This window comes from Malonomonas rubra, assembly GCF_003247215.1.
Lineage (GTDB): Bacteria > Desulfobacterota > Desulfuromonadia > Desulfuromonadales > Geopsychrobacteraceae > Malonomonas > Malonomonas rubra_A.
This window is the reverse complement of the sequence record NZ_QKAP01000015.1, coordinates 1-57,337: the sequence shown is the minus strand read 5'-3', so window position 1 is coordinate 57,337 and position 57,337 is coordinate 1. Positions and strand designations below refer to the sequence as shown.

General features: G+C 53.3%; 57 protein-coding genes. 34 read left to right on the top strand and 23 right to left on the bottom strand.

The genetic code is table 11. The features are described from left to right. Positions 1-148: 148 nt before the first annotated feature. The gene (locus tag Q7J88_RS01735; RefSeq protein ID WP_303720425.1) at positions 149-1,312 is read right to left on the bottom strand and encodes an HD-GYP domain-containing protein; all 1,164 of its coding nucleotides are present in this window, start codon (positions 1,310-1,312) and stop codon (positions 149-151) included. Continuing rightward, a complete protein-coding gene (locus Q7J88_RS01730; RefSeq protein ID WP_303720424.1) occupies positions 1,309-3,471 on the bottom strand; it encodes a HEAT repeat domain-containing protein in 2,163 nt (720 codons plus the stop codon). Before Q7J88_RS01730 ends, Q7J88_RS01735 begins: the two co-directional genes overlap by 4 nt. Before the next feature lie 186 nt (positions 3,472-3,657). Here Q7J88_RS01730 and Q7J88_RS01725 point away from each other — a divergent pair, with 186 nt between their 5' ends. From Q7J88_RS01725 to metK, 26 genes are all read left to right on the top strand, one after another. After that, complete coding sequence (locus Q7J88_RS01725; RefSeq protein ID WP_303720423.1) at positions 3,658-4,644, top strand: PhoH family protein; 987 nt, start codon at positions 3,658-3,660, stop codon at positions 4,642-4,644. Between the two features lie 21 nt (positions 4,645-4,665). Next, the gene (locus Q7J88_RS01720) at positions 4,666-7,086 is read left to right on the top strand and encodes an HD family phosphohydrolase (protein ID WP_303720422.1); all 2,421 of its coding nucleotides are present in this window, start codon (positions 4,666-4,668) and stop codon (positions 7,084-7,086) included. Continuing rightward, positions 6,986-7,453: an rRNA maturation RNase YbeY gene (ybeY, locus tag Q7J88_RS01715; RefSeq protein ID WP_303720421.1), complete on the top strand. Its 468-nt coding sequence runs from the start codon at positions 6,986-6,988 to the stop codon at positions 7,451-7,453. Before Q7J88_RS01720 ends, ybeY begins: the two co-directional genes overlap by 101 nt. Positions 7,454-7,477: 24 nt before the next feature. Then, the gene (locus Q7J88_RS01710) at positions 7,478-8,335 is read left to right on the top strand and encodes a hemolysin family protein (RefSeq protein ID WP_303720420.1); all 858 of its coding nucleotides are present in this window, start codon (positions 7,478-7,480) and stop codon (positions 8,333-8,335) included. Positions 8,336-8,340: 5 nt separating this feature from the next. Beyond that, positions 8,341-9,852 carry an apolipoprotein N-acyltransferase gene (gene lnt / locus Q7J88_RS01705; RefSeq protein ID WP_303720419.1) on the top strand — a complete coding sequence of 504 codons (1,512 nt, stop codon included), beginning with the start codon at positions 8,341-8,343 and terminating at the stop codon, positions 9,850-9,852. Between the two features lie 202 nt (positions 9,853-10,054). After that, a complete protein-coding gene (locus Q7J88_RS01700) occupies positions 10,055-11,716 on the top strand; it encodes a Na/Pi cotransporter family protein (RefSeq protein ID WP_303720418.1) in 1,662 nt (553 codons plus the stop codon). An 85-nt stretch (positions 11,717-11,801) separates the two neighbouring features. After that, positions 11,802-12,572, top strand: a complete 771-nt coding sequence (kdsB, locus tag Q7J88_RS01695; protein ID WP_303720417.1) for a 3-deoxy-manno-octulosonate cytidylyltransferase — start codon at positions 11,802-11,804, stop codon at positions 12,570-12,572. A 148-nt stretch (positions 12,573-12,720) separates the two neighbouring features. After that, a complete protein-coding gene (locus Q7J88_RS01690) occupies positions 12,721-14,322 on the top strand; it encodes a CTP synthase (protein ID WP_303720416.1) in 1,602 nt (533 codons plus the stop codon). 1 nt (position 14,323) lies between these two features. Next, a complete protein-coding gene (gene kdsA / locus Q7J88_RS01685) occupies positions 14,324-15,157 on the top strand; it encodes a 3-deoxy-8-phosphooctulonate synthase (RefSeq protein WP_369681944.1) in 834 nt (277 codons plus the stop codon). A 3-nt stretch (positions 15,158-15,160) separates the two neighbouring features. After that, positions 15,161-16,126, top strand: a complete 966-nt coding sequence (locus Q7J88_RS01680) for an SIS domain-containing protein (RefSeq protein WP_303720414.1) — start codon at positions 15,161-15,163, stop codon at positions 16,124-16,126. Then, on the top strand, positions 16,126-16,644 hold the full coding sequence (locus tag Q7J88_RS01675; protein WP_303720413.1) for an HAD family hydrolase: 519 nt from the start codon (positions 16,126-16,128) through the stop codon (positions 16,642-16,644). The genes Q7J88_RS01680 and Q7J88_RS01675 overlap by 1 nt, the downstream gene beginning before the upstream one ends. A gap of 72 nt (positions 16,645-16,716) precedes the next feature. Further along, positions 16,717-17,280, top strand: a complete 564-nt coding sequence (gene lptC / locus Q7J88_RS01670; RefSeq protein ID WP_303720412.1) for an LPS export ABC transporter periplasmic protein LptC — start codon at positions 16,717-16,719, stop codon at positions 17,278-17,280. A 6-nt stretch (positions 17,281-17,286) separates the two neighbouring features. Then, positions 17,287-17,781, top strand: a complete 495-nt coding sequence (gene lptA, locus Q7J88_RS01665; protein ID WP_303720411.1) for a lipopolysaccharide transport periplasmic protein LptA — start codon at positions 17,287-17,289, stop codon at positions 17,779-17,781. Further along, positions 17,778-18,503 carry an LPS export ABC transporter ATP-binding protein gene (gene lptB / locus Q7J88_RS01660; protein WP_303720410.1) on the top strand — a complete coding sequence of 242 codons (726 nt, stop codon included), beginning with the start codon at positions 17,778-17,780 and terminating at the stop codon, positions 18,501-18,503. Before lptA ends, lptB begins: the two co-directional genes overlap by 4 nt. An 82-nt stretch (positions 18,504-18,585) precedes the next feature. After that, positions 18,586-20,037, top strand: a complete 1,452-nt coding sequence (gene rpoN, locus Q7J88_RS01655; protein ID WP_303720409.1) for an RNA polymerase factor sigma-54 — start codon at positions 18,586-18,588, stop codon at positions 20,035-20,037. Between the two features lie 117 nt (positions 20,038-20,154). Next, positions 20,155-20,703 carry a ribosome-associated translation inhibitor RaiA gene (gene raiA, locus Q7J88_RS01650; protein WP_303720408.1) on the top strand — a complete coding sequence of 183 codons (549 nt, stop codon included), beginning with the start codon at positions 20,155-20,157 and terminating at the stop codon, positions 20,701-20,703. A gap of 81 nt (positions 20,704-20,784) precedes the next feature. Continuing rightward, complete coding sequence (locus tag Q7J88_RS01645) at positions 20,785-21,246, top strand: PTS sugar transporter subunit IIA (protein ID WP_369681945.1); 462 nt, start codon at positions 20,785-20,787, stop codon at positions 21,244-21,246. 105 nt (positions 21,247-21,351) lie between these two features. Further along, positions 21,352-22,326, top strand: a complete 975-nt coding sequence (hprK, locus tag Q7J88_RS01640; protein WP_303720406.1) for an HPr(Ser) kinase/phosphatase — start codon at positions 21,352-21,354, stop codon at positions 22,324-22,326. Next, positions 22,323-23,183, top strand: a complete 861-nt coding sequence (rapZ, locus tag Q7J88_RS01635; protein ID WP_303720405.1) for an RNase adapter RapZ — start codon at positions 22,323-22,325, stop codon at positions 23,181-23,183. The genes hprK and rapZ overlap by 4 nt, the downstream gene beginning before the upstream one ends. Before the next feature lie 3 nt (positions 23,184-23,186). Then, entirely contained in the window at positions 23,187-23,582 is a 396-nt protein-coding gene (locus Q7J88_RS01630) for a PTS sugar transporter subunit IIA (protein ID WP_303720404.1), read from the top strand. 16 nt (positions 23,583-23,598) lie between these two features. Then, entirely contained in the window at positions 23,599-24,093 is a 495-nt protein-coding gene (locus tag Q7J88_RS01625) for a PTS sugar transporter subunit IIB (RefSeq protein WP_303720403.1), read from the top strand. Next, entirely contained in the window at positions 24,090-24,782 is a 693-nt protein-coding gene (locus tag Q7J88_RS01620) for a PTS sugar transporter subunit IIC (RefSeq protein WP_303720402.1), read from the top strand. The genes Q7J88_RS01625 and Q7J88_RS01620 overlap by 4 nt, the downstream gene beginning before the upstream one ends. 1 nt (position 24,783) lies before the next feature. Then, complete coding sequence (locus tag Q7J88_RS01615; RefSeq protein WP_303720401.1) at positions 24,784-25,551, top strand: PTS system mannose/fructose/sorbose family transporter subunit IID; 768 nt, start codon at positions 24,784-24,786, stop codon at positions 25,549-25,551. A 10-nt stretch (positions 25,552-25,561) separates the two neighbouring features. Further along, a complete protein-coding gene (locus Q7J88_RS01610) occupies positions 25,562-25,828 on the top strand; it encodes an HPr family phosphocarrier protein (RefSeq protein ID WP_303720400.1) in 267 nt (88 codons plus the stop codon). Further along, positions 25,815-27,590: a phosphoenolpyruvate--protein phosphotransferase gene (gene ptsP / locus Q7J88_RS01605; RefSeq protein ID WP_303720399.1), complete on the top strand. Its 1,776-nt coding sequence runs from the start codon at positions 25,815-25,817 to the stop codon at positions 27,588-27,590. Before Q7J88_RS01610 ends, ptsP begins: the two co-directional genes overlap by 14 nt. Before the next feature lie 87 nt (positions 27,591-27,677). Beyond that, positions 27,678-28,847, top strand: a complete 1,170-nt coding sequence (gene metK, locus Q7J88_RS01600) for a methionine adenosyltransferase (protein ID WP_369681943.1) — start codon at positions 27,678-27,680, stop codon at positions 28,845-28,847. Between the two features lie 58 nt (positions 28,848-28,905). On the opposite strand, the gene Q7J88_RS01595 is transcribed toward metK, so the two are convergent. The 8 genes from Q7J88_RS01595 to Q7J88_RS01560 form a co-directional block, all read right to left on the bottom strand. Further along, positions 28,906-29,790, bottom strand: coding sequence for a carbon-nitrogen hydrolase (locus tag Q7J88_RS01595; protein WP_303720398.1), 885 nt, complete (start codon positions 29,788-29,790; stop codon positions 28,906-28,908). Beyond that, positions 29,787-30,830: an agmatine deiminase family protein gene (locus tag Q7J88_RS01590; RefSeq protein WP_303720397.1), complete on the bottom strand. Its 1,044-nt coding sequence runs from the start codon at positions 30,828-30,830 to the stop codon at positions 29,787-29,789. The genes Q7J88_RS01595 and Q7J88_RS01590 overlap by 4 nt, the downstream gene beginning before the upstream one ends. Positions 30,831-30,841: 11 nt before the next feature. Further along, positions 30,842-31,408 (bottom strand): manganese efflux pump MntP family protein, encoded by a 567-nt coding sequence (locus Q7J88_RS01585; protein WP_303720396.1) that lies wholly within the window; start codon positions 31,406-31,408, stop codon positions 30,842-30,844. Positions 31,409-31,608: 200 nt separating this feature from the next. Next, positions 31,609-32,118, bottom strand: coding sequence for a peptidylprolyl isomerase (locus tag Q7J88_RS01580; RefSeq protein WP_303720395.1), 510 nt, complete (start codon positions 32,116-32,118; stop codon positions 31,609-31,611). A gap of 127 nt (positions 32,119-32,245) precedes the next feature. Further along, a complete protein-coding gene (locus Q7J88_RS01575; RefSeq protein WP_303720394.1) occupies positions 32,246-34,429 on the bottom strand; it encodes an EAL domain-containing protein in 2,184 nt (727 codons plus the stop codon). Between the two features lie 199 nt (positions 34,430-34,628). Continuing rightward, a complete protein-coding gene (locus Q7J88_RS01570; RefSeq protein WP_303720393.1) occupies positions 34,629-35,033 on the bottom strand; it encodes a hypothetical protein in 405 nt (134 codons plus the stop codon). Next, the gene (locus Q7J88_RS01565; RefSeq protein ID WP_303720392.1) at positions 35,030-36,235 is read right to left on the bottom strand and encodes a VWA-like domain-containing protein; all 1,206 of its coding nucleotides are present in this window, start codon (positions 36,233-36,235) and stop codon (positions 35,030-35,032) included. Before Q7J88_RS01565 ends, Q7J88_RS01570 begins: the two co-directional genes overlap by 4 nt. Next, entirely contained in the window at positions 36,225-37,286 is a 1,062-nt protein-coding gene (locus Q7J88_RS01560; protein ID WP_303720391.1) for a hypothetical protein, read from the bottom strand. The genes Q7J88_RS01565 and Q7J88_RS01560 overlap by 11 nt, the downstream gene beginning before the upstream one ends. 163 nt (positions 37,287-37,449) lie before the next feature. Here Q7J88_RS01560 and Q7J88_RS01555 point away from each other — a divergent pair, with 163 nt between their 5' ends. The 7 genes from Q7J88_RS01555 (at position 37,450) to Q7J88_RS01525 (ending at position 45,196) form a co-directional block, all read left to right on the top strand. After that, on the top strand, positions 37,450-39,291 hold the full coding sequence (locus Q7J88_RS01555) for a diguanylate cyclase (RefSeq protein ID WP_303720390.1): 1,842 nt from the start codon (positions 37,450-37,452) through the stop codon (positions 39,289-39,291). A 30-nt stretch (positions 39,292-39,321) separates the two neighbouring features. Continuing rightward, positions 39,322-40,065 (top strand): outer membrane lipoprotein-sorting protein, encoded by a 744-nt coding sequence (locus tag Q7J88_RS01550; RefSeq protein ID WP_303720389.1) that lies wholly within the window; start codon positions 39,322-39,324, stop codon positions 40,063-40,065. After that, positions 40,065-41,282 (top strand): FtsX-like permease family protein, encoded by a 1,218-nt coding sequence (locus tag Q7J88_RS01545; RefSeq protein ID WP_303720388.1) that lies wholly within the window; start codon positions 40,065-40,067, stop codon positions 41,280-41,282. The genes Q7J88_RS01550 and Q7J88_RS01545 overlap by 1 nt, the downstream gene beginning before the upstream one ends. Before the next feature lie 2 nt (positions 41,283-41,284). Continuing rightward, a complete protein-coding gene (locus Q7J88_RS01540) occupies positions 41,285-42,514 on the top strand; it encodes an ABC transporter permease (RefSeq protein ID WP_303720387.1) in 1,230 nt (409 codons plus the stop codon). Between the two features lie 21 nt (positions 42,515-42,535). Further along, the gene (locus tag Q7J88_RS01535) at positions 42,536-43,213 is read left to right on the top strand and encodes an ABC transporter ATP-binding protein (RefSeq protein WP_303720386.1); all 678 of its coding nucleotides are present in this window, start codon (positions 42,536-42,538) and stop codon (positions 43,211-43,213) included. Continuing rightward, positions 43,210-44,418 (top strand): hypothetical protein, encoded by a 1,209-nt coding sequence (locus Q7J88_RS01530; protein ID WP_303720385.1) that lies wholly within the window; start codon positions 43,210-43,212, stop codon positions 44,416-44,418. The genes Q7J88_RS01535 and Q7J88_RS01530 overlap by 4 nt, the downstream gene beginning before the upstream one ends. Positions 44,419-44,983: 565 nt before the next feature. Further along, a complete protein-coding gene (locus Q7J88_RS01525; protein WP_303720384.1) occupies positions 44,984-45,196 on the top strand; it encodes a hypothetical protein in 213 nt (70 codons plus the stop codon). Positions 45,197-45,447: 251 nt separating this feature from the next. Here Q7J88_RS01525 and Q7J88_RS01520 read toward each other — a convergent pair whose 3' ends face one another. The 13 genes from Q7J88_RS01520 to Q7J88_RS01460 all read right to left on the bottom strand — a co-directional run bounded on the left by Q7J88_RS01520 (position 45,448) and on the right by Q7J88_RS01460 (position 56,329). Continuing rightward, positions 45,448-46,800, bottom strand: coding sequence for a HipA domain-containing protein (locus Q7J88_RS01520; protein WP_303720383.1), 1,353 nt, complete (start codon positions 46,798-46,800; stop codon positions 45,448-45,450). Between the two features lie 174 nt (positions 46,801-46,974). Beyond that, entirely contained in the window at positions 46,975-47,655 is a 681-nt protein-coding gene (locus tag Q7J88_RS01515; protein ID WP_303720382.1) for a TIGR04211 family SH3 domain-containing protein, read from the bottom strand. Positions 47,656-48,262: 607 nt separating this feature from the next. Continuing rightward, positions 48,263-48,658, bottom strand: a complete 396-nt coding sequence (locus Q7J88_RS01510) for a hypothetical protein (RefSeq protein WP_303720381.1) — start codon at positions 48,656-48,658, stop codon at positions 48,263-48,265. Then, positions 48,639-49,349, bottom strand: a complete 711-nt coding sequence (locus tag Q7J88_RS01505; RefSeq protein ID WP_303720380.1) for a nucleotidyltransferase domain-containing protein — start codon at positions 49,347-49,349, stop codon at positions 48,639-48,641. Before Q7J88_RS01505 ends, Q7J88_RS01510 begins: the two co-directional genes overlap by 20 nt. A gap of 123 nt (positions 49,350-49,472) precedes the next feature. Beyond that, on the bottom strand, positions 49,473-50,840 hold the full coding sequence (locus tag Q7J88_RS01500; RefSeq protein ID WP_303720379.1) for a YecA family protein: 1,368 nt from the start codon (positions 50,838-50,840) through the stop codon (positions 49,473-49,475). Positions 50,841-50,842: 2 nt separating this feature from the next. Next, a complete protein-coding gene (locus tag Q7J88_RS01495) occupies positions 50,843-51,346 on the bottom strand; it encodes a DUF6398 domain-containing protein (protein WP_303720378.1) in 504 nt (167 codons plus the stop codon). Positions 51,347-51,401: 55 nt separating this feature from the next. Beyond that, positions 51,402-52,268 (bottom strand): nucleotidyl transferase AbiEii/AbiGii toxin family protein, encoded by an 867-nt coding sequence (locus Q7J88_RS01490; RefSeq protein ID WP_303720377.1) that lies wholly within the window; start codon positions 52,266-52,268, stop codon positions 51,402-51,404. A 2-nt stretch (positions 52,269-52,270) separates the two neighbouring features. Then, positions 52,271-52,924 (bottom strand): hypothetical protein, encoded by a 654-nt coding sequence (locus tag Q7J88_RS01485; protein WP_303720376.1) that lies wholly within the window; start codon positions 52,922-52,924, stop codon positions 52,271-52,273. A gap of 159 nt (positions 52,925-53,083) precedes the next feature. After that, on the bottom strand, positions 53,084-53,620 hold the full coding sequence (locus tag Q7J88_RS01480; RefSeq protein ID WP_303720375.1) for a GNAT family N-acetyltransferase: 537 nt from the start codon (positions 53,618-53,620) through the stop codon (positions 53,084-53,086). Then, positions 53,617-53,886 carry a DUF1778 domain-containing protein gene (locus Q7J88_RS01475; RefSeq protein WP_303720374.1) on the bottom strand — a complete coding sequence of 90 codons (270 nt, stop codon included), beginning with the start codon at positions 53,884-53,886 and terminating at the stop codon, positions 53,617-53,619. The genes Q7J88_RS01480 and Q7J88_RS01475 overlap by 4 nt, the downstream gene beginning before the upstream one ends. A 178-nt stretch (positions 53,887-54,064) precedes the next feature. Further along, positions 54,065-54,706 carry a hypothetical protein gene (locus tag Q7J88_RS01470; protein ID WP_303720373.1) on the bottom strand — a complete coding sequence of 214 codons (642 nt, stop codon included), beginning with the start codon at positions 54,704-54,706 and terminating at the stop codon, positions 54,065-54,067. 70 nt (positions 54,707-54,776) lie between these two features. Continuing rightward, entirely contained in the window at positions 54,777-55,088 is a 312-nt protein-coding gene (locus Q7J88_RS01465) for a hypothetical protein (protein ID WP_303720372.1), read from the bottom strand. A gap of 17 nt (positions 55,089-55,105) precedes the next feature. Continuing rightward, positions 55,106-56,329 carry a DUF6880 family protein gene (locus Q7J88_RS01460; protein WP_303720371.1) on the bottom strand — a complete coding sequence of 408 codons (1,224 nt, stop codon included), beginning with the start codon at positions 56,327-56,329 and terminating at the stop codon, positions 55,106-55,108. A 797-nt stretch (positions 56,330-57,126) separates the two neighbouring features. On the opposite strand from Q7J88_RS01460, the gene Q7J88_RS01455 reads away from it, so the two are divergent. Next, a partial coding sequence (locus Q7J88_RS01455; RefSeq protein ID WP_303720370.1) for a hypothetical protein occupies positions 57,127-57,337 on the top strand: 211 nt, incomplete at its 3' end.

Below are 57,337 nucleotides of genomic sequence, written 5' to 3'. Positions count from 1 at the left end.
AGGTGTTGGGGAGGATAGGTCAACAGGTACCGGCGGTTATGCTCAACTCATGGAGAAAGTTCACCAGAGGTTGTTTTTCATTATAAAGATGATTTGGATGAATTGGCTATCCAAGAATAGCTCCCGGTCCTACATTGTTTAGGGTTTGCTAATGTGGCACGGATGCAGGTGGGCTGCCAAGGTTCTCTTTTTCCAATTCGCTGAGCATGTGCAGAAAGTTATAGGTTAACTGGGGATGAAGCCTGGTGCCAGCCAGATCGAGCATGATATTAGTGATCTGATCCAGTTCTAACGATTCTTCGTAACTGCGCTGGGTTCGCATGGCATCATAGGTGTCCGAAATTGCTGTCATGTGGGAGCAGAGGTTCATTTTTCGTGGATGTCTGGTTCTCGGGTAGCCCTGCCCGTTGTAGTGCATATGGTGTTCATAGGCGGTGACAACGGCTAGGCGGGGTACGCCGGGAGTGTTGAGCAGGTATTCGGCGCCGAGGCGGGGGTGCTGCTGCATGATCTGCCATTCTTCATCAGTCAGTCTGCTGGCCTTGCTCAAAATTCCGGGGGAGATAAACATCTTGCCGACATCATGCAACATGGCGGCGATGCCGATATCGTTCAGCAGGTGCCCTTTGATGCCGAGCTGCTTGGCTTGAGCGAGGTTCAGCATGCAGATGTTGGTTGAGTGAGTGTAGGTGTATTCATCCATTGAGCGCAAAGGGGCAAGGGCAAGAAAGACATCGCTGAACTCGGTGAACGCATTGACAAATCCGTTGACGATTTCGCTGACATTGCCAATGTCTATTTTTTGATGATTTTGCACAGACCGATAGAGGTCCATGTAGCGGTCGGCTTCTTTGTTGGCGATATCTGCTAACAATAGTTCTGTGGAGCGCCAGCAGTTTTCGGGGGAACGGTAGCGGACTTCAATCTGACCGAAATGGATATGCTCACTTCCCGCTAGCGCGATCTGACGTTCTGGTCTTTTGCTCAAGGTGTTGATCAGACCGAGGATCTCTTCTTTGGAAACCTCCTGTTCAATCCGCAGGTGGCTGATGTTGTACTGCTCCAAAGCGGACAGCAATCGCTGTACCATCAAACTTTGCTCTACTGGGCGATTGTCGAAAATTAGTTGTTTCTCAATAATTTTCAGGGTGATGTCTGAGTGCTTTTTGAGCAGTTTTTGTACTTCACCGAAAGCTTGGCGACAGAGCCGGGCTACTTGTAGGTGCTCCAGATTGTAGAGGGCGGCATTGGTTGCGGCGGTAATCAGGTGACGAATAAAGTTCTGCAGATGTTCTTGAGAAACAAGGCTCATGGCGACTCCCCTGACAGCAATCTGAGTTGTTCGCCGGCAAGTTTGGAATAGTATCGAGGAAGTTCTATTGCGAGTTGACGCAGGACTTCACGGGCTTTCTCCGGTGGGTATTTACCAATGCTCCGGATGATATCGAAGTGCAGCTGCTTGATCGGTTTTGGGGTGAACAAGCCCTTTCTCGCCAACAATTTCTTGAGCAGCTGGAGGCTGCTGTCATGGCCGATGCGGGCCATTGCCTGCAAAATCTCCTGAGTTGCCTCATGATCCTCAATGTCTGCCAATAATTTTTCGTGCAGCATATTGATGATATCAACTGCGTTGCTTAGCCCGGCAAGTTCCACCGCACCGAGCTGAACATCCCGGTTCGGGTTGGACAGCTCTCTTGCGAGCATACGGTTGGCGGTCGCTGGGTTGCAGTCCAGGAGGATGCGGATGACCTCCTGCCGCACCCGTGGGTGCGGATGCCCGGCTACTCTCTGAATCGCTTTCAGGACGGGCGGCGCCAGATTTTTTTGGAGGACCGTCAACAGGTTGCGAACCAGATACCAGCGCTCGTCGTTCAGGGCGTCAATCAGAAACTGGTTGGCGTCAGAGCCGATCGCTGCAAGTACTTCAATCCAATATCGACGGCGGCTGAACTGTTTGGCCAGGCCGAGCTGTTTGATGACCGGTTCGGTGTAGGGTTGACCGACTGCGGAAATATATTTTTTGATCGACTCGGCTTTTTCTTCGCCCCAGATGTCAATGGCATTGATGACTTCCTGAATGAAGCTTTGCTGGATCTGGCAGGCAAGCACCCGTTCACTGAGAATATCAACTTTTGCCCGGCCACTGTTCAAATAAGTAGCCCAGTTGAGATAAATCTCGCGCAATGCTCTGAAGTTTCCGGTATCAAGGAAGAAGTGGCAAAGGTCGATCAGGTTCTGTTGGATGGATGCTTCATTTTCCACGGGGTCGGCATTTTGCAGAAAATCAAAAATGATCTCACTGCATTGTTCCTCTACCGGCTGGTTTTCTAGCTCCTGTTTCAACTCTTGGCAAATATCGGTCGGGAGGCCGCTGGTGATGTCAGTGGAGAAGATGCTTTGTAACGCCGACTGGTAATTGTCCGGCAGATAGAGATTGTGTCGTTCTTCGCTGAATAAAACATCTAGCCGGGCGCGAACCATCTCTTTGTCCAGCGAACCGAAATTGGCAGAAACCGTGTGGGCTTTGTCCTTGGCTGGATTGGCGGCAAATTGCTTGACCAGTTCGACCAGGCGGGGGGAGTTGGTCAGCTGTTGATGCAGGTTGGGGTCGGAAGCTTTTTCAAGTAACGCGGGGGAAAATTTGGAGAGAACCTGATTCGCAAGCTCTGGATGGTTCTCAAGCGTCTGTAAGGTCCCGGCAAGAAACTGGGTCTGTAATTGTGGCGAAAGGTGCTCGAGGAGTTCATTTAGTTGATTCGCCGGAGGGATATATGGCCCTGTTTGATGTTCTTCCAGCAGCTGTTCGACAAAGTTGCCGATTGCTCCAGTCGCTGATGTCGAGTTGCCGCCGCTTGCCAGCTTTCGATTTAATAGGTCGGCGATGGTTTGTGGCGCAACATAGACGCCTCCGTGTACTAGGTCGAGGATATTCTCCTGCAGACTTTGAAGAAAATCTCCCCATAAGTCACTAGAGATATTCGCCGGTTCGAAATCTGAATCGCATTTTTCGCAGAAGGCAGTGTAGTCGACCTGAACGATGCTGATTTTCTCGATCTGCTGTTGGTTCAAAAACTGTTTGAACCCGCCATGTTCTTCGATGGTCTGCCGATCGCTGTGTAATAATTGGCAAAACTGGATAAGTTCAGATTCGGTGAGATTTTGGGCAAAGCTGATCGACGCAATCCCGAGGCCGGAGAGTAGCGTGGCAAATGAGCGAAAGGCAGGGTGCTCCTTGTCAAGCCAGCGATGTTCGAAGAAGAGTGCCTCCGGGGCAATGCCCAAGGTAAGGGATGCCCTGTCGTCAAGAAGCTTGCTCAGTCGCTCGAGGGTCTTGTCACTAGTTACTGCAACTTGCGGGTGGTTGGGGGGGTAGAGCGTCAGGCTGCGCCGCGCAATGTTCAGCTCATGGAGAAAGTCAGCCAGAAGATCCGTCTCTGGCTTAAGTTGATGTGGACTCGATATCGATGTCAAAACGTCACCAATGTTCTACTTTATCATTTGCGAATTTCTTTCATTAGTATATACGATATTCATTGACTCGTGGAAACTTCCTGTGACCAAACTACTTTTCCGGGATGCACCGACTATCTTGCAATCAAACTTTTTTGGTGCTACGTTTCATGGCGTGAAAATGACTCATAACAAGGTACAAGCGACATGAGTCCCCGCGAACGTTTTGACGTTGGCGACGCGGCGCTGGCTGCGCAACTGTTCGGCCAGCAGAACAAGCACCTGAAATTGATCGAAAAGGTGCTTGGCATCCGCCTCGGCAGTAAGGGGACCGTTCTCACCCTTTCCGGGGAACAAGCACAGGTTCAGGTCGGCTATCGCCTGCTGGAGGAACTCTGTGCTTTATTGCGTGGCGGGATGCCGCTCTATCCGACTGACATCGATTACGCGATCCGGATCCTTTCTACCGATTCTTCAACCAATCTCAAGGACATCTTTTTCGATACCGTTTTCGTTTCGGCGCGGAAAAAGATCATCGCTCCGAAAAGCCTGGCACAGAAAACCTATATCGACAATATCCGCCAGAATCACGTGGTTTTTGGCGTTGGCCCAGCCGGAACCGGCAAGACGTATTTAGCAATGGCGATGGGGGTGGCGGCGTTGATGCGCAAAGAGGTCAGTCGCATTATGCTGGTGAGGCCGGCAGTCGAGGCGGGAGAGAAGCTCGGCTTCCTGCCAGGCGATTTGGCGGAAAAAGTCAACCCATATCTGCGCCCGCTTTACGATGCCCTGTACGATATGGTTGATCTGGACAAGGCCAAAGAACTGGTGGAAAACGGAGTTGTCGAGGTGGCGCCGTTGGCATTCATGCGTGGCCGGACTCTGAACGACGCCTTCGTCATTCTTGACGAAGCGCAAAATACCACTGCAGAACAAATGAAGATGTTTCTGACCCGTCTCGGTTTCGGAAGCCGGGCGGTCATTACCGGCGATATCACCCAGGTCGACCTGCCGCGGGATACCCATTCCGGACTGCTACACGCTCTTGAGGTGCTAGAAGGCGTGCCGGGAATTGCTTTCAATCATTTTACTGATGTCGATGTGGTACGTCATCCGATTGTCCAGGCGATCGTCAAAGCGTACCAGGCAGCTGATCGCCGGGTGTTGAAGCCTAATCGTCGCGTGGGAGGCTGATCTGCGGCGACCAGAGGATTTATGACCAAAGAAGAAAAAGAAAAAGTGCGGCAGAGACGAGCCGTAGCCTTCGGTACAAGGGTGCAAGGATTACGGAACCGACGCAAACCGAATTTCGGGATTTGGCTACTGTTCATTGTGGCGTTTCTGCTAACGCTGATTATCGTCCCTAAAGGCGGCTTTATCCCTGACTACCATGAGCCGGGAGAGATCGCTTCACGCGATATCAAATCGCCGCGTGAACTGCTGGTTGAGGATACTCCGCTGACGCAGAACAAACGGGATGAAGCCTGGGCGTCGGTACCGCCGGTTTATGACTATCAGACTACCGCTGGCCGGGAAGCTGTTGAGCGGATCCGGAACGGTTTGCATTTGCTGTTGCAGTTGCGGAATACTGAAGATCCTCCGTCACCGGAAGTGTTTCTCCCGCAGTTGGAGTCCGATTTCGGTGTGCCGATGACGGATGAGGAGTATCTGGCGTTGAGCGATCTGCCGCTCGATCCGCAGATTCCCCACCAGGCGAGTGAGTTACTGGGCAAAGTCTTTGACCGTCCGATTGTTGCCAACCTGCAGGTTTTCGAGGCGGATCGCAAGAAGGCGATACTGGTACGTAAAATCCCTGGTGGCGAGGAGTTGGCGAGCAGTGTGCTCGAAAGAACCTTCGGCTTGAACGAAGCCCTTGAGCAGGCCAAAGTGCTGATGAGCGAAATGCCCGGCCTGACGCCAGTTCAGCATCAAACCCTGCTCAAACTGGTGCAGCAACAGTTACGCCCCAGTTTGAGCTATAACGAAGAAGAAACCTCGCTGCGCCGCCAGCAGGCTCGGGATGCGGTCAAGCCCGTGCTGTTTCAGGTGAAAAAGGGGGAGATGGTGGTCCGCGAAGGAGAGCGGGTCACCGCTGACCAGATTTTGAAATTGCGGGCGATACGCGATTCCGGGCGGGACAATCGCAGTTTGCCGACCGCGTTCGGCATGCTGGTCTGCATTTCATTGCTGATCTATATCGGCTACTCTTATGCACAGGGTAATATCCGCAAGTTCCGCCCTGATTCGCGCGACCTGCTGTTTCTGGCAATGTCCCTGTTGGCCCTGTTCATTCTAATCAAGGTTTCGATTTTCATCGCGACAGCCCTTGGCAACACCTTTGCTTATATCGATTCCAGTGCTTACTACTATGCGATCCCCTTTGCTATCGGGGCGATGTTGGTGCGGATTGTCCTCAATGCGGAGACGGCACTACTGTTCTCCGTCTGTTGCTCTTTGCTGGTCGGGGTGCTCTTCGGCAATAGCCTGTCGATGGCGTTGCTGGCATTGACGAGCAGCATGGTCGGAGCGCACGGCGTTCAGCATTGTCAGGAGCGTTCCACCATCTATTGGTCGGGGATGTGGGTCGGTTTTGCCAATGCGGCAGTGCTAATCGGAATTCACTTTCTGGCTGGAAACGGTTTGGAGCTGCAGTTGCTCTGGAAAATCTGCTTCGGACTGTTTGGCGGCCTACTCAGCAGCGTCTTCGTGACCGGCACCATCCCGCTGGTTGAAGCGATTTTTAAATACACCACCGATATCAAGTTGCTCGAACTGGCTAACATGAATTCGCCTATTTTGAGGCAGTTGATGGTTGAAGCGCCCGGTACCTACCACCATTCGGTTCTAGTTGGCAACCTGGTCGAGGCGGCGGCCGAGTCGATCCATGCCAACCCATTGCTAGCCCGGGTTTCAGCCTACTACCATGACATCGGCAAAATCAAAAAACCGCTTTATTTTATTGAAAATGGCGGTCGCCAGCGCAATAAGCATGACAAGCTCGCTCCGTCGATGAGCGCCCTGATTCTAATGTCGCATTTGAAGGACGGAGTCGAGATGGCGAAGGAGCATAAGCTAGGCCCGGAGTTGGTTGATATTATTCAGCAGCACCATGGGACATCCCTGATCAAATTTTTCTATGATCGGGCGAAAAATCTGGCCGAAGCCGATATGCCACAACCGGATGAACGTGACTATCGCTATCCGGGGCCGAAGCCGCAGACCCGTGAAGCGGCGCTGATCATGCTGGCGGATGCCATTGAGGCGGCCAGTCGCACTCTGCAGGAACCGACTCCGGCGCGTATCCAGGGGATGGTGCAGAAGCTGATCAACAATATCTTCATTGATGGTCAACTGGATGAGTGTGAGTTGACCCTAAAGGACCTGCACCTAATTGCGAAGAGTTTTAACCGGGTGCTGGCGGGATCGTTCCATCACCGGGTCGATTATCCCGAGCCGGTACATATTGTGCGGGAAAAAATCGAAAAGGAACAGGCTGGCGAGAAGTCTTCTGCAATTGAAGAGAAAAAGGATCAAGATGAGGATACAGATCGAGAATCAGCAGGGGAAACAAAAGGTCCTGAAGCGACCGCTACGGAAGATAGCCCAGAAGATCTTAAGCGTCTCGGGATTTCCTGAGGCGGAATTGTCGATTCTGATTCTCGATAACGCTGGAATTCAGGTGATCAACCGCGATTATTTGGATCGTGATCGTCCGACTAATGTTATCTCCTTCGCCATGCAGGAGGGGGATGGCAGTGGCGTGCAGCCGTTGTTGCTTGGTGACGTGGTGATCTCTGCTGAGAGGGCGGCCGCGGATGCGGCCGAGGCCGGAATTCCCTTTGAGCATGAGCTGGTATTTTTACTGCTGCATGGAATTCTCCATCTGCTCGGCTACGATCATGAGCGAGGCACCGAAGAGCAAATGTTGCAGATGGAAGCGCGAGAGAGGGAGATTTTTTCCTTGTTAAACACTGAATTTTTAACCGTTGATGGTTATTTGTAGTTTGATAAGTGAGGGTTGCAAAAAGTGGAAATTGACAGTTCGCAAGATACTTCTCGTTGGTCGACACGTCTGAAACGCCTCTTTCGGGGGCGTCCCACTGCTTCCTCGGAAGAAGAGTTACATGATCTAATTGATGCTTCAGAACAGAACGGGATCATCGACGAAGATGAAGGAGACATGCTCCAGTCGATTTTGGAGTTGGATGAAACAATTGTCCGAGAAGTGATGGTTCCGCGTACCGATATGGTCTGCGCTGACTCCGAGGAGCCTTTGAGCGAGGTTCTTGCCGCTATCCTCAAATCGGGGCACTCCCGAATCCCAGTTTACAAGGAAAACAACGACAACATCATCGGCTTGGTTTATGCCAAGGATCTGCTTCGCTTTTGGGGAAAACCGATGGACCAGATCCGATTGTCTGATGTGTTGCGTTCCCCTTACCTTGTACCTGAGTCGAAGCTGGTCAGCGATCTGCTACAGGAGTTTCGCCAGACCCGGGTGCATATTGCAATTGTTATCGATGAGTATGGAGGCACCTCCGGTCTGGTGACGATCGAGGATCTGATTGAAGAGATTGTCGGCGATATTCAGGATGAATACGATCTGGAAGACGATTGGCTGATTGAAGAGCCAGATGGTACTGTGTTGGTTGATGGTCGCCTCAATATTGAGGAATTCGAGGAATTTTTCGAGATCGAAGTAGCGCGGGAGAAGTTCGACACCGTCGGCGGATACGTGGTTGAGCATCTCGGCCATGTGCCGCCTGCCGGGGATCAGATCAAAATCGATATGCTGCAAATTCAGGTGGTCGCCAGCGATCAGCGTGCCATCAGGCAGCTACGGATTTATCCCCCGGCGGCAGAAACGGTCGAAGACGCGGATTGATCCCGATGCCCCGTTTCGACCGTTCCCTGATCTTTTCGGCCGCGTCCGGATTGCTGCTGGCTGCCGCTTTTCCGCGCCCCGATGTTTATCCTCTGGCCTGGGTCGCCCTGATCCCACTATTGCTGGTCATGAAGCAGCGGCCGTTTGCCTCAGGCTATGTCTGCGGGATCAGTTATTTTGCGGCGGTGCTTTATTGGCTTAATCTGGTGATGACCACCTATGGTGGTCTGAACTTGGTTTTTTCTTTGCTCGCCTACCTGATGCTGCTTACCTACCTGGCGGTGTTCTTCGGTGTTTCCAGTTGGTTGGCCTGCGTATTTGAAAAACAATTCAAACTGCCTTATTTGCTGTCGTTTCCAGTCCTCTGGGTGGCGCTTGAGTATTTGCGGGGGCTGTTGCTGACTGGTTTCCCCTGGGCTCTGCTCGGTTATTCACAGCAGAATTTTTCTCTAGCGATTCAAAGCGCCGATATGACTGGTGTCTACGGAGTCAGTCTGCTGCTAGTAGCAGTTAACTGCGCTTGGGCTTGGATAATTCAGCAGCCACGCAACCGTTACGCTTGGTTGGGGTTGGTCTGCACCCTGCTGATGTCAATCAGCCATTTCGGGTATGGCGCCTGGCGCCAAAATCAACCACTCGATGCGAGACAGGAACAATTAAACGTTGCCTTGATTCAGGGGAATGTCGATCAGGCAGTTAAATGGGATCCGCAGTACCGACAGACGACCGTCGATAAATATCTCCGACTCTCCGCAGAGGCAGCCCAGCAAAAGCCAGACTTGCTGATCTGGCCGGAAGCCGCGACCCCCTTCTTTTTGCAGGAGAAAATCCCGCTGGCCGAACAGGTACGGCAGGTCCCGCTGCGACAAAACAGCTATCTGCTGGTGGGTAGTCCGGCTTATCAGCAGCTTGACGATGGCAAGGTCGATTTCTTCAACAGCGCCTACCTGTTTTCCCCGCAGGGCAAACAGTTGGGCCGTTCAGATAAAATTCACCTGGTGCCATTTGGTGAGTATGTGCCGCTGGGTAAACTGCTCAGCTTCATTAACAAGTTGGTGGTCGGGGTCGGGGATTTTTCCCCCGGTATCGTCAAGCCCCTATCGCTTAACGGCCACAGCCTTGGCGTTTTGATCTGCTATGAAGTAATTTTTCCGGAACTGGCTCGTGATTACGTGCGGCATGGCGCGGGACTGCTGGTCAATCTGACCAACGACGCCTGGTTTGGGCACTCTTCTGCGCCGTACCAGCATCTGGCGATGGCCCGCTTCCGGGCGATTGAAAACCGGATCTGGTTGGCGCGGGCCGCCAATACCGGAATATCGGCATTCATTGCTCCTTCTGGGAAAGTAACCGCCGCTGGACCGATTTTTGAAGAGTTGTACTTGTCAGGGACCGTTGGGCTTGGCAGCGAGCCTACCTTTTACACCCGTTTCGGTCCGGTGATGGCGCAAGTTTGCCTGCTGTTAAGTGTACTTGGCGCGATAGCTTTGGCTTGGCGGCAGCGGCGGGGAAATTAAAATCGCTCTGTCCCTATTGGTTTTCTCTAACCATTGTCTGGCCATCAGTTATAATAGATGAATTGCCGCCAAACCGAAGGGCTGACATGTGAAATTCATTTCAACAAGAAACATCAAGCAAATTTTGCCAACCTGTGTCGGGCTATCTGGTTCTTTGCAGCCGCCAATGCTGCTTTTTGCCGCTCAGGGCGGAACATAAACCATGGCTTGGGCAGAGATGTGGATAGGTGTGTTCGGCGGTTTGGCGCTGTTCCTGTTTGGCATGGAGCGGATGGCCGATGGGCTTAAGGCGACCACTGGTTCCAAGATGCAGAACATTCTCGGCCACCTGACCAGCAACCGTCTCAGTGGCGTTACGGTTGGAGCGCTGCTGACGGCCGTAATTCAATCGTCCTCGGTGACGACGGTACTGGTTGTTGGGTTTGTCAGTGCAGGCTTGATGTCCTTGAGCCAGTCAATCGGGGTAATTATGGGGGCCAACATCGGCACCACCATTACCGGTCAGATTGTCGCTTTCAAGGTGACCAAGCTGGCGCTCGCTTTTGTTGCGGTCGGGTTCAGTATGGTGTTTGCCGCACGACAGGAGCGATTGAAACATTACGGCGGAATTTTGCTTGGTCTCGGGCTGATTTTTTTCGGCATGAACGTGATGAGCGAGTCGATGTACCCGTTGCGCAGTTATGCTCCGTTTCTCGAGGTGATGCAGCGGATGGAGAACCCCTTGCTCGGGATTCTGGCAGGAGCTTTCTTTACCGCCCTGATTCAGTCGTCTTCTGCTTCGATAGGCATTGTGATAGTCATGGCTAGCCAGGGGTTCGTCTCCCTCCCGGCAGGGATATCTTTAGCGCTCGGTGCCGATATCGGGACCTGTGTAACCGCTCTGCTTGCGTCATTGGGCAAACCGCGTATCGCTGTTCGGGCTGCGGTTTTTCACGTTATCTTCAATGTCGTCGGGGTTGTCATCTGGGTCGGGTTTATTGATCAGTTGGGACAGTTGACGGCGTGGGTCTCCCCGCATCGGGTTGATCTCTCCGGTATTGCCAGGCTGGCGGCGGAAACGCCGCGCCAGATTGCCAACGCCAATATGCTGTTTAAGGTTACCAACACCCTGTTGTTTATCGGGTTTACGCCACAGTTGGCGAAACTGGTTTCCTGGCTGGTTGCAGAACCGGAACCGGCGGCGGTGCAGCCGATCGTGGTGCCAAAGTATCTGGAAAGCCAGCTTCTTGATACCCCTTCAGCGGCGCTACGGCTGGTACGGATGGAATTGGGTCATCTGGGGCAGAGAATTTTGCTGATGATGGCTATGTCGCGGCAGGCACTGGAGCGTCGTGATGTCGAGCTGTTTCGGGAAATGGAAAAGGCCGACGACGCCGCCGATATCTTGCATTCAGAGATCGTCAATTACCTGAACCTGGTAGGTAAGCGGAAGCTGACCAATAAGGAAGCTGATGAATTTTACCAGATGAGTCAGGCTGCTGACACCTTGGAGGGGATCGGCGATGTCCTAGAGACGGATCTGTGTGAACTCGGCTTAAAGATGGTGGAGCGAGACCTGCACCCGAGTGAAACTACCTTGATGATTTTGCAAACCCTTCACGAAGAGGTCTATCTCGCTCTGGAAGCGGCCATCAGGGCAATCGTTGATGACGACCAGCGTGCCGCCCAAGAGGTCATCTCGTTGCGTTCCGCCGTCAACCAGGTGGTGGAAGCGGCTTTTCTGCGTAAGTCCGAGAGCCTGGCGGCGAGCGGTGTTGAACGGCTGGAAATTCTCCAGATCGAGTTTGAGGTAACTGATAAGTTGAAGCGGATTTATTCCCTCTGCAAGCGGATTGCCCGCCTCTATGTCCCCAAGGAGGTCTGATTGCTAATTGCGTTGACAAGAGTGCGCTTTCGAGTAAGTATCCAGCTGGTTTTCGATCTGCCCAAGGCATAACGAGGAGTTGATAATGAAGAACCTCTCCAAAGCAACAGCGATCATCCCCGCCCGTTACGCATCAACCCGATTCCCCGGTAAGCCATTGGCTTTGATCAAGGGGCTGCCGATGATTCAGCATGTCTGTCACCAGGTATCTAAGGCGAAGACGGTCGATAAGGTAATTGTGGCTACTGATGATGATCGGATTGCCGACGTCGTGCGCGGTTTTGGCGGCGAGGTGGTGATGACACGAGCAGATCATCCGACCGGGACCGACCGTTTAGCGGAGGTGGCTGAACGGATCTACGCCGAGTTGATTGTCAATGTGCAGGGGGATGAGCCGTTGATCGACCCGCGCATGATCGATCAGGCGGTACAGCCGATGATTGATCAGCCGAAGCTGAAAATGGGGACTTTGGCCAGTCGAATCAACGAAATAGAAGATTTTTTCAGTCCCAACGTGGTTAAGGTGGTCAGGGACAGTAACAATCTGGCGCTTTATTTTTCGCGGGCACCGATTCCCTGGCCGCGCGACCTTAGCAGAGAAGAACTTGCGGAGCGTCTCGACGGGGTCGCTTTGTTCCGCCATATTGGTCTCTATGTCTATCGACGGGATTTTCTGTTGAGCTATCCGCAGCTGGTGAAAACACCTCTGGAGAGCCTTGAAAACTTGGAGCAGTTGCGGGCCTTGGAGAGCGGGATCCGGTTGTATGTCGCTGAAACCGAGTTCTCTTGTCACGGAGTCGATACGCCAGATGATTTGCAGCGCGTTTCCCGGCTGATGTCAGAAGATAATTTCTAATAAAAACAAAGGTTTTCTCTCTGTTTTCCAAGGTGGAGAGTTTTTTGCAGGATCGGGGGTTTCCTTCGGTCCTGTTTCTGTGTAGAATCAGCCTTTCGACCTGCTCTGCAGGTCATCCAATATTTAATTTTAAGGAGCAGGATTGACGATGAAGACGAAGTTTCTCTTTGTCACCGGTGGGGTGGTTTCCTCTCTCGGTAAAGGTTTGGCCGCAGCATCGATCGGTGCGCTGATGGAAGCCCGTGGGCTGAAGGTTTCGATGCAGAAGATGGACCCCTATATAAACGTTGATCCCGGGACCATGAGTCCTTTCCAGCATGGCGAAGTGTTTGTCACCGATGATGGCGCTGAAACCGATCTCGATCTCGGGCATTACGAGCGTTACACTTCGGCCAAGCTTTCCCGTAAATCGAACTTTACCACTGGCCAGGTTTACGATTCTGTGATTCGCAAGGAACGGCGCGGTGATTACCTTGGCGGCACGGTGCAGGTCATTCCGCACATCACCAATGAGATTAAGCAGAAAATTCTCGATAACGCCAAGGGCGTTGATATTGCCATCGTTGAGGTTGGTGGTACCGTCGGCGATATCGAGTCGCTGCCGTTTTTGGAAGCGATCCGCCAGTTCAGGACCGATCGTGGCCGAGAGAACGTCCTCTACATCCACCTAACTCTGGTGCCCTATATCACGACCGCGGGCGAACTGAAGACCAAACCGACTCAGCATAGTGTAAAAGACCTCCGCGAGATCGGTATCCAGCCCGATATTCTCCTTTGTCGTTGCGATCGAGAGATCCCCCGCGACATGAAGAGCAAGATTGCCCTGTTTTGCAATGTGCCTGAAGATGCGGTCATTACCGCGCGCGATGTGGCGACTATCTACGAAGTGCCGAAAGTTTACCACGAACAGGGGCTTGATGAGCGGATTGTTGATTACCTGAACATCTGGACCAAGGCTCCCGATCTGGGTCCTTGGGAGCGGATAGTTGAGCGGGTCAAGGATCCAGCTGGAGAGACCAACATCGCCATCGTCGGCAAGTATGTTGATCTGACCGAAAGCTACAAATCGCTCTCCGAGGCATTGATTCACGGTGGTATTGCCAGCAATTGCCGGGTAAATCTGAAGTATGTCGACTCCGAGGCATTGGAAAGGCATGGTGTCAATGATACTTTTGCCGATGTAGATGGCATTCTGGTGCCGGGTGGTTTCGGCGAGCGGGGCAGCGAAGGAAAGATTTCCGCGATCCGCTATTCCCGCGAGAACAAACTGCCATTTTTCGGCATCTGCCTCGGTATGCAGATGGCGGTGGTCGAGTTTTCTCGCTATGTTTGTGGTATCGAGGACGCCCACTCCTCTGAATTCCAAGAAGAGGCGAAAAATCCTATCATCCATATTATGGAGGAGCAGAAAAAGGTTAAAGGGAAGGGAGGCACAATGCGTCTTGGCGCTTACCCGTGCGATCTTTCCGAAGGAACTTTGGCGCGTAGGATTTACGGTACCGAGCACCTGAGCGAGCGGCATCGTCATCGGTTTGAGTTCAACAACGCTTATCGTGACAAACTGCAGAAATGCGGCTTGGTGCTCTCCGGGATCAACCCGGAGTCGGATCTGGTCGAGATAGTCGAGTTGGAGGGCCATCCCTGGTTCCTCGGCTGCCAATTTCACCCTGAGTTCAAGTCCCGACCGATGGATCCGCACCCACTGTTTGAATCCTTCGTCGGTGCCTGCCTGAAGAAACGCCAGGAGTAATTTGATGCAAAAGGTAACGGTCGGCTCGGCCAGTTTTGGTGGCTCGCAAGCCTTGACATTAATTGCCGGACCCTGCGCGATTGAAAATGAAGATTTGACGCTACGGATTGCCGACGAGCTTAAAAAAATTACTGGGGAAATCGGTTGCCAGTTGGTGTTCAAGGCCTCTTACGATAAAGCGAACCGGACTTCGGTCACCTCGTTTCGTGGACCCGGGATAGAAGAGGGATTGAGAATCCTGCAACGGGTCAAGGACGAATTCGAGTTGCCGGTTATCTCCGACGTTCATGACGTTAGTCAGGTGACCGCTGCCGCGGAGGTGCTTGATATCATCCAGATCCCGGCGTTTTTGAGCCGGCAGACAGATCTACTGGTGGCGGTTGGCGAAACCGGCAAGGTTGTTAATGTAAAAAAAGGCCAGTTTCTGGCTCCTTGGGACATGGAACATGGCATTAATAAGATCACCTCGACCGGCAATAAACAGATTCTGCTCACTGAGCGTGGCGCTTCCTTCGGGTACAACAATCTGGTGACCGACATGCGTTCGCTGGTGATTATGCGTGAGATGGGCTATCCAGTAATTTTCGATGCCACCCATTCTGTGCAGCTGCCGGGCGGTGCTGGCGGGGCATCTTCCGGACAACGCCAGTATGTAGGCGCATTATCCCGGGCGGCGGCTGCGACAGGGATCGACGGACTGTTCTGGGAGGTGCATGAAAATCCGGATCGGGCGCTCTGTGACGGGCCGAATTCTTTGCCGTTGGCACAGGTCAAGTCGATGCTGCGGCAGGTGCTAGCGATCGATGCTATCTTCAAACAGGAATGCGGAGTCTAGAAATTGCTGATTGAAACTGCAAAACGTGTTCTGCAGATCGAGGCTGATGCTGTATTGGCCCTGCAATCTCGGTTGGATGGTGGTTTTACCGAAGCGGTCAAGATGATCCTTGCCTGCCAGGGGAAAGTGGTGGTGACCGGGATGGGCAAGTCGGGGCTGATCTGTCAGAAAATTGCCGCGACCATGGCTTCGACCGGTACACCGACTTTTTTCCTTCACCCGGCCGAAGGAATTCATGGCGATCTCGGTATGCTCGCCAAAGGGGACGTGATAATTGCCATCTCCAATTCCGGTGAAACAGAAGAAGTCTGCAGGATTCTGCCGGTAATCAAGCGGATGGGGCTGCCGCTAATTGCCATGTCGGGTAATCCGAAAAGCACCCTGGGGATTGCCGGTGATGTGCATCTTGATATCAGTGTTGCAGAAGAGGCCTGTCCGCTCGGTCTGGCACCAACAGCTAGTACGACAGCGACTCTGGCGATGGGGGACGCCCTGGCGGTTGCTCTGTTGGAGGAGCGTGGCTTCAAGGCTGAGGACTTTGCCCTGTTTCATCCTGGCGGTGCGCTCGGGAAAAGACTGTTACTGCGGGTTGAGGACCTGATGCACAGCGGCAAGGACGTTCCGCTGGTGTTGCCGGAAGTGTTGTTGCGAGATGCCCTGTTCGAGATCACCAGTAAGAAGTTGGGGGTCACTGGGGTCGTAGATGCTAACGGACATCTGCTCGGCGTATTTACTGATGGCGACCTGCGGCGGATTATGGAAAGAGGGCTCGACAGCCTGCAGTTGCCGATTGCCGAGGTGATGACTACTTCGCCGAAACGGATTCTGCGTCGCAACCTGGCGGCCAAGGCGTTACAGATAATGGAAAGCCATTCGATTACCTCATTATTTGTTTTTGAAGATGTCGAGAGTACCACCCCTATCGGGATCGTCCATCTGCACGACCTGCTCAAGGCGGGGGTGGTCTGATGGAATCGAAGCTGGCTAAGATCAAGCTGCTGCTGCTTGATGTTGACGGCATCATGACCGACGGACGGATTATCTACGATAATCAGGGGAATGAGCTGAAATCGTTCGATGTCAAGGATGGGCACGGTTTGAAGATGGTCCAGCGGGCTGGGATCAAGGTCGGCATCATTACTGGCCGGCAGTCTGAGGTCGTTGCCAGACGTGCGAAGGAACTGGGCATCGAGATCCTTTACCAGAAAGCCTTGACCAAGCTGGATCCGTACCGGGAAATTCTTGCCGCCGAGGGTCTGGCTGATGAGCAGGTGGCGTACATGGGCGATGATGTTGTCGATCTGCCGATTTTGCGTCGGGTCGGTTTCAGCGCCACGGTATCCGATGCGGTTTCCGATGTGCTGCCACTGGTCGACTATGTCGCCAAGCGGCCTGGTGGCCGGGGGGCGGTCCGTGAGGTTTGTGACCTGTTGTTGAAGGCGAGCGGGAAGTGGGAGTCATTGACCGAAAAATATTTTTCTTCTTGATCTTTGAAGATTAGCAAATGTTTACAATTGGAAAGGGCGATGATATAAAGCCTGAAAGCGGGAAGGCCGTTTATGTTTAATCTGCGCCGACTGTTGGCAATATCGATTGTCGTTGCGGTTATGGCACTGGGGGGGGCAATATGCTGGCATCTACTGCAGCAAGATCCGTTGGAAGTGTTTGAGGCATTGCCGGAACAGGTCGACCTTTCGCTTGAAAAACTGCACTACACGCAAAATGAGGACGGCAAGCGAAGTTGGACATTGGACGCCGATACGGCCGAGTACCAGCGTGGTGAGGGACAGGCGGTTCTTGATGCGGTCCAGTTGATCATGTATGAGGCCGGTCAATTTGGTGAGCTTAAATTGACCGCGGAGCATGGTTTGTTTTTGCAGGAGCAGCAACAGGTTGATGTCTGGGGGGATGTTGTCGTCGTTACCTCTAAAGGAGACCACTTATACACCGAGCGGTTGCGCTATGATGGACAGGAAAGCCTGTTGACCAGTGATGAGAAGGTTCATTTGGTCAGTCCGCGAATGGAACTGGTCGGAACAGGTTTGTGGGCTGACGTGGAGCTTGGTCAGCTACGCTTGAAGAAAGATATCTGGATGATGCTGTTGCCGGAAGAAAGGAAATAAAGGGCGATGAGAAACGTCCTGCTACTGTTGCTTTGTATTTTACTGTCTCTTTCCGACATCGTTGCCGCCGAGGAAAAACAGTCAAAGCCCTCGTCTTTGCCGATTGAAATCACGGCGCAGCAGTTGGATGCAGATCGGCCCGCGCGTAAAGCAACCTTTTCCGGCGAGGTTATTGCCAAACAGGGGGATATTACCCTCTATAGCGATAAGCTAGTTGTTTATTCCCTTCCGGAGGATGACCAGATCGATCGTTTGGAAGCTTTCGGTAATGTTCGGGTCCTCCAGCTTGATCGGACTGCCGTCGCTGATCGTGCGATCTACAGGCAGGTTGAGGGGAAGTTGGTGCTGTACGGTAATGCCGAAGTCCATCAGGGACAGAACCAGGTCACCGGTGACGAGATTGTCGTTTATCTGCAGGAGAACCGAAGTATCGTAAAAAGCGGCGAGAACGGTCGGGTTAAGGCGGTCCTTTTCCCGAAAAAAGAGCAGGAACCGGAGTGAGCCGGACGCTGCAAGCCAAGGGGCTCTATAAATCGTACGCCGGTCGGGAGGTTGTTGCCGGGGTCGATTTGCAGGTTTGCTCGGGACAGGTCATCGGTCTGCTTGGGCCTAACGGCGCTGGGAAAACTACCAGTTTTTACATGGTGGTCGGACTGGCAACACCGGATAAGGGGGCGGTCTTTCTTGACGATCAAGAGTTGACTGGCCTGCCGATGTATCGCCGGGCTCGTTCCGGGATCTCTTATCTGCCCCAGGAGGCCTCCGTTTTCCGCAAATTGAGCGTGGCGGAAAATCTGTTGGCGATTCTCGAAACACTCGACCTCAGTCGAGCGGAGCAAGAGGAACGTCTGGAAGAGTTGTTGGCCGATCTGAATATCGGGCATATTCGCGATTCGAAAGGCTATGCACTTTCCGGTGGTGAGCGCAGACGGGTCGAAATCGCTCGTTCGCTGGTGTTGGAACCGGCGTTCTTGCTGCTCGACGAGCCTTTCGCCGGGATCGATCCGATTGCTGTGATCGATATTCAAAAGATCGTTTCGCAACTCAAAGAGCGTAGTATCGGGATTCTGATTTCTGACCATAATGTTCGCGAAACGCTTGGTGTCTGTGACCAAGCCTATATCCTGAATCAGGGGAAGGTATTGGAATATGGAACTCCTGAGCAGATAGCGGAGAGTAGCACCGCCCGGGAAATTTACCTGGGAGATAAATTTAAGTTGTAAAGGCGGCAACAAAGAGAGACTTTTTGGGGCGACAATGTTAGATTGTAATAACATTGTTTAGATTTTATCGATAGAAGGATTTATGGCGCTCGATCTTCGTTTACAGGTCAAACTGAGTCAGCAACTGGTGATGACGCCGCAGTTGCAGCAGGCGATTAAGCTGTTGCAGCTTTCCAGGGCGGAATTGGTCGATGTTGTAACCGAGGAGCTGGCGGAAAACCCGTTATTGGAAGAGGGGCTCGACCCGAAAGATGAGCGGGACGAGCCGGTATCGGATGTTGTTGATGATTCGATGGCTAGTGATGCCAGCCCCGAACAGGAGGTTAAGGGGGAATCGGAGGGGATGGACGATATCGACTGGCAAACCTATCTCGAAGGTTACAGTCTCAACAGTAGTACCCCCCGCGACAGCTACGAAGATCAAGAAGAACGCCCCTCTTACGAAAGTCTGCTAACCAAAAAAAACAGCTTGACTGATCACTTGATGTGGCAGCTCGGACTCTCTTCCGTCAGTGATGAGGAGCGTTTGGCGGCGGCGGAAGTCATCGGCAACCTTGACGAAATAGGTTATCTACACGCTACAGTTGAGGAACTTGCAGAAACATCAGGGCAATCGCTAGATGTGGTCGCACAGGCGATTGAACGGGTGCAGAATTACGACCCGGCAGGGATTGCCTGCCGCAATCTGCAGGAGTGTCTGTTGCTTCAGTTGGAGCGGATGGAAATGGGGGACTCGCTGGCAGCGACTGTTCTGCGCGATTTTATCCACGAACTGGAAGGGCGTAAGTATCCTGTCATCGCCAAGGCATTGAAGGTCCATCTGGAAGATATTCTGGAAGCGGCAAAGCTGATTTCCGAACTCGATCCGCGCCCCGGTCTGCAGTACAATGAAGAGGATATCCATTATATTGTTCCCGATATCTATGTGAAAAAAGTCGGCGATGAGTATGTGGTGACCCAGAATGACGAAGGACTCCCGAACCTGCGGATTAATTCCTTGTATCGGAATGCGTTGACCAATAGCGGATCGGTTGATAAACAGGCTAACGAATATATTCAGGACAAAATGCGTAGCGCGGTCTGGTTGATCAAGAGTATTCACCAGCGACAGCGTACCATTTACAAGGTGACCAAGAGTATCGTTAAGTTTCAGCGGGCGTTTTTCGATTACGGGATTGAATATTTGAAACCGCTGGTTTTGCGTGATGTCGCTGAAGATATCGAGATGCATGAATCGACGGTCAGCCGGGTAACGACCAATAAATATGTGCAGACCCCGCAAGGATTGTTCGAGTTGAAGTTTTTCTTCAACAGCGGCATCAATACCGTAGATGGCGATTCCGTCGCCTCAGAAAGCGTGAAAAGTCGTATCAAAGAGATTATTTCCGGCGAAGACCCGAAAAAGCCGTTTTCCGATCAGAAAATAGTGGCTTTGCTCAAAGATCAGGATATTAATATCGCTCGCAGGACTGTGACCAAGTATCGTGAAATGCTCGGGCTTGGTTCCTCAACTGAGCGTAAAAGATTGTTTTGACTTGCGATATTTATTTGCCTTGTAAATGAATCAACTGTATCCCGCAGGAATCTGCGTTATACTTGAATAACATACACCAGATCCTGTTCGGGATCTGTTCATCGAAGGAGGAAATATATGCAAATAGCCGTTACCTTCCGTCACATGGAAAGTAGTGAAGCCGTCCGTAGCTATGTGGAAGAGAAACTGGCCAAGGTAAAGAAGTACATCGAAGAGCCGATTGATGCTCAGGTTGTCTTGTCTGTTCAGAAGAAGATCAATCATAAGGCAGAGGTTACCATGGTCGCCAAGGGGCTGACCATGAAGAGCGTCGAAGAAAAGGATGACATGTATGCCGCAATCGACCTGATGGTCGACAAGATTGAGCGGCAACTGAAGCGCTACAAAGAAAAGCTGAAGCGGCATAAGGGCACTAGCGGGACGCAGCGCAGGGTCGAGAAGACGGTTATTGCTGCCCCTAGTGTTGACGAGGGGTACGAAAACCCGGAAATCATCCGTAGCCATTCCTTCTTTGTCAAGCCGATGTCGGTGGAAGAAGCGGTTATGCAAATGGATCTGCTCGACAAGGATTTTTTGGTCTTTACTGATGATCGTTCCGAAGAGATGAACGTGGTCTACCGTCGTAAAGACGGCAACTATGGTCTGATTGTCCCCCAAGGGAGTTAAAAGGATTATTTGACGGGTGATTCTTTCTTACGAGAGAATTACCCGTTTTTTTATTTGCTGGTCAGAAAAAGAATTATGAGTATGAAAATATCTGAGTTGTTGGATTCAAAAGCGATTGTTGCCGATCTGCAGGCTCGAGACAAACAACGGGCATTGGAGGAACTGACCGACGCGTTGGTTGCCTGTGACCTCTCTCTTGATCGCGATGAAGTGATCGCGGTGCTGCAGGAGCGCGAAAAGCTCGGTAGCACCGGTATCGGCGACGGTGTTGCGATTCCACACGGCAAGCTGGCCGGAATTCCCGAGTTGATGCTGGCGTTTGGGCGCAGCCGGGCCGGAGTCAATTTCGAATCGATGGATGGACAGCCAGCTCACCTATTTTTTCTTTTGATCGCTCCCGAGGAATCGGTCGGCGTACATTTGAAAACTCTGGCCAGAATATCCAAGCTGTTGAAGGATGCCGCGGTGCGTCAAAAGTTGCTGGATGCCGAGGGGCAGGATGCAATTTATCAGGCCATTCTTGACGAAGAGGCTCAAGCCTGATAGGAAGGGAACGCACCATTTTTGGCCTGCAGCCGAATTTGTGTGTCAATTTGGTTGTGGGCCTTTTTATTTCCAGCAAATCTGTCGGGAGCATAATTCTAAGCTATGGCCGAACTGACGATCCAGGAAATTCTTGAGGAGGAGGCGGCGGGCCTCGATTTGGAGTTGCTCGCCGGAGCTGGAGGACTAAGCAATATCGTCAGGGTGCCGAGGATTCAAAAACCGGGACTGGCGCTGGCTGGTTACAGCAGCAGCTTGCATCCGGGTCGTATTCAGATTCTCGGCTCTACCGAACTGGATTATCTCGCCACCATGTCGAGGGAAACGGCGACCGAACACCTTAAAGATATTTTTCAACGTAACCTCTCCTGCTTGGTTATCACTAAAGGTCAGGAGGTTCCCAGTTATCTGCTCGAACAGGCTGAAGCTTTCAATACCCCGCTGCTGAGGACTCGCCACCTCAGTTCCAGTTTCATCTCACTGATTACTAAATTTCTTGAAGAACGGTTACTGCCGACCTCGACCCTGCACGGGGTGTTGATTGACGTTCTTGGTGTGGGAGTCTTGCTGCAGGGGAAAAGCGGCATCGGCAAGAGCGAATGTGCCCTAGAACTGATCCTGCGTGGCTATCGTTTGGTTGCTGATGATGTCATCAAGGTGCGTCTGAAACTGCCTTCGGTCATTTTCGGCGAAGGGATGGATCTGCTTCACTACCATATGGAAATCCGTGGTCTGGGGATTCTCAATATCAAACACCTGTTCGGGGTGGCCGCGATCCGTGAGCGGAAGAAGATCGATTTGGTTATCGAACTGGTGCCTTGGGATGAGGAGACGGAATACGACAGGCTTGGTGTGGAAGAGCGGAGATTCCGGATCCACGGAGTTGAACTGCCATATATCCAGATTCCGGTCGGTCCGGGACGCAATGCCGGGACGATCGTCGAAGTGGCGGCCCGCAATCAACTGCTTAAAGAGATGGGTTATCACAGTGCCCGCGAATTCCAGGATTTGTTGGAAAAACGAATGGCGGAAGCTGCTCGGCTGCATGCCCACACCATCATCGGAGACAATCTGGAATGAGCCGCCGTTTGTTGGTCATCACCGGGCTATCCGGTTCCGGGAAAAGTACCGCCGCTCGAGTCTTGGAGGATCACGGGTTCTTTGTTGTCGATAATCTGCCTTTCGTTATGTTACCGAACTTCATCGAGCGTGCTCAGGATGGACTACAGGAGTCAACCGATGTTGCCGTTGTCATTGATGTGCGCAATCGCGGTTTTCTGGCCGATTACCGGGTGACCCTTGATCATTTGCAGGCGAGTGGTTGCGAGGTCGAAATCCTATTTTTCGAGGCTTCCGATGAGGCATTGCTGCGCCGCTATTCCGAAACCCGTCGCTCACATCCGTTGGCAGCGGGTGAGACGGTGCAGGCTGGGATTGCCCGTGAGCGTAAGCAGTTGCGCTCTTTGCGTGACGAAGCGACTCGGATAATCGACAGCAGCAACTTGAACTCCCGTCAGATGCGCGAGGTGCTGCTGAATTATCTGGGCGAGAAAGCGGAGTCATTGTTGATCGTCAATCTGGAGTCATTTGGCTATCGCTTCGGCCTGCCGCCAGCCGCCGACCTTGTTTTCGATGTCCGTTTCCTGCCGAACCCTCACTATATTGAGGATCTGCGCCCTTTAACAGGCCTTAATCAACGGTTGCAGGATTATGTCTTAGGGCAAGCGACTTGCAAGGAATTTCTTGATCATTTACAGAAAATGCTGACTTTTCTTATCCCGCATTATCGGGATGAAGGGAAAAGTTACCTGACTATAGCTATTGGCTGTACTGGGGGGCGCCACCGCAGTGTGTCGATCGTCGAAGCGTTGTATGCCAACTTTCCCGACTCCAACGTTGTTTTGCGCTGTAACCACCGCGATGTAGCAAAGGGGTGATAGATGATCGGTATCGTAGTTATTACCCATTCCAGCCTGGCCTACGAATTTATCAAAGCGGCCGAAATGATAGTCGGCTCAGCCGATCAATTGCAGGCGGTCAGTATCGATCGGAGTATTGGCATTGAAACGGTGCAACACCATATGCGGGAAGTACTGGACGAAGTGGGGCGTGATGGCGATGGAATAATTATTTTGACCGATATGTTCGGAGGTACCCCGACCAATGTAAGCGCCGAGTTTCTGAAGGCCGGGCAGGTTGAGATTGTCACTGGAGTGAATCTGCCAATGCTGTTGAAGTCGATCAGCGCCAGAGAGGGGAAAACGGTCGGAGAACTGGCAGAGCTGTTGAAGGACTATGGTCAGAAGGCGGTCATGCGGCCTGCCGAGATGCTTTAATGCTGGAGAGGTTGCGATGAGTCTGGTATTGACCCGGATCGACAATCGTTTGATTCACGGACAGGTTCTGGAGACCTGGGTGCCGTATGTGCATGCCGATTGCATTGTCGTGGCCAACGACGAAATAGCTGGTTCGCCGTTAAAAAGGATGATGATGGAATCGTCGGTGCCGAGCCGCATACGTGTCGAGATTGGTACAGTCGATGAAATGGCGGTCCTCTTTGCTTCCGGCACGCTTGATTCCTGCAACGTTCTGTTATTATTCGGTACGACTGCCGACGCACTACGGGCCTATCAAAATGGCTTGTTGTACAAACGTTTAAATTTGGGGAACTTGCATGCAGGAGCCGGGAAAACCAGGCTCTGTTGCACGGTTTTTCTCGATTCGAGCGATCTGGATACGTTGCAGCAGTTGGAAGGTTTTGGGGTGGTAATTTCTGCCCGCTGTATTCCGGCTGATAGTGAACGGGCCTGGCGCAAGATGATTCCGAACCGCAAGGGCAAAGAGTGAACCCAGTTGACCTACTGATAGGGGCAGCGGTTGCCTTGGTCTGTGGTCTGGATCGGACCGCCATCCTACAGCTGATGATTTCTCGCCCAATCGTTGCGGCACCTTTGGTGGCCTGGTTGCTCGGCGAGCCGATGGTCGGTCTGCAGATCGGCCTTCTGGTTGAGCTGCTTTGGTTGGCCCGTTTGCCGGTCGGCGCAGCGATTCCACCAGATGACACGCAGGTTGCGATCGCCAGCAGCGTATTGGCGATCGACTTGGGGCAGGCTCTCGATTCACCCGGAATTGAGCTTCTTCTCATTTGTTTACTGGTCGCGTTGCCGTTGGGCAAGGTCGGGCAGCTTTTCGATCACCTCACCCGACAGTGGAATGTTCGTCTGTTGGGCAACGCGGAAAGATATATCGAGAACGGGAACCTGCTGCATGCCGAATTTCAGCATTTTCGTGGGATCTTCCACTTCTCACTTGCAGCGCTCGGGACCTACTCGGTGGTTGTCGTTGGTGGTTTTTTACTGGTGCCGATCCTCTGGCCTTTGGTGCAGCAAACTTTGCAGCATTCTGGCAACTGGTTGCAGCTAGCGTTGCCGTTGGTTGGGGTTGCGGTCATTCTCGGCACCATAAATGTGAGTCGAGCTTTGACGCTTTTTTGTGCCTCCTTCGGGATGGCGTTTCTGCTGATGTGGCTGGTATAGCATGGCGTTGTTAAGAAGAACCCGTACCCATGTCTGGTTTCGCTTGTTACTGCTGCAAGGAAGTTGGAACTTCGAGCGTTTGCAGGGTCTTGGTTTCTTTTTTGTGCTGCTGCCGGCATTGAAACGTCTCTATTCAGGGGAGCAGTTACAAAAAATTGCTAAAGAACATACCGGATATTTCAACACCCACCCGTATTTGGCGCCGCTTGTTGTCGGGGCTGTGCTCAAGCTTGAAGAGGCGCGGGCAAACGGGCAGCCACCTGTTGAAATTGACGAATTCAAAGAGGTTGTCGCGGCACCCTATGCCGCAATCGGCGATGCCCTTTTCTGGGGGGGCTTACGGCCACTTTCGGCAGGAATTGCTCTGTTTTTTGCGGCAAAAGGGATTTTGTGGGCGCCGCTGGTTTTTCTGTTGTTTTACAATTTGGTCCCATTGGTCTTTCGTGTTTCCGGATTTGTACGTGGTTACCATCAGGGGGTTTGTTCTGTAGAGTTCTTCCAAAAGCGCCACTTGCCTGACTGGGCGATCCATACCAAGGAAGCAGCGGTTGTGGTGTTAGGCGGTTTGAGCGCTTTTCTTGTTTTCCAGCATCTACAGCAGCAAAAGATGGTCAGTTGGCTTGGTTTGCTGACTTTGGTGCCGATGATTCTGCTTGGTTTGCTGGCACGCAAGGGAGTTTCGACCCTGTTGCTGGCATTGCTCTGTTCCATTGTCGTTATCCTACTCAGTCTGTTTTGGGTAGACGCGACACGTTTGATTGCAATTTAAGGGAAGATAAATGTTAAGTCGACAATTTATCATCAAGAATCGGCTCGGCCTGCATGCCCGGGCAGCGGCTCAGCTAGTGCAAACGGCGAATCAGTTTTCTGCCGAAGTGATTCTACATAAAGAAGATATTGAGGTGAACGGGAAGAGTATCATGGGGATTCTGCTGCTGGCCGCTCCGAAAGGCACAGAAATATCGGTTACGGTTGATGGCTCGGATGAAGAACGGGCGATGAACGTAATTGCTCACTTGATAGAGGACGGTTTTGGCGAAGATTGAGGTCGTAACAGATACCTACCTAGTTGGCATTGGAGTCTCGCCGGGGATTAGCATCGGTGAGATCAACCTGCTGAATCAAAGAACGACAGTCGATGATCTGCCGATCATGCCTGATGAGGTAGAAAACGAGCTTGAACGTTTCCGCTGGGCGTTGGAACAGGCGCGTGAAGAATTACTCGAGATCAAGCAGACGGTTTCCAGAAAACAGCATTTGCGTGAGCATCTGTATATCCTCGATACCCACCTGCTGATCCTTGAAGACGAGATGCTGATACGGGAGACAGAGAAGGCGATACGTGGCTTGAGCTGCTCGGAGGGGGCGCTGAAGAAAACGCTGCTGAACCTGCGGCAAATGTTTGAGAATATTGAGGACGAGTATCTACGCGAACGCCGCTCTGACGTCGATGCAATTGGTGAACGGTTGATGCGGATTCTGACCGGTGAGCAGCAGCGCTCGATCAGCGACATCGGTCAGAAGGCGTTGGTGGTCGCCCACGACCTTTCGCCAGCCGATACGATGCAAATGGACCGAGAGCGGGTTCTCGGTTTTATCACTGATAAAGGGGGGCAGACCTCGCACACCGCAATTCTGGCCCGGGCTTTGGAAATCCCGGCGGTGGTCGGGCTGGAGTCAATCTCCTCATTGGTTTATGATCGTTTGCCTGCGGTGATGGATGGTACAAACGGCATCGTCATCCTTAACCCCTCGGAAGAAACGTTCAAAGAGTATCTCAAGCGCAAGCAAGCCTATGATTACCTGGAAAAGGAGCTTCACGGTTTCAAGGATTTGCCGGCCATTACCACAGACAATGAACGGATTGCGCTGCGTGGTAATCTGGAGATGGCTGACGAGTTTCCGGCTGCCCGCAAGCACGGAACTGAGGGTGTCGGCCTGTATCGCACCGAATTCCTCTTTCTCGGACGTAGCGAGGCACCGAGTGAAGAGGAACAATTTGAGGCGTACAAGGAGATTCTTGCCGGGATGCAGCCGCATCCGGTGACCATCCGAACCCTTGATATCGGTGGTGATAAAATCGTTTCGCATTTGAACTTGGAACATGAGGCGAACCCGGCCATGGGGCTTCGGGCAGTCCGTTTTTCACTGCGTGAAGGGGGATTGTTCAAAACCCAGTTGCGAGCCATCTTGCGGGCCTCAGTTTACGGCAAGGTCCGGCTTATGTTCCCGATGATCAGCGGGGTTGCCGAGTTGCGGACCTGCAAACGGATTTTGCGCGATGTTCAGGACCGTTTAACGCAGGAAGGGATCGACTTCGATCAGGATATCGAAGTAGGGATAATGATCGAAACTCCTTCAGCAGTGTTGTTGGCGGATTTTTTTGCCGAGGAGGTTGATTTCTTCTCGATCGGCACTAATGATTTGATTCAGTATTGCCTAGCCGTCGATCGGGGAAACGAGCATGTCGCCTATCTGTACGATCCGTTGCACCCGGCAATTCTGCGGGCGATCAAGAACATCTGCCAGGCAGCGAACGAACGTGATGTTGATGTGTGCCTGTGCGGAGAGATGGCTGGCGAACCGCTATACGCGCTGGTGCTGCTGGGACTGGGATTAAATGAACTTTCGATGAACCCGGCCAGCATCCCTAGGGTCAAGCGGGTATTGCGTCAAGTCTCTCGCAAGGATGGGGTAGCGTTGGTGGAAAAGTTGCTTGCCCTGAAGACTGTAAAAGAAGTTTCCAGTTGTCTTGATCAGGAAATGCGCACGCGCTTGCCTGATATTTTTGATCATGCCTTGATTTGAATAAATGTCGTTGACTCCGCCCGCTTAGCTACTTAAAATACCCTGTTCATTTAAACCGAAAATTAATTTTACGGAGGATACACGCCAATGCCGATGACAGATTTTCTGTTCACCTCGGAGTCCGTTAGCGAAGGACATCCGGATAAAGTTGCCGATCAGATTTCCGATGCCATCCTTGACGCGATTCTGGCTCAAGATCCCAGGGCGCGAGTCGCCTGCGAAACCTTGGTGACCACCGGGATGGCCATGATCGCCGGCGAGATCACTACCAGCGCCTATGCCGATTTCCCAACCATCGTCCGCGAAACCATCAAAGAGATCGGTTACAACGATTCGGCGATGGGCTTCGATTACGAGACTTGCGCGGTTCTGACCTCCATTGACCAGCAATCAGCAGATATTTCTCAGGGGGTGACCGCCGGTGAGGGCATGTTTAAAGAGCAGGGGGCAGGTGACCAAGGTTTGATGTTTGGGTTCGCTTGTGATGAAACGCCAGAGCTGATGCCGATGCCGATCACCTTTGCCCATAAACTGACCAAGAAATTGGCCGATGTGCGTAAAAATGGCCAGCTTAATTTTCTTCGGCCAGACAGCAAATCGCAGGTTTCGATTCAATACATCGATGACAAACCGACCCGCATCGACACGGTTGTTATCTCTTCACAGCATACTCCTGACGTTAGTTATAGTGACCTGCAGGAAGCGATTATCGAAGAAGTCATTAAGCCGACCCTGCCGGTGGCGTTGCTGGACGATAAGACCCGCTATCTGGTCAACCCGACCGGACGTTTCGTGATCGGTGGGCCGATGGGCGACTGTGGCCTGACCGGGCGTAAGATCATCGTCGATACCTACGGTGGCCAAGGGTCTCACGGTGGTGGCGCATTCAGTGGCAAGGATCCGTCCAAGGTAGATCGCAGCGCTTCGTACATGGCACGCTACGTTGCCAAAAACGTAGTTGCTTCCGGGCTGGCCCGCAAGTGTGAAGTACAGCTGGCTTATGCGATCGGTGTTGCCGAACCGGTTTCGGTCATGATCAACACCTATGGCACCGGTAAGATCCCTTCGAACCAGATTTCGGAGATTGTGCGTACGGAGTTCGATATGCGCCCTGCCGCGATCATCGAACAGCTTGACCTGCTCAGACCGGTTTATCGCCAGACTGCCGCCTACGGGCACTTCGGTCGTGAACTGCCTGGGTTTACCTGGGAAGTGACTGATCGTGCCGAATCGCTGAAGTCTCGAGCCGGACTCTAGTTGGTTTTGAGGAGAACGATAGGCGAGCCGTATGGCTCGCCTTTTTTTGTTTATTCGTTTAATCGCGGAAACGTTTTAGCAGGTCCTGATAGGCATCGATCCGCCGGTCACGCAAGAACGGCCAGATTCGGCGTATTTGTTCGCTCCGTTGCAGATCGATATCTACCAGAAGCGCTTCCTCTTCTGTCCCGCTCGCCTGACATAAAATCTCGCCCTGGCAACCAGCAACAAAGCTGTTCCCCCAAAACTTTGTTCCTGCAGTGGTGCCGCTCGGATCCGCCTCATAGCCGACCCGGTTGACGGCGATCAATGGTGTAGCGTTGGCGACTGCGTGGCCTCGTTGTACGGTTATCCACGCCTCACGCTGGCGTTGCTGCTCAACAGGTTCATCGTTCGGATCATAACCGATGGCCGTCGGGTAGATCAGCAGATCGGCCCCGGCCAAGCACATCATGCGGGCTGCTTCCGGGTACCACTGATCCCAGCAGACCAGAATCCCAAGTTTGCCCAAAGAGGTCGGGATTGGCTTAAAACCGAGATCTCCTGGGGTGAAGTAGAACTTTTCGTAGTAGCCGGGATCGTCAGGAATATGCATTTTTCGATAGGTTCCGGCAATCGTGCCGTCGTTTTCTAGAACCACGGCGGTATTGTGATAAAGCCCTGTAGCGCGACGCTCGAACAACGAGAGGACCAGTACGATGCCAAGTTCTGCAGCCAATTCCCCAAACTGTTTTGTCGAGGGGCCGGGAATAGTTTCGGCCTGATCGAAGATGTCCGTATTTTCAGCCTGACAGAAATAGAGGCCGGTATGCAGTTCCTGCAGCACCACCAGTTGTGCCCCCTGATTAGCTGCTAAGCGGATTGCGGTGGTGGTTTTTGAGATATTGTCATCACGGTCGCTGCTGCAGGTTTGCTGGATCAAAGCGACATTCAGAATACTCATGGCAAAACTCCCTTTGGAATCTGCATGCTGATGCAATGCAATGACCCGTGCTGCCAGATGACCGGACGGGAATCAATCCCGATGATTTTCCTGTCGGGATAGGCCTGCGAGACCGCATGCAAGGCCTTTTGGTCAGCAGGGTCGTCATAGGTCGGCACCAGTACCGCGCCGTTAATCACCAGATAGTTGGCGTAAGTGGCCGGTAGGCGCTCTCCCGCTTCATCATAACTGGGCTTTGGCCAAGGGAGCGGGATCAGGCGGTAAGGTTCGCCGACTGGAGTACGTAGTTGGTGGAGCTGTTGTTCCATCTTTTGTAGGTCAGAATAATGCTCGTCCTCGGGGTTGTCACAGCGCGTATAAGTGATGGTATTGGTCGGGCAGAGCCTGGCTAGGGTATCGATGTGAGAATCGGTGTCATCCCCAGTTAGGAAACCGTGATCAAGCCAGTGAATCTGCTTCGCACCGAGGACTTGTGTCAGCGTGGTTTCGATCTGGATTTTGTCAAGTTGAGGGTTTCGATTGGCGTTGAGCAGGCACTCCGAGGTGGTCAGGATAGTTCCTGCTCCGTCACTTTCGATACTGCCTCCTTCAAGAATCAGTCCTAAGGTCTTTTTTTCCGTTTTGCCGAATATGCCCATCGCATGCAAGCGCGTCGTCACTTGGTTGTCCTTATCCGCAGGGAACTTCAGCCCCCAACCGTTGAAGCCGAAGTCGAGCAGCAGGGGACGATTGTCACGCAGGACAGTGATCGGGCCGAAATCTCGGCTCCAGGTATCGTTGGTCGGAACCTTTACGATTTGGATGTTTTTTCTGTCGATGCCTGCTGTGTCTAAACGATCACTGACGATCTCCGGCTCCGGCGTTGCGATCAGCAGTGTTTGATAGGCTGTGATCTGTCGTGACAGCTCGACATAGACCGCGCTGATTTCCTCCAGAATAGGTTGCCAGTCGGAATCTGCATGGGGCCAGGCAATCAGGATGGCGTCCTGTGGTTCCCATTCCGCAGGAAGTCGTATTTGCGAATTATGCAAAGTATTCATAGCAAGTATCTTTATCTCAGCAAGGTATGCTCAAGCAAGATTTTAGCGCCGATGGCGATCAGCACCAGCCCACCGAAAATTTCTACGCCGCTCCCCCAGGCTTTGCCAAGACGTCGGCCGAGCAGCATGCCACAGACGGTGAGAACGCCAGCAACCACTCCGATCACCAGTGCCGGTGTCCAGATCGTTACCCCGAGAACCGCCAAGCTTAAACCGATAGCAAGCGCGTCGATACTGGTTGCGATCGATAGCATCACCAACGATAAGCCACGGGTAGGGTCTCCATCGCGCTGGTCCTTGTTATCAGCGTGACAGGCTTCCCAGAGCATCTTGCCGCCGACTAGGGTCAGCAGGCCGAAGGCAAGCCAGTGATCGAACGCTTCGATCTGGGTCCGTACAGTGACGCCGGCCAGCCAGCCGCATACCGGCATCATGGCCTGAAAAAGCCCGAAGTGAAACCCGAAGCGAAACAGGTGACGGCCGGTCAGTTGCGGCAAAATCAACCCTGCTCCCAGGGCAACGGCAAAAGCATCCATCGCCAGTGCGATGGCTATTCCGAATAACGTCAGTAAATCCATCTTTTTTTGCTCATGAGATTTGCAAAACAGGTGGGCGTTTATAACATAGGACGGCTTTTTCTGTCATCGAAAAGCGGTTTTGCAGAAGCTTGTTGGATAGTGTCTAACTCGGAACTCCGGCAGGAATGTCGATGCTTATAAAGAAAATGATGAGATGGGAGAATCGAGGAGAGGCGGGAACCTCTCCTCGGTAAAAATATTCATTCGTCGATGCTGACGCTCTGAATGATTACCGCGTCTTTCGGCACGTCCTGATGATGACCGAAATTGCCGGTGGCGACTTTGGCGATCTCGTCAACCACCTCCATGCCCTCGGTCACTTTGCCGAAAACAGCATAGCCGTAGCCGTTTGGAGTCGGCGCTTTGTGGTTAAGAAAATCGTTATCGACTAGGTTGATGAAAAACTGGCAGGTGGCGCTGTCGACGACCTGAGTGCGGGCCATCGCCAGCGTTCCACGGGCATTGAGCAGACCGTTGTTGGCTTCGTTCTTAATTTCCGCCTTGGTCTTCTTTTGCTTCATTTGCGGGGTGAAGCCTCCACCCTGGATCATGAAGTTGGGGATGACGCGGTGGAAGATCGTCTGCTCGTAAAACCCGTCACGCACGTAGGAAAGAAAATTTTCACTGCTGATTGGGGCCTTTTCGGTGTTCAGTTCAATGGCAATCTGTCCCATGCTGGTCTGCATGCGAACAATCGGACTTGCACTCATGTTTTGCTCCTTTTTCACTAATTAGAAAGTAGATTGGTGGCAATGATAGCTATTTTCAAGCCGGGCGTGAAGGAAAAAACCGGAATTTGCCTAGAGAGTGGAAGAGCGGTTATGAGTGCCTCGGGGACTAGAATACTTTTCCCTTTTGCAGTTGCTTGGTAAATTCAGCGTCCGGGACAGGTCGGCTGAAGTGATAGCCCTGAAACATTTTACAACCTTTGCCAGCCAAAAAGGTAAGCTCAAACTCTGTCTCAACCCCCTCGGCGATAACCTTCAGTTCCAAGTGAGCGGCCATGGAAATAATAGTGTCGACAATCGCCGCATCGTTGGCGTCGGAGGCTATGTCGCGGACGAACGATTGGTCTATTTTGAGGATGTCGAGCGGCATCTGCTTCAGATAGGCCAGCGAAGAGTACCCAGTGCCGAAATCGTCGATCGACAATTCGATGCCAAGCTGCTTGAGGGCCTGCATCTTTTCAATGGTATCGACAACATTATCGATCACCATTCCTTCCGTCAGTTCGAGGCCGAGCAGAGACGGGTCGGCTCCGGTTTCCTCGAAAATGGCATGGACCTGATGAACGAAGTCGGGGTGCCGGAACTGGCGTGGACTGACATTAACCGCCAGATGCTTGACCGGCAGGCCGTCATCAGTCCATTTTTTCAGATATTTGCAGGCTGTTTTCAGGACCCAATGACCGATCGGCAGGATTAATCCGGTCGCTTCAGCGACAGGGATGAAGATTGTCGGGGAGATAAACCCCTTTTCCGGATGTCGCCAGCGGAGCAGGGTTTCCGCGCCTATAATTGCCCCCGACTGTTCGACTTGCGGTTGGAAGAAGAGAGACAGCTCATTCTTTTCCATTGCATAACGTAACTCTTTTTCGATCGCCAATCGCTCGTCGGCGGCAGATTGCATGCTAGGCAGGAAGAAGCGGATGGTGTCTCGGCCATCGTCCTTTGCGCGGTACATGGCTGTATCCGCATAGCGGAGGATGTCGTTACCGCTTTCGGTACCACCTTCTCCAGAGGGGAACATGGCCACACCGATACTCGGGGTGACATGCAAAACATGCTCGGAAATTTGATACTTCTGGGCCAGGCGCTCCTGAATGTTTTCTGCCTTCTGCTGGGCAATTGCCGCGGCGTTAACCGGGTCAGTGCCTAGGTCGGACAGCAGCAGGACGAATTCGTCGCCACCGAGACGAGACACCGTGTCTTCAGTTCTCAGGTCGATTGTCAGTCGCTTGGAAACTTCTTTCAGCAACGCATCACCGATTGGATGGCCGAGTGAATCATTGATGTTCTTAAACCGGTCGAGGTCGAGGAACAGCATTGCCCCGTAATGCCCGTGGCGGCGGGCGCGGGAAATATTCTGTTCAAGGCGGTCTAGCAACAGGCGACGGTTCGGTAGTTCGGTCAATGCGTCGAAATAGGCCAGGTATTCAATCCGGGCCTCGGCCTGCTTTCGCTCAGTGATATCGCGCATTGTACCGCAAATTTTATCCGGGTTCTTTCCAGCAGTTTCCTGATAGCGAGCGTTCAGCGAACATGGGATCAGGGTTCCGTCGCTGTCCTGCAAATATATTTCGTAATCGGTTACACTCCCTTCGCGGCGCAACATGGACATTAGGCGTTCACGTTTTTGGGTACTGGGAAAGATCGTACTTATATTTTCGCCGAGTATCTTTTCGCGCTGATAAAGGGAGAAAAGCGAAATTGACGGGCTGATTTCATAGATGGTGCCGTCAAGCAGAAATTCAAAGTAAACGTCCTGTAGGTTTTCAAAGATCAGTCTGTATTTCTCTTCGTTGTCTTTCACTTTCTGGTGAGACTGATTAAGCTCCTGCATCGTCTTTTGCAGGGCTTCAGTTCGGCGGCTGACCTCTTCTTCAAGATGTTCTTGGTAGGCCTTGTTTTCTGACAGCAACCGGGAGCGCTCAAGTGCCTGACTGATGGCGTGAAGCAGGACAGACATATCCTGAATAGGTTTCAGCAGATAGTTCCAGGCTCCGCGGCGGATCGCTTCGATAGCGTCGCCGATGATACCGGTTCCAGAGACAACAATGATAGGGATTTCCTGCCCCTGATCCTTGATAAATTGCAGGACCTCAAGTCCGTCGATATCGGGCATGCGCAGGTCGCAGAGTACCAAGTCTGGTCTATCCTGCTTGATTTTCTGAATCCCCTCACGACCATTCGAGGCTTCAATGACATCATACTCGAAATCTTCCAAAAACAGTCGGAAGCTGTCACGAATATTTTCTTCATCATCGATAGTGAGAATGAGTGGATTCTTTCGTTGCGTCATCCCTAACTCGTCCAGCTGCCTTGTGAATATACATCTCTTTATTGTCTTTGAAGAGTCTAACACACAAAAAATCGTTGCTGTAGCAACGATGAGAAAAAATCAATTTTCTCCCTGGTTGACTAGGAGATTATTTAATAAGAAGATCAGTTAGTCAATATTAATGTTGCTTTGTTTATTTAAGGTCTTATCTCGATGCGGTTCAAAGGTCTCCGGTCAACTCCTGTAATGTAAAGAGCTTGGGGTTGATGTTTTTAACCGCTACGATAATTTCCTGCAGCCGCCTGAAATCGACTTCCTCTTCGGTATCCCGATTTTGAAAAAAGGGGTATCCTTTCGGCAGTTCGCAGTATTGGTTATTTCTCAGCAAGGCAACGTCGACAAAGTCGTTAACGCGGCCGCTGGTTTCCCACGGGTCACGGTAGTTGTACTGTCGGGCGGTAATCTGCAACGCCAGCTGGTTGGGGAATACGCCGCGCACTTCAAAGGAGTATTCACGGGGGGACCCGTAATGTTCGTTCCGACCAGAACGACTCATGGTTTTTGCGCCAGCATCTTCAAGCAGTACTTGCAGATTTTCCTCTGTCATCGGTTGATCAGTGCTCATATTTGTTCCTCTAAATCTTCTAATCTCAATTCCAGACCCCAGTCGACCGGCTTTTTCCCGTCAGGGGACAGAACCCAGAGGGTTGGTATGTCGGATTGTTCCGGCGCCGGGCCGTAACCGTCGGTCAGGTAAATAATGGCTGCTGGGCGTGGTTGCATCTTTCGGGCGTAAGCGAAAACCGGGCGCAGATCGGTGAACCCACCGCCCCGGTAAACTTCGGCAACTTGCGGATTGCCGGTGAATCTATCAATTTTCTGAATTCTGCTGCCGGCATACAGCACCGAGATGCGGCTCTGCCGACCGTGAGCAATCTGCAACAGCTCGCGGGCAAATGCTTCGCGTAGCGGCTGGGTGTCAGTCGAGTCGCTGACATCGATTCCGACCACTAGATTAAGCAGTTGCTGTTTCCGTAATCCTGGGGTGTTGTGGCCAAAACGCCGGTGGCTGCGTTTCCAGGTCGAGGTACGACCGACCCGCCCGGCGCTGCCGACAAACTGGCGCAGAATCTGTTGCCAGGGAATCGTGGGTGGTGCCAGATAGGTGTTGAGCAGCTCTCTCAGGTCACCCGGAATTTCATTGTACGCTTTTTTTGCTGCGTTCCGCACCAGCTGCCGCACAACCTGTTCCGAAAGGGCAACCGGCGTGCGGTCCGCTTCCTGCCAGAACTGATGGTCATCGATCGTGGTTGGCTGTTGCCGGTTACTCTGCGTGTTTTCCCTCTCGGCAGTTTTTTTTTCGGCGTTCTTGTGTCGTTCCTGATCGCCAAGACCGTCCGCATGCTGGTTGCCGAGCTGCGGCAGTTGCTGCACCAGGTGATAGTATTCTTCTGCCGACAAGCCTTCGGCCAGCCTGAAGCGTTGCGGCAGTATCGCTTCTAAAGGCAGGTTTTGGATCGAGGGATTGATTGCCAAGTCGCAGGCCAGGTCCCAATGCCGCGGATTGCGTTGTTTGCGGCGGCAGGGGTGCAGATGCAGGATATGTTTGAGCAGGTGTTCGAGCAGGGCTTCCTGCTCGTCGGCGGAAAAGAGTGCAAAGCGGCTCGGATCGACGATCAAGGTCGGGGTGGTGTCGGCGATGGTGACCGCAACTGCTCTGGAGCCGATCTGTTGCCGGCGGCGAAACTGGAGCAGCAACTGGCCGTAAAAGGGGCGGCGTTTCAGAAGCCTGACAATGGCATCCTGCAGCGGCCGGTCAGGCGACATCCTGACTGATCCGCTGGATGGTTTCGAGGATGACGTCGTCGTATTTGTCCTGACAGAGGATTGCTGCGACCGGCGGGTTGCGCAGCAGCGACTTGACCAGGCCGAAGCGCATATCGCGTGGCAGCACGTCGATATAGGCGATAAGTGCATCCTGCTGCGGTTCACTTAAATCGCTGTTGTTCTGCAGGCGCGCCACCAGATCTCCCATGCTGGCGGCCTGGACATCATCCCGCTGATTTCGGGCCTGTTCAGATATTGCCGTCCAGCTGTCCAGGATCTCTTCTGCGGTCAGCGGGCGCAGACGTTGTTCCGCACACCACTGCAGAAAGCAGACGGCTGCTTCCCGGCCGATGACACCGCTGTATACTTCCATCTCCAGTTCTTGCGGAAAGCGGCAATAGCGGCGCAGGGTGCTGATCATCTCCCAGGCACGTTCCGAGGGTTCGACCTGCATGTCGAAGCTCTGGTTGCCACTGGAGAGCAGCTGCTGGTTGCCGGTGATAAACTGGCGGACGTCGCTGTCGTAGTTTTCTTTATGGGCGTGCTGCGCCCAGCACTCAGCATCAGTCTCGACTTGCAGGACCACCATCCGGTCGAGCAGCGCCCGGTCGAGGGGGGTGACCTGATAGCTGCCGTCCGGCGGGTTGATGGCGACAACTACGCGATGCTGCGGCGCCAACTGGTGAGTGTGCAGAGAACGCTGTTGCCCCTCGGCGGGTGGTTCGACGAACTGGAAAATAGCCTGTAGCGTGTCTTCCTGCTGCGCCCGGTTCAGTTCATCACAATGAATAACGGTTGGTGCTGCTGTCGCATCCGGCCACCAGCTCGGGCGCGACCAGTGCATCACTTCCGCTTCCCGGTAGGGAATGCCGACCAGATCGCCGACTTCCATCTGGCCGAGCCGTAACGGGATATAGCTTCTCTCAATCTCCCGGCAGACCTGGATAATGCCGGCGGTTTTTCCTACTCCCCGGTGCCCGACTACGCAGGGAGTCAGGTCGGTATTGGTGAGGATCTCCTTGAGGACGGTTTTCATCTGTTCAATGTTCATCTTTTTATCTCATCGGCAAAAGGCAACCTAAGTTGTCAGCTATAGATAGCACAGGGAGGGAAAGAGAGGCAAGGGGGCTGTCGCCTCGAACTTTTCCTTCTTTCAGCATCCGCTTCACTTCTTTGTTATTCTTATAAAATATATGCCGCAAAGGGGTGTAGGTATGTCCATCAGGCCTTTATCACTTGTACGGAGGAATATTTGTGTTCTGCTGCTGGCTCTGCTGGTGCTGTCCTGGGGCTATTTCTTTTTTTCCTTTACACGTGATCATAGAACCATCGAGCAGGAGTGCCATACCTACCTGCTTACACTGGCGGTCGGGATGGAAGAACATGCCCGACATCTGGTGCAGGTGATTGATATTCTGTTGCAGGAAATCACCCAGCATTTCTCGCATTATTCAGCTGACGAACTGCTCGTTACGGTCGCAGAATGGTTTCGGCGCTCTCCTGAGTTGGCTACCTTGGCGGTGTTGGATGTCGCCAGTGGAGAGATTCTTTTCTCTCTGAACGGTGCGCAACTAGACGTTGCCGTCAGCGCCGATGCTTTGACGGCGCTTGCCGGCGAACCAACGCAACTGCAGATCGCTGACAAGCTGTACTTCGGCAGCGACGGCCGCCAGCAAATCGCTTTTACCCGGCAGTTCAACTATCAGGGGCGCGACCTGCTGACGGTTTTTTTTCTCTATGCCGATTCCTTTCTCGATTTCCATCCGAATCTCGACCTGGGTAGTAACAGCGCGGTTGAGGTTTTCAACCAGCAGGGGATGTTGCTGGCCCGCGATCCGGCCGGAAGCAATTTACGCGCACATTCTTTTGCCGATCTGCCGCTGTTTAGAGTTTATCTGCCCAAAAGCCCGGTGGGGATTATCGAAGAGTCTCAATCGATCGACGCGATCCGGAGGATCGTTGCTTATCGTAAACTGGATGATCTGCCGTTGATCATCACGGTTGGCACGACCGTCGCTTCGGTGTTTCACGATTGGCAAAGCCGCCTGATCAATTTTTTGCTGATTCAGGTTGTCGTCAGCCTGACGGTATTGACGGCTTTGGTGATGTCGTTTCGGACGTTGCGGCGGGCAGAGAAAGTTGAGATCGACCTTGAGGAACGGGAAGAACATTTTCGCGCCATGGCCAATTCTTCTGTCGATGCGGTTATTTCTGTGGATACCTCGGAACGGGTGCTGTTCTGGAGCGTCGGCGCCGAACAGACCTTCGGCTGTTCGGCCGAGGAAGCGTTGAATATGCCGATTACCTGTTTTTTGCAGTTTGCTGACGAAGAAATTCCCTTGACGCTTAAACAGCTGGCGGACGTCAACTCGCCTTGGTCGAAACCGAAAACCCTCGATGTCCAGGGCCAGCGGAAAAGTGGTGAGGTTTTCCCCACCGAGCTAAGCATCTCGCGAGGGACAGCCGGAGGGCAGCGGCTTTACACCCTGATCGTGCGCGATGTGACCGAGCGTAAATCGATGGAGGAGCGGGTGCGCCGGATGGCGAGTCACGATCATTTGACTGGTTTGCCGAACCGGACGTTGCTGATGGACCGTTTGCAGGTGGCGATGGCTCAGGTACGGCGGCAGGGGGGGCAGTTTGCCCTGCTGTTCATTGACCTCGATAAGTTCAAACCGGTCAACGATAACTATGGCCACGATGTTGGTGATCGTTTACTGCAGCAGGTGGCGACCAGGATGCTCGATGCCATCCGCGCTTCCGATACCGTGGCCAGAATCGGTGGCGACGAGTTTGCCTTGTTGCTGAACAATATCGAGAACTGTAGTGCGGTTCACAGTGCCTGCGAAAATCTGCTAACCAGCTTGCGGCGGTCGTTCAATGTCAGTGGTATCCAGATTGAAATCAGCTGCAGTATCGGCGTGGCGCTGTTCAACGGTCAGGATAGCGATGCCGGCGATCTTCTGAAGCGGGCGGATAACGCCATGTATAAGGCGAAAAGGGATGGAAAGAACGGCTTTGTGTTTGCCGCTGATAGCGGCTCCAACGAGAGCTGAAACGCTCCTTGATGAGAAGCAGGAAAACAGATGCGTATCAGTGTATGGGTTCAACTTCTATTTATTGGCAGCTTTTTTTTCAGTTCGTCGGTTTTCGGTTTCGAGTTGCACGAACTGATACGAACCGTTGAGGAACAGTATAGCGGCGACTCTTCCGAGGTCGAATTGAAGATGACGATTAAAACAGGCCACTGGGAGCGGCATCTGACCATGGAATCCTGGTCGCTAGGGCGGGAGCGATTTCTGATCCGCATCCTCGCCCCGGCTAAGGAAAAAGGGGTGGCGACCCTGAAAGTTGAACGCGAGGTCTGGAATTACCTGCCGAAAGTCGACCGGGTGATCCGCATCCCCCCGTCGATGATGGGTGGCGCCTGGATGGGCAGCCATATCACCAACGATGACCTAGTCAAGGCGAATCATATCGATGAGGACTACGATTTTCGATTGTTGCAAGAGGATGGGCAGAGCTGGACCATCGAGGGGATTCCCAAGCCGGATGCGCCGGTGATCTGGGGAAAAATCATCTACCGGGTGCAGAAAGAGCCGCTGGTGCCGATCGATATCGAGTATTACGACGAAGAGGCGGTGCTGGTACGACGGATCCTGTTCGATGATGTCCAGACGGTCAGTGGGCGGACAATTCCGTTGCGGATGCAGGTGTTGCCGGTGGAAAAGCCGGAGGAGATGACCCTGATGCATTATAAGAAGGTCCGATTCGATGTCGATCTCACTGAAGATTATTTCTCCCTCGGACGCTTGAAGGGAAGTCGTTGATGCTTTGGCGATTGGCGATACGCAACATATGGCGCAACCGGCGTCGGACCCTGTTGACCTTGTCCGCGATGGTGGTTTCTTCCGCGTTACTGATCCTCTGCCTCGGGATATTTTCCGGGATGCTAAAAGACATGCTCGCTTCGGCCACTGAACAGTATTTCGGCCATCTGGAGATCAGCACGAAAGGCTATCAGGAAGATCGGGACATGTTTGCCAATTTCAGCGTCAGCGATGATTTTTTGCTGTTACTCCAGCCGCAGGTACTCGGTTTCTCCCCCAGACTGCGCAGCTTCGGATTGCTTTCCGGGCAGGACAAGAGTTCGCCGGTCGAGCTGCTCGGCGTCGAGCCGGAGCGGGAACGGCAGGTGACCAGCCTGCAGGATCACCTGCAGGCTGGTTCCTATCTGCTGGCGGACGACCATGAAGGTGCCCTGATCGGGGCCGGACTGGCACGACGGCTGGCCGTGAAACCGGGGGATCAGCTGGTTTTCGTCACCCAGGCCGCAGACGGCTCGATCGGCAACGATCTGTTGACTGTGCGCGGGGTCTTCGCCACCGGAGACCAAGGGCATGACAACGGCTTGGTGCTGGTGGCTTTGCCCTGGTTGCAGCAACTGTTGGTCCTGCCCGGTCGTTTGCACGAAATTGCGGTGCGGATCGAGCACCCACTGCAGGCAGCTGCTTTTGCTGCCCAGCTGCGGCAAAAGTTGCCCACCACTCTGGAGGTACTCGATTGGGGAGAGCTGTTGCCGGAAATGCGCGAGGTGGTGGCCAGCTACGACGTTTCGCGACTGATTATCGTTTCCATCCTCTACGTCGCGACCGGGCTCGGTATTCTCAATACCTTTTTCATGTCGGTGATGGAGCGGACCCGTGAATTCGGTGTGCTCATGGCGGTCGGGATGCGCCCCGGACAGGTTCGTCTGATGGTGTTGCTGGAAACCCTGGCGATGGGGCTGCTCGCGTTGCTGATCGGGGTTGTGTTCGGGGTTCTGCTCAGCCTCTATATGGCCTATGTCGGCATCGATTTGTCCGGCAGCCTGACACCGATCACCTATGCCGGTGGGACCATCTTACCGCGTCTGCATGCGGTGCTGGAGGTGACCAACGTACTGGTTCCGGCAGCGGTTTTACTGCTGGTCTGTCTGCTGGCCGGTTTTCTTCCTGCCAATCGGGCCGCGCGCATGCAGCCGGTGGTGGCGATCCGGGAGGAGTAGCCGTGGAGCTGCTGAATCTCGCTTGGAAAAATCTCTGGCGCAGTCGGCGAAGGACCCTGATTACCCTTGCAGCAGTCAGTTTCAGTCTGATGCTGGTGCAGGGTTCGCACAACCTCTCCTTCGGGGTCTATTCGGCGATGATCGACAGTGGGGTGCGCGCCGGAACCGGGCACCTGGTTGTCTATCAGCGGGACTACGTTGACAGCCGGGATGAAAAGTTCTCCTTCGCGCCGCAGCAGCTTGTTGAACAGATCGGTCAGCTGGACGGGGTTGAAGCGGTGTTGCCGCGGCTTTTTTTGCCGGGACTGGCCCAATCGACGCGGGAAAGCCGCGGCGTCCTTGTGACCGGGGTCGATTCGCAGGCAGAACAGAGGATCAACCCGTTTCTAAAAGGGATGTCGTTGGAACAGTTGCCGTCGCTTTCGGGACGGGAAGCGGTGGTTGGCAGTCGGCTGCTGAAGGAGTTGCAGCTTAAGCCGGGCAACAAGTTCGTCGTTACCCTGCAGAGCCGCGATGGGGAACTGGTCAGTGAGATGTTCCGGGTTCATTCGGTGGTCACGACCGGGATGAAAAACATCGACAAATCCCTGCTGCTGGTCGGCCGCGAACGTGCCGCCAGATTGGCCGGGATTCCAGGTGAGATTCAGGAATTGGCGGTGGTTTTGAGGGATCAGCAGGCTGAACAGGCGGTCTATCCGAAATTGCAGCGGCTGCTGAAAGATCGTCCACAATTACGCGCCCTGTCCTGGACCGAAGCGATGCCGAACCTGTCGAACGCGATCAAGCTCGATTATGCCAGTTCGCAGTTTATTTTTATCATTTTGCTGCTGATTGTCACTATCGGCGTGATCAACACCCTGCTGATGTCGGTGATGGAGCGCTTCAAGGAGTTCGGGGTGATCCTGGCGGTCGGGGCCAGTGCGCTGCGGTTGCGGATTCTGGTGTTTGCCGAGGCGTTTCTGCTTGGCGTGGTGGCGATGGTTCTGGGCAGTGTCTTCGGCTCCTTGTTGACCTGGTACCTGCAGGCAGTCGGCATCGACCTGCGCGACTTTATGGAGGGGAACCTCGAGTTCGGTGGCGTGGTTTTCGACCCCATCATGCGGGCTTCCTGGGACTGGCCCTATATGTTGCAGATTGCTTTTTTCATGTTGCTGCTGTCGCTGGTTGCGGCAATTTATCCGGCGATAAAAGCGGGCAGGATCCTGCCGGCCGAAGCGCTGCGGCATCACTAAATGAACTCGGAGAAGTCATCCATGTCTCTGATTGAACTGAAGTCTGTCAGCAAAATCTACCCGCTCGGCAATCAGCAGGTGGTGGCGGTGGCAAACCTCTCACTTAAAATCAAAGCGGGCGAATTTACTGTGCTGGCCGGTCCGTCCGGCAGTGGGAAAACCACGTTGCTGAATCTGATCGGTTGTCTCGATCAGCCAAGTGAAGGGGAGGTCTGGCTTGATGGGCATAATGTCGGCAAGGAGGAGGCGAAACAACTGGCCAAGCTGCGGTTGAATAAAATCGGTTTCATCTTTCAGTCCTATAACCTGATTCCGGTACTGACTGCGGCAGAGAATGCCGAGTTTACCCTGATGCTGCTTGGCATCGACAAGGTGAAGCGGCGGCAACGGATTGTGGAGCTGTTTGCTGAACTCGGCCTACAGGGGCTTGAGGATCGTAACCCGTCCGACCTTTCGGGAGGTCAGCAGCAGCGGGTCGCTATTGCGCGGGCGATGGCCGCTCAGCCAGCGGTGATTCTGGCGGACGAACCGACCGCCAGCCTCGACCTGCAGACCAGCGAAGATCTGCTGGCGTTAATGCAGCGGTTGAATGAAACCCAGGGCGTAACCTTTGTTTTCAGTTCACATGATCCACTGGTCATCTCGCATGCCCGGCGAGTGGTCAGTCTGCGGGACGGTTGTCTGGAGTCGGATCGGTGAACCGTCTTTCCTTGTTTCTGGTCCTGTGGTTTTGCATTCTGTTCCCCTGTTCCGCCTCTGCTGCGTTGCTGTCCGCTACCGAGCTGGGCGGACATCTGAAAACTCTCAACCTTTACCTCGACCGCTTACCGGACGGCAGTGCTGAAGGGTTGTTCTCATCGACAAGTTTGCGGCTCGATTTGACCGGTCGGGTTGCCGATGATTATGCTTTTGAGCTGTCGGTTGAACAGCAGCTGCTCTGGAGCGATCCGCCAGGTTTGGCCGGTTTGCAGGGCGATTCGACGAACCAGGCTGAGGCAGGTGAACATAGTTGGAATCGGGATGGGCGTTTTGAATCGCAACTGCGTCTTGATCGTTTGAACCTGCGGGGGCAGCGCTACGGAATCGATTGGTCGATCGGTCGCCAGGCGATCGGTTTCGGTCGCATCAGCCTGTTTTCTCCCCTCGATGTTATCGCACCTTTCCCCCCCGATGCGCTTGATGTCGATGTCCGTCCCGGTGTCGATGCCATCAAAATAACCCGTTTTTTCGGCCTAGGCGGGCAACTTGGCGGGGTGCTGGTGTTCGGTGATCAGCCTCGGCACAATAGCTACCTGTTTACCTTCAGTGAGAACCTTAACAACCTTGATCTGCTGCTGCTGACCGGCAGCTTGCGTGATCGGCCGATGCTCGGTGCCGGACTGGCTGGAGAGGTCGGGCTCCTAGGGCTTAAAGGGGAAGTCAGTTGGTATCGAGGAACACAGGTTGGCACGTTGCAGGGCGACCGGCGCGGCGACTTCGCGATTGCGGCATTGGAGGGCTGGTACCGTTTTTCCGGCGGCTTGGTACTGATCGGTGAATACTTGTATAACGGCGTTGGCAGTAACGATCCTGCGCAGTATCCGTTGGTGGCTACATCGGCCCCGTCCGCGGAAGGTCTGAGTTTCCTGCTGGGAAGGCATTATCTGTTGCTGGGCCCGGCCTATGAATTACATCCACTCGTAACCGCTAGTGGTTTGGTGCTTCACAATCTACAGGATCATTCCAGCCTGATACGTCCTCAAATGGCGATTTCCCTGTCGGACAATTTTCAGCTCGACCTGTTCTGGGCCTTTACGGTGGGCGATAAACAAGGGCTTGATCCAATTACGGGCTTGCCGCAGGTGCGCAGTGAATTCGGCGGTTCCGGAGATAGCGGAGGGTTGTTGCTGCGGTGGTATTTTTAAATTAATTTCTGTTTTTCGCGATTTAGCAAATGGTCTAATGCTTCACAATAGTTCTGACCGGCAGGGAGGCGGCTCTGGGGGAGCGGGTAGAACAGCCGGCCCCTCAAGCACAGGAGCCGGCTGTTCCTATGGCCTGAGGGAAGCGAGATCCTCCTCGGTTTTGACCAGCAAGATCTGCAACCCATTTTCGCTGAGAAGGAACTTCTCTTACAGGTATTGCTTAGTCTCCCGGTCGTTTTTTCTCCATTACAGTCGAACCCAAAACGGTAACTCAATTGGTTGGCAAGATAGACCACGTTAGTGATTTGCAGGCTGATCTGGTTTTCTTTCGGGTCTTGATTTGATTCGATTGCCGCGACGATAAAGTGTGGCAGAGCAAACAAGTCGGCAAGGAAGCTGCCTACTTCCAAGTGAGGTGTCTCCAGCCGTTTCCGCTCCACCTAGTAGAGGCAGGTTTTGTTGCTGGGCCAATTTGCTGGATGCGGAAATCTTTTTAGTGTTGTGTTTGGTGGTGACCAACTTGCCCATATCGTGTTGCAGCCTGGAAATATACGCCCGATCCGGCATGTCGGTATCAGTTGGGTGGGTTGTCTTTATCCGCAGTCTGGCGAGGATGGCGATGAAGATAGAGGTTATTGAATTTTTTCAGTTCGAAGCTATTCATCGGCAAGCTTGTGCTTGTCATGGTTCGGAAAATCGTTTCGGAGAGGACCGAATTGGTGACAATGCTGGTACCGAGGACGACGCTTTTTTGATGGTATCGACCCGGACACGTTGACCGAATAGGGCTGAATATGCCCAATGCAGCATGGCGCTCTACAGAGCAACATTGTGACTGATGATGTTTCCCATTCTCTCGATTTTGACATCATCAACCTGAATGCAGCTTTGCACTTGCGAGTAGCTTTCCGGCAAGATCGGAAGTAGCGGCATTGAGTCGATTAGTTGCTGGAACTGGAGGCTGGTGAAAAATACTTGTAGAAATAATCTAACGGAAATTTTCCGGTTGCCAACAGGACGGTCCATTCTTTAGACGAGCAGTCGTGGACTATGGGTAGACAGCTTCAGAAGTTCACAGTTCTCATAGCAGATCTGCCGGAAGTCTGCTGAAATCCTCTCATCAACGGCGGCGCTTTTCCAGAACAGGATGGCGGTTTCCAATGCGCTGGGTAGTTCGGCGGCGGCATCGTTGCGGACCGGTGGTGGGGTAAACAAACGAATCGGAATTTCGCCAGCAACCGGTTCGTACAAGGTGGGTCGGGCACCATACAGAGGAGCCAACAGGTAGCAGTTGTTATTCTTGTGTGGGATCAGCGAGATATTACCGAAATGCTGATTGGTGTTGCCGATCAGATCGCTGAACAGTGAAAACCAACGCAACCTCCGCGAGTCTTCCCTGTTGATTAAGTCTGCCTGCTCAAGACGGATTGCGGCGTCGATCCAGTTGTCGTAGGGCGCCTGCAGGCGGGCATGCAGGGCGCGTAGCGATATCATCGGCAAACGTCCGAGGGCTCCGCGGCGGTCAAATCGTTTGAGGGCAAGAAACGCTTGAGAGCCGGCAATGATCAGTCGGGAACGAGCAGAGCTGAAGCCGGAGAGACGGATCGCTTCCAAGGCGAGATGCTCACAGACCAGCAGATCTGAGTAACGCTGCGCCTCGTTGCTGTCGACAGCGGGAGAAAATTTAACAATCATGTGGCATGGTGTTCCCTTGTCGTCGATACAGGCGGAAAATTTCGGTTGCTCGCCGCCGATCTGAGCGCTGTTCATTTCTCCGGCCAGAGTTTTCTGGGCCAGTTGCGGGTATTTCCAGTTGCAGCTGTCGAGCTCGATTGCCGGGGGCATCTCTCTCGCACATTTGAAATACCCGGACAGCGAGTCCTCGCCGACCAGCAGGTTGCCGATTCGATCTTCTCCGCATTTGCTAGTCGCATAGAGCATGTCGTCTTCGCTCCAGTCGGCAAGTTTGCGCGGTAGCTTTAGCAACTCGCTACGCCGGTAGGCGAATGAACGAGCTCCGAAGCCGCTCAACTGCAGATCAAGGAGAAACCAGGGTTGCCCGGAGAAAAGTTCTTCGTTTCCATCAGTGCCTTCCCACCAATACTGGCCGCCCTGTAGCGCGGTCAGGTTGCCGTAGAGCGTGGCATCTCCACGAGGGTCGATACTGTAAACCGGAAACCGCCCGTTGCTGTCGTGGATAGCGCGCGGCAGGCCGTAACAGGTCGATCGCCCTTTACCCATCACCACGATCTCGTTTTTCATGCTGTTGATCAGCCGCGACAGGGTTGGTTGGCTGACGTTCAGGCCGTGGATCAGGTCGCGCGAGCTGTGGGCTTTGTCGCTCAGAAGTTGGCGCAACTCCTGTTGCTGTTTTTCCCGCATAGCAGTCCTTTTGTGAATAGATGTTTGAATGTAAAAATAGCTTATAAGATATTGAAATCAAGTATATTAACATTGGTTTTGAATTGATTAGAATTTTTTTTTAAAAATTGTTTGACGGAGGGGAATAGGCTTGTTAAGAAAAGGCCTCCTGAGATGGACAGGAGGCCGGTGGGTTTAGTCGAGACGACCGTATCCGCGTTTTTTTCTAGAGACTTTGCCGACCAGCCAGCCGCCAAAAAACACACCACCTCCTGCCAGGAACCATTGGATCATGTTGGAACGGTGGAAACTTTTGTTTTCTTCCTGAAGAACCTTCAACTCGCTGCTCATCTGGCCGTTTTCTTTCAGCAGTTGGTCGCGTTCGGTCGTCAAGGCAATAACGTTCTCAGCGCGCTGCTCCAGATTGGCATATTCTTTCTGGACGTTATCGAGCTTCTTATTGGTCTGCTCTAGTTCGCTGGTGAGTTCCTCGATGGTGGTTTGGCTCGAGGTTGCCAGCCCGGCAGCATCCTGATATTGGATCTGCTGGGATTTAAGCTTTTGCTCAAGTGCCTCGTTCTGTTTTTTTAACTCGGCGATCTGAATCTTCTTGGGGATCGCCTTGGTCACATACTGTTTCTCGATATAGCCGGTGATGCCTTTAGAGGTTTTGACCTTCACGTAGGTTGGGTCTTCCTCGAGAATTTCTACCGGGCTTCCAGTGATTAGCGTTGTCAGGATTTCATGGTTGCTGGTTTTGTTGCTGCGCACGGTGACCACCAATTGATCAGAAACATAACGGGTTTCGGCGAACGCCGAGAAGGTGCCGAGCAGAAACAGGCTGGTCGTGAACAAAACAAAAAAGACAAATTTCATAGCGTATCCCCTTGGTCATTTATGTTACTAACCTTGCGATGTTACAGTGCGAGACCGAGGATTTCAAGTCACTTGTCGGTGCTATTTAGATGATTGTCAGTCGAAATAGGAGCGGGGCAGGCGCAGTCTGACAACGTGCAGGCTATCAAGCTTGTGGTAGGCTGGGAAAAGTGGACACCAATTGGTTAGACTACGGGCTCAAGGAGGTATCCATTGGAACGAATCCCATGACAATCCACGCGCAGGAATTTAAGCAGGAGGCTGTGATCCTTGTTGTTGATGGCGGGCTGTCGGTTGCAGAAGTTAGTCGTCGCTTGAGTATATCGCACTAGACGCTGCAAAACTGAATCAAAAAGCGTAAGGGTGAAGGGCTAAGTTCTGAGTGGTTATGGTCCTTTTTAGACTTACTTGGACAGTGGTGGACAAAGAAAAAGCCCCTGACGAATCGGAGGCGAAGGCCGGAATCGAATAAATTGTTCAAGTCTTTGATCTGCAGTGATTTATTAATGTCATGAAAGCAGTTTGACCCCGGAATCTACCCCGGAAAGGAATGCTTCTGCTGCTTTTCGAGTTCATTTCAGGGGGCGAGGTTCCCCAGTTTTTCGACTTAAGCAAGCACTGCTTCTGCTGCCCGGATCAGATCCACAACAAGGCGTTCATTGACTTCGAGGAGCCCCTCGTATTCTCCCCGGTTGCGCAGGTTGTGGCAGTGAGCCAGAACCCGCCAGGCTTCAGGACCGACCCCTATGGTGTGCTGCAGACACTGAAAAACGATATAGCGGTTTTCCGAGCGATATCCATGCCAGCGCAGAGCGGCCAGTGACAATGCATGTGCAGCATTGTAGGCCAGGTCGAAACGGCTCTCCAATGACAAGGCATCCATCCGGGAGTCTTTGAGTCGCGTGCGTCCTGACTGGAGAAGACCATCGAACTCTTTCTGTTCACCCGGCTCCCGTTTGATCTGCCCGATGTCTACCAGGTTTTTAAACTGTTGGGAGGTCATTTTCCGATCCGATCAGAAAAATTTTGGGTTGCTTGTTCACACGGAGAATAAAGTTGTTTTCAGAAGTCATTTTGCTTCGGAACTCTTCGACCGCATAAATCGTCGGGTTGATCTGCCTTCCTAACTGGGTTTCCAGTTCAGAAATGCTGACCAGAAGATCCGGGTAGGTCAGCTGGTCCGAAATCAACATCAGATCGATGTCACTTGCAGCGGTGTCTGAGCCTTTTGCTACAGAACCGTAGATGAAGGCTACCCTGGTTCTGTCCCTGAATTGCTCCAAGGCCAGACGTAACGGGTCGGCAAGGCCAATGGTTTTACGGACGATTCCTCTCAGTTCCTCGAAAACGGGCGATGCCGGGTTTGCCTGGTAATGCTTCTGGTTCCCGATCTTTTTAACCGTCACAAGGCCAGCCTTGGAGAGTTTTTCCAACTCTCGCAGGACAGTACCGGTACCTATCTCTGCCAGATCGACAAGCTCCTTCGAATAAAAGCTTTTTCCCGGCTGGCTGAAAAGAAGGCGCAGCAACTGCTGCTGTGTTTTGGTGAACAGCGCATCGGTGATGCTGAAGGTTTTCCTGTCAGTGTTTCCCATAATGGGAACTATATAACCCAAATTGGGATAATGCAAGCAGGTTTTTCTGGTCGGAAACGTGTCCTTTGTCCATGGTTCACCTTGTCTTAGTGCGTACATAACGGTTCCAGAAGCTGGTTTTGCGGCCGTGTATTTGCCGCAGCTGTTTGACATAGACCGCGTGCGGCATTCTGGCGCGTCAGACACAGCTTTTATCCCTTAAGCACAAAAGTCCCGCTTACATCAGAGATTCCGCTGCAGGCCAAGCTGTTCCCACAGAAAGCAGAAATCAAAGGGTTGGCCGCCCTGATCCCGGACCCGGCGTGCTTCGAGGTGCTCGTAGGACTCCAGCAGCTCAATGACGGCCTGGCGCCCCTTGGCGTTGCGGATGGCCTGGCGCGGCGTTTTGTCGCCGAGCGCCGGAATCTTCTCGTCGACCCAGTTGGAATAATGCTTGCGCAGATAGTCATGCACAATGGTTGTCATGACTTCCGGCGGAATGTCGGAAGCTGCCGTCGGTGCGGCGGCTTCCAACGCTTTGGGGGATCGGGGATCGACCAGTTCGCGACTCTGGTGGCGCAGAGCCTGACCGGCGATCCGTTCCAGCCAGGCGCGACTTTCATCGGCCAGCTTGCGGGTGCGGCAGAACACCTCCAGAGTATCATTTTTGGTCAGAGTCAGTGACGCCTGGATACGGTTACGCCCATCGTCCAGCTCGACAATCCGCACCCAGCCCTCATCTTCATCACCGTCGACGTCCGGCTGTTCTGCCAGCAGTGCAGCCAGTGCCGCTGGATCGCTGACCCGGTAGCGGTCGGTGGTGCCGAGAATCGGTTCCCCGCTTGAAGCATCCACAAGTTCAGGCAGTGGAAGCGGGGTGATCAGGGTATCCAGCCAGTGTAGGCCGATATTCCCACCGATGACCTCGCGGGCGGTCTCGGAAGCCCAGTCGGTTCCCGTCATCTCGTAGAGAATTTCATCCCGGCAGGCCAGACCGTCGTCGCGGCTGAAGGGATAGACCGCCCCGGAAAGGGCCCAGTCCTCATCCTGTGCAACCAGCCGCGCGCCGAAAATGTCGCCGCGCACCAGGGATTGTGAAGCGCTGCGCTCGGCAACCCAGGTGTCCGGTTGCTCGGGGCGCAGCAGGTCATGCAGGCGTAAACCCTCACCCGGACGGCTTTCGCGGACCTCGTAAAGTCCCAGCATGTTCTCGCTCAGCCGGCGCAGCCAGTCCCTGCCGGCCGCTGGGAGCAGAGGCCCGCCGGGACCGAGGAGCAGTTCGTGAACCGGCTTGCGCTCGCCGTCAATCTCCAGATGGGCATCGGCCAGTGTCCATTCGCCGATATTGACCTGCAGCATCTCCTGAAGATGTGGCTGCAACGCGTTGATGGCCTGCATCTCCTCCTCATCGGGGTCACCGAAAAAATCGTAATGCACCGCCTCCGCCACCTCCTCTGGGTATCTGGCAGACAGCCAGGCCAGCGCGCGGGGGGCTGCGCTGTGTTTGTCACGCTGGCGGGATGCGAATTCGTCCTCTTTCAGAAGGCAGCATTTCTTGTATTTTTTCCCGCTGCCGCAGGGGCAGGGCTCGTTACGACCTGTCGCAGCCATTTTTATCTCCCCGGCACAAAAGGAATCAGGCCCAGCCGGTTGGCTTCTTCCTGAAGCTCCAGCGGTGCCTTGCGGATATCGACCATAAAACCGTCAACCAGAACCATCCAGACCAGCGGGTTGTCGTGCAGTCTGCTCGGCAGAGTCCAGCGCGGATCGAGGGGGCCGATCTTCAGGGCGTCCTGGATGCTTTTTGCCTTGGTCGTCGCCGTGCTTTTGCCGATGCCGAACAGTTCGCAGAGCTGTTTCAGCGGCATGTGAGGGTCTTGTGTTTTGTCGTGCAGATAGTTGGTGCTGCCGATGACGTAAACGCAGGCGCAGGCCCACTGCTCGGGTTTCCCCTTGAGCAGCGGCGAAGGGCGCTTGCGGCAGAGGGTCGCGGCCAACTCCCGGGAGACGAGGGCATATTCCTCGTTCAGATGTTTGCCGCAGAATTCTTCGATGCGCTGGCTCACCTCGGCAAAGATCGGCTGCATTGTTTTGGGAACTTTCAGGGGATCGGACATCGGTTCATTTCCTTATCTTTTCCTTTGACACCCCAGTGTCTTGATTTCCATGATCTTACAGGCATTGGATGCGCTGCATGATGTTGGCGAAGAACTCTTTTGACCAGACCTCCAGAGCCGCCGGGTCCCCGACAAATGGCAGGACTTCATTGCGGGCCTGATCGACATCGAGTTGGTCGATGGCCTGCTGAAGAAACTCGCCCAGCGCTTCTGTCGCCAAGGGAGCGTCTTCTGTCCAGGGCCCGCTCTGGCGCATGCGCTGTTCCAGATGCGCCAGGTGCAGCTGTGGATTGCGGGCGCAGTACCAGACCAGATCGTACCAGTCGCGCCCCTTGACCCGGTTCTTCCAGCGCCGGCAGAGCAGGGCGTGCATTTTTCCCGCAAACAGGTCGGGCAGAGTGTAACTGCGGACACTGAACGGCAGCGGTTGCAGCAGGTAACGGCTCTCGGTGGCAAAACCACCCGGTGGATCGGTATCGACTTCCAGTTTGATGCGGATCACCTGACCGGGCGGGATCTGCCGGGCGATGTCCGCGCCGGCCTGAATGACCAGCAGCTGATTGACCGTATCCGTCTTGAGAAAAGCTGACTGGACCGGTGTCGCGACCGACTTGTTCTTCTGCTCCACTCTGACGTCAAAGCCGAAGGCTTTGAGCTCCTTTTCCAGAGCTGTGCTGTAGCTTGCCAGGTCAAAATCGGGCAGCGGTTCCAGCAGGGAAAAGTCGAGGTTTTCGGAGAAGCGATCAAGTCCGTAGAGGATGCGCAGGGCGGTCCCGCCGTAGAAGGCCACTTTTTCGAAAAACTTGCTGCGCCACAGGCCGAGCAGGGCGATCTTCTGCAGGATCTCACGCAGTGCCCGGACGTAATCATCGCTGCTGCGGCAGTCGTAGCGAGCCAGCATCTGGGCAACGGCATTCTGCATGATCAGGCGCTCTCTCTTCTCAGATAACGCACGCTGTCCACCAGTGTCCGCACGCGCGGCGATTCATCAGCTGCAGCCAGTCTTTCAAGCAGGTCGAGATCCAGTCGGCTCAAGTCTTCAGGGGCAATCCGTAACGAATCAAGCAGATATTCCAGGCAGCCCCGCCGGGAGCGAAGCTGCAGGCCGCGGTCGCAGCGGAGCTTGTCGGCTAGAGCTTTCTCCGGACCGGCAAGCAGAAATGCACGGCCATCCTCCAGCTCAACCCGCTGCATGCCGATATGAAAACCGGCTTCCGGGATCATCCGGTAGAAAAACAGGCCCACCGGGGTCTGGAACTGTTTGCCCCGCTTGGTGGTGACCGAGGTCAGAGCCGCCGACCCTTCCGGCGTCAGTCCACGGTAATGCAACGCATATTCCAGCGATACGCAGGATGGTCCGTAGATCAGGTTGGCGAGGATTTCCCGGCTGTAGGGGTGGGTCCGGTAGGCATCGCCAAAGATATAGAGCCCTTTCTTGACCCGCACGATCACCCCTTTGGCGAGCAGGTCGGTGATCTTGTCACGCGGGCAGGCGTAATCCTTCAGGGCCTGCAGCAGGGCTTGATAGTCGAATTCTTCCCAGGGGATGGTTTTTCGCAGTGCGGAAATGATGTCCATAGATTGTAGTTTTCTGCATAGTAAGTCGCCAATATGTCGACATAGTATGCTAAAAAACACATAAAAATCAAGAATTGTAGATTCCAGTGACCAAAAGTCTGGAGAGAGCGAACCTTGCCGAAGTGCAGAGGGGCTGGAGTCAAGGGCTTACTCTTTATCTCACTCTTCCTCGAAGAGCTGACCCACCGTACCCAGCGGCATAAACATTCGGGTCCTGCCGTTGTTGTCGCAGAGGATCTCGAACCCGAATTTTGTGTAAAAATCCTGGGCAGCCTGGTTGAGGCAATCAACAACCACTGCATAAGCTTTCATATGAGCGTTAACGTTCCAGAGATGCTCCAGTGCTTTAATCAGGGTTATTTTGCCCAGTCCTTGCCCTTTGATTTCTGTATGTACAGCGAGTTGGGCGATCAGAAAGACCGGAACAGGGTAGAATGGAAGTTTTTTGGCAAGTGCTGCCGGGAGGGTCTGTCTTTCAATCTGGCTCGGAGAAATCGAATAAAAGCTGCAAATAGGGTATTTGCCATCAGGTAAAGGAGAGGCGGCTGGTAGCACCATCGTTCTGCTGATTCCAGCCGCCATATGCTTTGCTGCTTTGGTTTTGATGAAATCGTTCAGCTCGTCTTCGCCGCTGTCGAATGAACTGCGGTCGTGGGCTTTTTTGTCAAGTTCAACGAATTCCTTTGCCCAGCTCACTTGATGCCTTGCTTTCGGGTGAAGATCAGGGCCTCGCGCAGGGCTTTGTTGGGCTGTTTCGCGTTCTCGCAGGCGTGCATGAAGCGATCAAAGACATCGTCGCTTACAGTCATGCTCTCATGTTCTGCAATGACTCTGGAGGCATCTTCATCCATGAGATGCACGACATATTCTGTGAGACTGCGCATTCCAAGCAGGGCAGAAGCCTTCTCTGCCTTTTCTTTGATTTCCAGATCAAGTCTCATGTCAAGACGTGCGGTCGCCATGTGAGTCCTCCTTTTTTCCTGTACGGATTTCTTCCGTACTATTTGGTGAAATATAGACGTTTCCCTGGGAGATGTCAAATGGTACGGATTCTTTCCATATGTGTGTGAAATGTCGGATTAAGGTCTACCCCGAAACTTTATCCAGCTGCTTGTTTGAGGTCTGGATAGATATCTGAGCTCATGCACCGGTGTACCCACAGACTCCGGCCCGTGGCGAGTTGGGGATTGGCAGATAACCGGCGGCGTCGCCACAGCTGTGTCGAGTTGTACACTTCCGACAGAGCCAGCCTTCACCTTCCCAATTGCATTCGGGGCAGATACTCACAGCAGGATGCCGGTCGCAGGCATCGCAGGGAATCTCTGGCGGCTGATTGCGGGCCAGAATGGTTATCGACTTTTTGTTGGGGGCCAGGCCCTGATATGCCCCGAGAACCTTGATCTGCAACTCCGTGGTGTCACCCATGTCGTAGTCGTAATCTATTTCATCACCCGGCCTTAGCAACGTGGCCAGTCGTCCCTGCATACCGATAGTCTGGCGCCCGACGAAAAACTGGCTCATGTGGCCACAGCATTCCAGCCAGAGCTTGCGCAAAAACGTATCCAGCTTCTTGAAGGTCGCCCGCTCATCCATCTGCAGATGCAGCCAGTAGCCAGAGGGATAGCGAGTCGTAACCTGCAGGTGTAGACTGAAACGCTCATCATCCATAATGGATTCTGTCGGTTGTTTCGTGAGGCAGCAGGCCAGGTGTTTGGCCATACCCGAACGGGTGTACTCTTTGCCGCAGAGGGTGCAGGCTCCCTTGGTGGCTTTGATTGTCATGCAACGAACTCCTTCATGGTTTGATGTGCCTGCTCATCATAGTTCCGGTCAGGGAATTGATCCTGACCCGTTACCACTTCCGATGCCCCCTCTGCTCCAGCGGCATTGCCAGGATCTCCGGAATCTGGTCGAGCAGGTGGGATGCCAGTTCCCGAATCTTTGCCGGGGTGACGCCTTCGAATTCATCGAGGCTCCTGAGATCCACATAATCCTGGGGATGGGCCTTTATGCTGCGCAGATGTTTCTGTAGACAGCGCAGCCAGTCGTCTTCGTCACTGTATCGGCTGCTCATCGCGCCGAGTTCCGCCTTCAGAGTGTCTGACACCCGGGCGGCCTGGACAATGATGGCATAGGCCCTGTCGGAAAAATCATCAGTGTCCATGGTTCATCCATTCATTTTCAGCGTCCATAACGGCTCCAGAAACTGGTTTTGCGGCCGTGCTGCCGGCGCAGCTGTTCAACATAGACCGCGTGCGGCTCGATGTTGCGCCAGTCGCTGACAGTCTTCGCCAGCAGATCGAGTTTGCGCAGGTAGCGTGCTCCATGACCGTAGGTTGTGGTTTGGGCGCGGTTCAGGATGGAATCGAGCAGGGCGCGATAGAGCAGGCTGGCGCTCAGCGGCCGGGCCAGCGATTCGAAGGTTTCCGCGAGCGGGAGGAGAAACTGATAATGGTCGCCGTTCAGTTGCTCTGCGTGGGTTTGCAGATAATTTTCGGCGGCGTCCCACTGTTCCATGACGGTCAGAAAGTTGGCATCGGTCAGGGAAAGCAGAGGTGAGTCGAGGATGATCCGCACCTCCTGGTTGAGCAGTTCGTTACGCTGATCCTCACCGACGATTGAAATCCAATGCTCGAAGCCCTCTCTGCTGCGCTGCCGGCTGAAACTGCGCCGGGCAACTTCGGCTTGCTGCTGTTTGTTCCCCTGCCGGCCGTGGATGTCGAGCAGCAGATCATCGCGCTCCTGCTGCTGAAAACTTTCTCCTTCCGGAATCCGTTCCAGCCAGTTGAGGGCGGTCTGCTCATCCCCGCATTCCAGATAGACCCGGGCGATATCGACACAGGCGGCGATGCCGGGTTCATCCCCCCAGGCGGCGCGGCGGGCCTGTTCGAACAGCGGCGCATCCTTGAGCTGGCGGGCCAGGGATTCGACCTGGTACAGCCAGTGACGGCGCGGAAACTCGTCCTTTTCTTCTTTCGCCAGTGATTGATACTGGTCGATCAGCCAGCGCAGCTGCGCTTCCGGCAGGTACTCGGCAGCGTTACCCACCAGGGCATCGCGTACGCCGTAATCATCCTTCTGGCTGGTCTTGAGGACCAGTTTGGCGACCCATGGCTTGTCGGTACAACGCTGCGCATAGCGGACGAACAGTTCGCAGGCATCATAGCGGTAGACATCTCCAATATGACCGCTTGAATCATCGCAACGGTCGAAGACGCTGCGGTCGGTGGTGTAGAAATCGGCCAACAGCGTGCAGCCTGTCTGTGCATTCTCGACAAGGTCTTTGATCTGCTGCAGAAGATCGCGCAGCTCACTGGCCAGCCCGGCTGACTCGACCCAGCGGACGAATCGGCGGCTGCGCTTCAGGGCCGAGAGGCGGGTTTTGAGTTCTTTTTCGACGGGCATTTGTTTTCGTTTCAGGTGGGTTCTGGTCATTCAATATTTTCAGCTTGATGTGTCACTTCTTCAGCGCAGTCAAGCAATTTACTACATGTAAAGGTTGAATCGTTGTTAAATTACAGCTAGTTGCGAATTTCCGGTTGCTTCTCAGTCAAGCAACAGTCAAGCAATTTTGCCAGTGGCATTAAGCCCACCATGGCAGATACTTTCTGGCCTTGCTGCCCACGGTGTCGTCATGGCATCGGATAAGGCCGACATCAGCTGTGTCTCTTATAATTCACGAAGCCATGGAACTGTTCTTTTCTTCGATCCCGAACCGTTCCCGCAGGGTGGTATTGGTCATGAAATCTCGCTGAGAAGGACGGAATCGAACAGTTGGTTTATGTCGCCGTAATAAAACGGGAAGCTTTTTGTTTTTTATGAAGGATACCGACAAAAATACCGTCAAAAGTTATTGCTAACGACACTGTTTTGTACTTACTCTCTTTTGTATCATTAACTAAGGGGGGTGAGGAAGCAAATAAACAGGCACCATGACACAACGGGAAAAGGTCCGTAAAAAGGCCATTCCGGTAAGAGTGATCTAGGTCGCTTCGTAAGCATGTTCAAGTGGGATCTACTGCCAACACCTGTTCTACTTTTGACAAAGAGGCTCCCAGCAAAATTCCTAAAGACTTATGGAAATTTATTTTGTCAGAATATTTGGAAATTAAGTGATTAAGTTTGGGAGTGGCCAGAACGATTTTCAAAATTGCTTATTTTTGGAAAACGAATGCCACTGGAGATTTCCGGGGGCATTTGTCATGAAACTCACAATCTTGGGGCTGGAGAAGGTCTATTGGGATAGAGGCAATTCAGTTCTTGAAGTTGCTAACTGCTTGGGTGCATGCCGGCCAACACCCTACCAAAGAGATCAGGTGAACATTGAGAAACAACTTATGAGGTTCTGGGACCAGGAGCGTTACTGGTTGCATCGATTGATCAAGCTCACAATCACCTTGACGATAGTGTCCT

Coding starts and splice junctions, on each gene's coding strand:
- Q7J88_RS01585 (WP_303720396.1), bottom strand. CDS start 31,408: ATGGATTTACTGACGTTATTCGGAATAGCCATCGCACTGGCGATGGAT.
- Q7J88_RS01490 (WP_303720377.1), bottom strand. CDS start 52,268: ATGCAGAATGCCGTTGCCCAGATGCTGGCTCGCTACGACTGCCGCAGC.
- Q7J88_RS01590 (WP_303720397.1), bottom strand. CDS start 30,830: ATGAATACTTTGCATAATTCGCAAATACGACTTCCTGCGGAATGGGAA.
- Q7J88_RS01535 (WP_303720386.1), top strand. CDS start 42,536: ATGTCTCTGATTGAACTGAAGTCTGTCAGCAAAATCTACCCGCTCGGC.
- Q7J88_RS01580 (WP_303720395.1), bottom strand. CDS start 32,118: ATGAGTGCAAGTCCGATTGTTCGCATGCAGACCAGCATGGGACAGATT.
- rpoN (WP_303720409.1), top strand. CDS start 18,586: ATGGCGCTCGATCTTCGTTTACAGGTCAAACTGAGTCAGCAACTGGTG.
- Q7J88_RS01470 (WP_303720373.1), bottom strand. CDS start 54,706: ATGACAATCAAAGCCACCAAGGGAGCCTGCACCCTCTGCGGCAAAGAG.
- Q7J88_RS01525 (WP_303720384.1), top strand. CDS start 44,984: ATGTCGGTATCAGTTGGGTGGGTTGTCTTTATCCGCAGTCTGGCGAGG.
- Q7J88_RS01570 (WP_303720393.1), bottom strand. CDS start 35,033: ATGAGCACTGATCAACCGATGACAGAGGAAAATCTGCAAGTACTGCTT.
- Q7J88_RS01675 (WP_303720413.1), top strand. CDS start 16,126: ATGGAATCGAAGCTGGCTAAGATCAAGCTGCTGCTGCTTGATGTTGAC.
- Q7J88_RS01735 (WP_303720425.1), bottom strand. CDS start 1,312: ATGAGCCTTGTTTCTCAAGAACATCTGCAGAACTTTATTCGTCACCTG.
- raiA (WP_303720408.1), top strand. CDS start 20,155: ATGCAAATAGCCGTTACCTTCCGTCACATGGAAAGTAGTGAAGCCGTC.
- Q7J88_RS01475 (WP_303720374.1), bottom strand. CDS start 53,886: ATGGCGACCGCACGTCTTGACATGAGACTTGATCTGGAAATCAAAGAA.
- Q7J88_RS01460 (WP_303720371.1), bottom strand. CDS start 56,329: ATGCCCGTCGAAAAAGAACTCAAAACCCGCCTCTCGGCCCTGAAGCGC.
- Q7J88_RS01725 (WP_303720423.1), top strand. CDS start 3,658: ATGAGTCCCCGCGAACGTTTTGACGTTGGCGACGCGGCGCTGGCTGCG.
- Q7J88_RS01700 (WP_303720418.1), top strand. CDS start 10,055: ATGGCTTGGGCAGAGATGTGGATAGGTGTGTTCGGCGGTTTGGCGCTG.
- lnt (WP_303720419.1), top strand. CDS start 8,341: ATGCCCCGTTTCGACCGTTCCCTGATCTTTTCGGCCGCGTCCGGATTG.
- Q7J88_RS01690 (WP_303720416.1), top strand. CDS start 12,721: ATGAAGACGAAGTTTCTCTTTGTCACCGGTGGGGTGGTTTCCTCTCTC.
- Q7J88_RS01545 (WP_303720388.1), top strand. CDS start 40,065: ATGCTTTGGCGATTGGCGATACGCAACATATGGCGCAACCGGCGTCGG.
- Q7J88_RS01500 (WP_303720379.1), bottom strand. CDS start 50,840: ATGGCTGCGACAGGTCGTAACGAGCCCTGCCCCTGCGGCAGCGGGAAA.
- Q7J88_RS01505 (WP_303720380.1), bottom strand. CDS start 49,349: ATGTACGCACTAAGACAAGGTGAACCATGGACAAAGGACACGTTTCCG.
- Q7J88_RS01465 (WP_303720372.1), bottom strand. CDS start 55,088: ATGGACACTGATGATTTTTCCGACAGGGCCTATGCCATCATTGTCCAG.
- Q7J88_RS01615 (WP_303720401.1), top strand. CDS start 24,784: ATGGCGTTGTTAAGAAGAACCCGTACCCATGTCTGGTTTCGCTTGTTA.
- Q7J88_RS01510 (WP_303720381.1), bottom strand. CDS start 48,658: ATGACCTCCCAACAGTTTAAAAACCTGGTAGACATCGGGCAGATCAAA.
- hprK (WP_303720406.1), top strand. CDS start 21,352: ATGGCCGAACTGACGATCCAGGAAATTCTTGAGGAGGAGGCGGCGGGC.
- Q7J88_RS01595 (WP_303720398.1), bottom strand. CDS start 29,790: ATGAGTATTCTGAATGTCGCTTTGATCCAGCAAACCTGCAGCAGCGAC.
- kdsB (WP_303720417.1), top strand. CDS start 11,802: ATGAAGAACCTCTCCAAAGCAACAGCGATCATCCCCGCCCGTTACGCA.
- metK (WP_369681943.1), top strand. CDS start 27,678: ATGCCGATGACAGATTTTCTGTTCACCTCGGAGTCCGTTAGCGAAGGA.
- Q7J88_RS01495 (WP_303720378.1), bottom strand. CDS start 51,346: ATGTCCGATCCCCTGAAAGTTCCCAAAACAATGCAGCCGATCTTTGCC.
- Q7J88_RS01575 (WP_303720394.1), bottom strand. CDS start 34,429: ATGACGCAACGAAAGAATCCACTCATTCTCACTATCGATGATGAAGAA.
- Q7J88_RS01520 (WP_303720383.1), bottom strand. CDS start 46,800: ATGCGGGAAAAACAGCAACAGGAGTTGCGCCAACTTCTGAGCGACAAA.
- lptA (WP_303720411.1), top strand. CDS start 17,287: ATGAGAAACGTCCTGCTACTGTTGCTTTGTATTTTACTGTCTCTTTCC.
- Q7J88_RS01515 (WP_303720382.1), bottom strand. CDS start 47,655: ATGAAATTTGTCTTTTTTGTTTTGTTCACGACCAGCCTGTTTCTGCTC.
- Q7J88_RS01645 (WP_369681945.1), top strand. CDS start 20,785: ATGAAAATATCTGAGTTGTTGGATTCAAAAGCGATTGTTGCCGATCTG.
- Q7J88_RS01565 (WP_303720392.1), bottom strand. CDS start 36,235: ATGTCGCCTGACCGGCCGCTGCAGGATGCCATTGTCAGGCTTCTGAAA.
- Q7J88_RS01560 (WP_303720391.1), bottom strand. CDS start 37,286: ATGAACATTGAACAGATGAAAACCGTCCTCAAGGAGATCCTCACCAAT.
- ybeY (WP_303720421.1), top strand. CDS start 6,986: ATGAGGATACAGATCGAGAATCAGCAGGGGAAACAAAAGGTCCTGAAG.
- Q7J88_RS01625 (WP_303720403.1), top strand. CDS start 23,599: ATGAGTCTGGTATTGACCCGGATCGACAATCGTTTGATTCACGGACAG.
- Q7J88_RS01630 (WP_303720404.1), top strand. CDS start 23,187: ATGATCGGTATCGTAGTTATTACCCATTCCAGCCTGGCCTACGAATTT.
- rapZ (WP_303720405.1), top strand. CDS start 22,323: ATGAGCCGCCGTTTGTTGGTCATCACCGGGCTATCCGGTTCCGGGAAA.
- Q7J88_RS01720 (WP_303720422.1), top strand. CDS start 4,666: ATGACCAAAGAAGAAAAAGAAAAAGTGCGGCAGAGACGAGCCGTAGCC.
- Q7J88_RS01610 (WP_303720400.1), top strand. CDS start 25,562: ATGTTAAGTCGACAATTTATCATCAAGAATCGGCTCGGCCTGCATGCC.
- Q7J88_RS01555 (WP_303720390.1), top strand. CDS start 37,450: ATGTCCATCAGGCCTTTATCACTTGTACGGAGGAATATTTGTGTTCTG.
- Q7J88_RS01485 (WP_303720376.1), bottom strand. CDS start 52,924: ATGGACATCATTTCCGCACTGCGAAAAACCATCCCCTGGGAAGAATTC.
- Q7J88_RS01550 (WP_303720389.1), top strand. CDS start 39,322: ATGCGTATCAGTGTATGGGTTCAACTTCTATTTATTGGCAGCTTTTTT.
- lptC (WP_303720412.1), top strand. CDS start 16,717: ATGTTTAATCTGCGCCGACTGTTGGCAATATCGATTGTCGTTGCGGTT.